At 45.3% G+C, this 56,040-nt stretch carries 37 protein-coding genes; 7 read left to right on the top strand and 30 right to left on the bottom strand.

From position 1 onward, the window contains the following. From OCV61_RS05455 to OCV61_RS05430, 6 genes are all read right to left on the bottom strand, one after another. Positions 1-12,563: SpaA isopeptide-forming pilin-related protein (locus OCV61_RS05455; protein ID WP_262582700.1), on the bottom strand; the 12,563-nt coding region annotated here is incomplete at its 3' end. A 259-nt stretch (positions 12,564-12,822) separates the two neighbouring features. Further along, entirely contained in the window at positions 12,823-19,038 is a 6,216-nt protein-coding gene (locus OCV61_RS05450) for an Ig-like domain-containing protein (protein WP_158420945.1), read from the bottom strand. A 124-nt stretch (positions 19,039-19,162) separates the two neighbouring features. Beyond that, positions 19,163-21,514 (bottom strand): LuxR C-terminal-related transcriptional regulator, encoded by a 2,352-nt coding sequence (locus OCV61_RS05445; RefSeq protein ID WP_158420944.1) that lies wholly within the window; start codon positions 21,512-21,514, stop codon positions 19,163-19,165. 138 nt (positions 21,515-21,652) lie between these two features. Then, complete coding sequence (locus tag OCV61_RS05440; protein WP_158420943.1) at positions 21,653-21,910, bottom strand: hypothetical protein; 258 nt, start codon at positions 21,908-21,910, stop codon at positions 21,653-21,655. Further along, positions 21,907-24,579 (bottom strand): heavy metal translocating P-type ATPase, encoded by a 2,673-nt coding sequence (locus OCV61_RS05435; protein ID WP_158420942.1) that lies wholly within the window; start codon positions 24,577-24,579, stop codon positions 21,907-21,909. Before OCV61_RS05435 ends, OCV61_RS05440 begins: the two co-directional genes overlap by 4 nt. A gap of 54 nt (positions 24,580-24,633) precedes the next feature. After that, positions 24,634-24,942 carry a metal-sensing transcriptional repressor gene (locus tag OCV61_RS05430; protein WP_158420941.1) on the bottom strand — a complete coding sequence of 103 codons (309 nt, stop codon included), beginning with the start codon at positions 24,940-24,942 and terminating at the stop codon, positions 24,634-24,636. 222 nt (positions 24,943-25,164) lie between these two features. On the opposite strand from OCV61_RS05430, the gene OCV61_RS05425 reads away from it, so the two are divergent. Continuing rightward, positions 25,165-25,305 carry a hypothetical protein gene (locus OCV61_RS05425; protein WP_262582699.1) on the top strand — a complete coding sequence of 47 codons (141 nt, stop codon included), beginning with the start codon at positions 25,165-25,167 and terminating at the stop codon, positions 25,303-25,305. A gap of 7 nt (positions 25,306-25,312) precedes the next feature. After that, positions 25,313-25,591: a hypothetical protein gene (locus OCV61_RS05420; RefSeq protein ID WP_158420940.1), complete on the top strand. Its 279-nt coding sequence runs from the start codon at positions 25,313-25,315 to the stop codon at positions 25,589-25,591. Here the strand turns inward: OCV61_RS05420 and OCV61_RS05415 are convergent. From OCV61_RS05415 to OCV61_RS05325, 19 genes are all read right to left on the bottom strand, one after another. Beyond that, on the bottom strand, positions 25,586-26,950 hold the full coding sequence (locus OCV61_RS05415; RefSeq protein WP_158420939.1) for an MATE family efflux transporter: 1,365 nt from the start codon (positions 26,948-26,950) through the stop codon (positions 25,586-25,588). The two genes, OCV61_RS05420 and OCV61_RS05415, sit on opposite strands and share 6 nt — an antisense overlap. Positions 26,951-26,969: 19 nt before the next feature. Beyond that, positions 26,970-28,814 (bottom strand): ABC transporter ATP-binding protein, encoded by a 1,845-nt coding sequence (locus OCV61_RS05410; RefSeq protein WP_158420938.1) that lies wholly within the window; start codon positions 28,812-28,814, stop codon positions 26,970-26,972. Further along, entirely contained in the window at positions 28,795-30,534 is a 1,740-nt protein-coding gene (locus tag OCV61_RS05405) for an ABC transporter ATP-binding protein (RefSeq protein ID WP_334292246.1), read from the bottom strand. The genes OCV61_RS05410 and OCV61_RS05405 overlap by 20 nt, the downstream gene beginning before the upstream one ends. Positions 30,535-30,550: 16 nt before the next feature. Continuing rightward, entirely contained in the window at positions 30,551-32,005 is a 1,455-nt protein-coding gene (miaB, locus tag OCV61_RS05400) for a tRNA (N6-isopentenyl adenosine(37)-C2)-methylthiotransferase MiaB (RefSeq protein WP_158420936.1), read from the bottom strand. A gap of 238 nt (positions 32,006-32,243) precedes the next feature. Further along, complete coding sequence (locus OCV61_RS05395; RefSeq protein WP_158420935.1) at positions 32,244-32,531, bottom strand: DUF2325 domain-containing protein; 288 nt, start codon at positions 32,529-32,531, stop codon at positions 32,244-32,246. A 247-nt stretch (positions 32,532-32,778) separates the two neighbouring features. After that, positions 32,779-33,738 carry a M14 family zinc carboxypeptidase gene (locus tag OCV61_RS05390; RefSeq protein WP_262582698.1) on the bottom strand — a complete coding sequence of 320 codons (960 nt, stop codon included), beginning with the start codon at positions 33,736-33,738 and terminating at the stop codon, positions 32,779-32,781. A 147-nt stretch (positions 33,739-33,885) separates the two neighbouring features. Further along, entirely contained in the window at positions 33,886-36,348 is a 2,463-nt protein-coding gene (locus OCV61_RS05385) for a hypothetical protein (RefSeq protein ID WP_158420933.1), read from the bottom strand. Positions 36,349-36,424: 76 nt separating this feature from the next. Next, positions 36,425-37,663 (bottom strand): glutamate-5-semialdehyde dehydrogenase, encoded by a 1,239-nt coding sequence (locus OCV61_RS05380; RefSeq protein WP_334292245.1) that lies wholly within the window; start codon positions 37,661-37,663, stop codon positions 36,425-36,427. Between the two features lie 11 nt (positions 37,664-37,674). Further along, positions 37,675-38,235: a 5-formyltetrahydrofolate cyclo-ligase gene (locus OCV61_RS05375; RefSeq protein ID WP_158420931.1), complete on the bottom strand. Its 561-nt coding sequence runs from the start codon at positions 38,233-38,235 to the stop codon at positions 37,675-37,677. After that, the gene (locus OCV61_RS05370; protein ID WP_158420930.1) at positions 38,213-38,434 is read right to left on the bottom strand and encodes a DUF896 domain-containing protein; all 222 of its coding nucleotides are present in this window, start codon (positions 38,432-38,434) and stop codon (positions 38,213-38,215) included. Before OCV61_RS05370 ends, OCV61_RS05375 begins: the two co-directional genes overlap by 23 nt. Before the next feature lie 10 nt (positions 38,435-38,444). Beyond that, positions 38,445-39,302 carry a glutamate 5-kinase gene (proB, locus tag OCV61_RS05365; RefSeq protein WP_158420929.1) on the bottom strand — a complete coding sequence of 286 codons (858 nt, stop codon included), beginning with the start codon at positions 39,300-39,302 and terminating at the stop codon, positions 38,445-38,447. A gap of 121 nt (positions 39,303-39,423) precedes the next feature. Continuing rightward, a complete protein-coding gene (locus OCV61_RS05360; protein WP_158420928.1) occupies positions 39,424-39,777 on the bottom strand; it encodes a hypothetical protein in 354 nt (117 codons plus the stop codon). 72 nt (positions 39,778-39,849) lie between these two features. After that, positions 39,850-40,866 carry a DUF3048 domain-containing protein gene (locus OCV61_RS05355; protein ID WP_262582697.1) on the bottom strand — a complete coding sequence of 339 codons (1,017 nt, stop codon included), beginning with the start codon at positions 40,864-40,866 and terminating at the stop codon, positions 39,850-39,852. A 66-nt stretch (positions 40,867-40,932) separates the two neighbouring features. Continuing rightward, positions 40,933-41,460, bottom strand: a complete 528-nt coding sequence (gene ybeY / locus OCV61_RS05350) for an rRNA maturation RNase YbeY (protein WP_262582696.1) — start codon at positions 41,458-41,460, stop codon at positions 40,933-40,935. Then, positions 41,432-42,451, bottom strand: coding sequence for a PhoH family protein (locus tag OCV61_RS05345; RefSeq protein ID WP_158420927.1), 1,020 nt, complete (start codon positions 42,449-42,451; stop codon positions 41,432-41,434). Before OCV61_RS05345 ends, ybeY begins: the two co-directional genes overlap by 29 nt. Before the next feature lie 64 nt (positions 42,452-42,515). Then, on the bottom strand, positions 42,516-43,712 hold the full coding sequence (locus OCV61_RS05340; RefSeq protein WP_158420926.1) for a sporulation protein YqfD: 1,197 nt from the start codon (positions 43,710-43,712) through the stop codon (positions 42,516-42,518). A gap of 62 nt (positions 43,713-43,774) precedes the next feature. Then, complete coding sequence (locus tag OCV61_RS05335; protein ID WP_158420925.1) at positions 43,775-44,047, bottom strand: YabP/YqfC family sporulation protein; 273 nt, start codon at positions 44,045-44,047, stop codon at positions 43,775-43,777. Between the two features lie 66 nt (positions 44,048-44,113). Further along, entirely contained in the window at positions 44,114-44,656 is a 543-nt protein-coding gene (locus tag OCV61_RS05330; protein ID WP_158420924.1) for a DUF2284 domain-containing protein, read from the bottom strand. Continuing rightward, positions 44,647-45,675: a tRNA dihydrouridine synthase gene (locus OCV61_RS05325; RefSeq protein ID WP_173728374.1), complete on the bottom strand. Its 1,029-nt coding sequence runs from the start codon at positions 45,673-45,675 to the stop codon at positions 44,647-44,649. The genes OCV61_RS05330 and OCV61_RS05325 overlap by 10 nt, the downstream gene beginning before the upstream one ends. Before the next feature lie 210 nt (positions 45,676-45,885). On the opposite strand from OCV61_RS05325, the gene OCV61_RS05320 reads away from it, so the two are divergent. Further along, positions 45,886-47,043: a pyridoxal phosphate-dependent aminotransferase gene (locus tag OCV61_RS05320; protein WP_158420923.1), complete on the top strand. Its 1,158-nt coding sequence runs from the start codon at positions 45,886-45,888 to the stop codon at positions 47,041-47,043. A 13-nt stretch (positions 47,044-47,056) separates the two neighbouring features. Here the strand turns inward: OCV61_RS05320 and rlmH are convergent, their stop codons facing one another. From rlmH to OCV61_RS05300, 4 genes are all read right to left on the bottom strand, one after another. Continuing rightward, positions 47,057-47,536 (bottom strand): 23S rRNA (pseudouridine(1915)-N(3))-methyltransferase RlmH, encoded by a 480-nt coding sequence (gene rlmH / locus OCV61_RS05315; protein ID WP_158420922.1) that lies wholly within the window; start codon positions 47,534-47,536, stop codon positions 47,057-47,059. Between the two features lie 16 nt (positions 47,537-47,552). Then, positions 47,553-47,858, bottom strand: a complete 306-nt coding sequence (locus tag OCV61_RS05310; RefSeq protein ID WP_158420921.1) for a Dabb family protein — start codon at positions 47,856-47,858, stop codon at positions 47,553-47,555. 16 nt (positions 47,859-47,874) lie between these two features. After that, positions 47,875-50,400: an FtsK/SpoIIIE family DNA translocase gene (locus OCV61_RS05305; protein WP_158420920.1), complete on the bottom strand. Its 2,526-nt coding sequence runs from the start codon at positions 50,398-50,400 to the stop codon at positions 47,875-47,877. Positions 50,401-50,466: 66 nt separating this feature from the next. Then, a complete protein-coding gene (locus tag OCV61_RS05300; RefSeq protein ID WP_158420919.1) occupies positions 50,467-51,342 on the bottom strand; it encodes an undecaprenyl-diphosphate phosphatase in 876 nt (291 codons plus the stop codon). A gap of 333 nt (positions 51,343-51,675) precedes the next feature. On the opposite strand from OCV61_RS05300, the gene OCV61_RS05295 reads away from it, so the two are divergent. From OCV61_RS05295 to OCV61_RS05285, 3 genes are all read left to right on the top strand, one after another. After that, positions 51,676-51,873, top strand: coding sequence for a hypothetical protein (locus tag OCV61_RS05295; protein WP_158420918.1), 198 nt, complete (start codon positions 51,676-51,678; stop codon positions 51,871-51,873). After that, positions 51,842-52,468, top strand: a complete 627-nt coding sequence (locus tag OCV61_RS05290) for a LytR/AlgR family response regulator transcription factor (RefSeq protein WP_158420917.1) — start codon at positions 51,842-51,844, stop codon at positions 52,466-52,468. The genes OCV61_RS05295 and OCV61_RS05290 overlap by 32 nt, the downstream gene beginning before the upstream one ends. Positions 52,469-52,598: 130 nt before the next feature. Then, a complete protein-coding gene (locus OCV61_RS05285) occupies positions 52,599-52,826 on the top strand; it encodes an alpha/beta-type small acid-soluble spore protein (protein WP_158420916.1) in 228 nt (75 codons plus the stop codon). Between the two features lie 93 nt (positions 52,827-52,919). Here OCV61_RS05285 and OCV61_RS05280 read toward each other — a convergent pair whose 3' ends face one another. Beyond that, on the bottom strand, positions 52,920-54,173 hold the full coding sequence (locus tag OCV61_RS05280; RefSeq protein WP_158420915.1) for a DNA polymerase Y family protein: 1,254 nt from the start codon (positions 54,171-54,173) through the stop codon (positions 52,920-52,922). Positions 54,174-54,459: 286 nt separating this feature from the next. Between OCV61_RS05280 and OCV61_RS05275 the strand changes: the two genes are divergently transcribed. Further along, on the top strand, positions 54,460-55,857 hold the full coding sequence (locus tag OCV61_RS05275; RefSeq protein WP_158420914.1) for a sodium-dependent transporter: 1,398 nt from the start codon (positions 54,460-54,462) through the stop codon (positions 55,855-55,857). Positions 55,858-56,040: the final 183 nt, after the last annotated feature.

Here is a 56,040-nt window from a genome sequence, read left to right as displayed (position 1 = left end):
CGATCAGCAGCCGGATCCAGTGTATCTCCTGTTGTTTCATCTGTGATCCTTTCCAGAGAAATGGTAGGATCATAATATTTTGTCTTGTCTTTATAAGCAATGGTCAGCTTCAGGATTCCTTTATTCAGGAAATATCCGCTGGGAGCTTTTGTTTCTTTTATATAATACACAGCCCCTGTGCCTGCCTCCAGACCTGTGATAGTGCCATTTCCCTGCTGGTCCGTCTTCATAGTGATCCCGGCAGGAACCTTGCAGTCCTGATCTTTATACAAGGTAAATACTGCATTGGAAAGAGGCTCCCCTTCACTGCCTTTCTTGTCCAGACAGATCTCATAATTGATCTGAGTGTTCCATACAGCAAACTTTCTGGTCTGATCCTCTGCTGTATTATCTGTGCTGCTGGTCATTACAAAGCCGGAAAGAGGATTACCTTCCCCGTCTTTGGCCTTCTCTTCTATGCGATAATGGATCACGCCTTTTGCACCCTCTGCCTGCAGCGGCTGTTTCTGGATCAGCCAGCGCATGGTCTTGTTTCCTTTATCCTGGGATGCTGACACCGCTGTCTGGATCTTCTGAGGCGCGCCCTGTGTCTTGCTGTAAGGCCTTGCCATTCCCTCTGCCTGTGCTGTTACCTTGCCGGAAGCAATTGTCGCAGTGTAGGTAGCAGCCGGGTAGCTTACTGCATCTTCCCCGGTTCCGGTGGAGCCTGTTATTTCAAACAGGACGGATGCCTGATCCGGGATGCTGGTGGTCTGTGCCCAGTTCTTTTCCATGGAAAGATCCAGATAATACAAACCGCAGTCCCAATGATTGGTCACATACTCCCAGGATACCATATCGGTAAGCCCAGGAAGGGTAATGCCGCTGCCATTGTTGACGATCGCAGTACGTTTCATGGCTGCTGCCCCCTGATCCGTGGTATCTGTACCCTGGTATTCCGGAAGGGCTTTATCTGTATCCCTTCCCGGCTGGGTCAATATCTTTTGGGTATCCTCTCTTTCTGGTGTGACGCTCAGTCTTTCAAAGGGAAGAACCCTGGTTCCTCCTGTAACAGCATAATCATCACCATCATCCTGAAGCACTATGTAATAGCTGCCCTTAGCCAGATTCTCAAAGGCATATGCCCCATCGCTTCCGGTAACTACCTTATCCAGAAGGTTGCCCATCACATCCACAGCCGGATATAAGGTCTTGCCATCCACAGTGGTAGTACTCATGGTCCGTGTTTTGCCGCCAATCTGCTGACTGAAGCTTCCATCCGGATTCCTGGTGATCTTGGAAGAAGATGGCTCGCTTCCCTGATAAAGATATACATCCACCTTGGAAAGCAGCCGGTCAGTGGTACTGTAGCCATTGATGGCCGGGCGGTAATTCCCGTTCTGGTCCTGATCCAGCCATACAAGGCCTGCGATCTTACGCTTTGCCGTGCGGATTCCTACCTGAGGACTGACAACAGTTAGTGACTGGCTGCTAGGACCGCCGCTTCTGTAGAAGAAACTGTTGTTATATACATCGCCGCCCTGCTGAGTCACATTTCCGCTCTTCAGCAGTGTTGCATTATCCTTCGTAAACGGTGTAAAGACCAGTCCCATCCGGAAATTCCCTTTTCCGCCTACTGCAGGAACAAATCCGTAAATAGCATCGATTGTGCCGGAACCATCTGCATAATGGATCAGCTCTTCTCCACTTGCCCACTGTCCGTCTGCACCTGCCCTGCAGGTCAGCCTGTAGATTTTCACACCATTTTCCATGTGTTCAGATGGTTCATAAGAAGAAGCCAGATCAAACCATTTACCACTGTCAATAGTATTCAATATCAGAGACCTTTCCTCCTGGGTAAGATCCTTTGCGCTGATCCCGCCTTTCCTGTATTTCAGCTGTCCTGCACTGCTACTTTGGAATGCATTCCTGTCTTCTTCGCTGGTAAAGTCCAAATAAATCTCCTTTACCCGGTAGCCTCCTTGGAAACTGCTGTCTCTTCCGTCTCCATTGGCTGGAAGGATATCACACAGCTGAATCTTCTCAGAGTTGTCTGTATGATTGCTGTAATTCAGGTAATAAACCAAATCCTCCCCGATATCTATCAGATCCCGTTCTGTTTCCTTGTAGATCACATCATCTTTTGTCCTTGTTGCAACGATGGTCTGCTCTGCACTATTGGCCTGTCCGGTAATACGGTGGATCTCTTCATAGGTGGTATGGATCTGTACCTTGGTAGTAAGCTGTTGATTGTTCTTTACATCCTCATCCTCAGCTGCTCCCTTCTTTCCGATGGTACAGTTATACCGGATGTAAGGAAGTCCTTTGTTGATATCACTTACAGTTGTACAGATAGTCAGTGTGGTAGTCCCATCTGGGTTATCCGTCTGTTTTACATCCCATGCCAGATCGCCGGCTTTGTATTTACATTGGTTTCCAGGAGCCGTGTAGTCAAACTGCAGGCTGCCCTTATTATAATGAAGATCTTTTGGAATGGTCATGGTGATCACAACATCCGTTGCCTGGCTTCCATTTGCTACCAGTTCATGATCCTTTGTAGCACTGGAGATCTGCAGCCTTGGCATTATCATAAAGTTTGCTGTACGCTCACCGTTAGTTACATTATAATAGGTTTTTTCCCGGTTAGAGCCTTTGATCAGGTCTGTATTCTTAATGCCGATTCCACTGACCAGGGTATATAGAAGCAGTGAATTTCCTGCCAACCATCCCATCATATGGGTTCCGTTTTTCTTAACACCATTTTGATATTCTGTTTTCTTATACCCATCAAAATAAAAGTCGCATCTTTGTTTGGTATATTTCATTACCAGGTCCTGGCTTTCCGTCAGGCTATTTACATACCCATCCGGAAGCAGACCGCCTGTGTCTCCATTTCCGTAGGCAACGATACCATCTGCCGTGCCATACTGTCTGCTTCGCCAGGTTGCGGAAAACAGGATGTCATCCCGTTTCCCATCATTATAGTATCGCTTATAGGTTGGACGATATGTGGTCCATCCTCTTACATCGTTGGTGGTACAGTAGGTGCCGCCTGTCTTAGCAAAGTCTTTTGTCATCTGCATCCTGCTTCTGATATACAGGCTTCTGCCTGTACGGATACAGCAGTCCCGTACCTCGTACAAAAGTGCCACACATCTTCCGTCCGGGTTCCCTTTGGTGGCAAAGTAAGCCTTTAATTCATCCAGGGAAGTAAAGTAGATCAGATCCTCTTCTTTGTGGGCATCCATATCTGCTTCCCCACCGGTAAGCCCATCTGCTGTTTCTGTCTTCGTCCAGTTAGTTCCATCAGGCTTCGCACCGTATAGTACGGTCAGCTTAAAGCTTTTTGTTTTCAGATTTCCTGAGGATGACCAGGTGGTTGCCGACTCCGAAGTGCCTACCAGAAAAGCATTGGTGCTGTTGGTCCCTGCACTTTTTCCTACCCAGGTCCAGCTATTTCCTGCTCCCTGGTTCACCTGTCTGTCAATGATCTTTTCTCCACAGGCAGGTGTATAGGCATCTGAGTCAAACTTCTGGAGAAGATTCACTCCGGTAAGGTAATTGTATTCCAGCAGATTGTCCACCTGCGGGTCGAAATCTTCTGTTGGGATATAATGAGGATCATTCACATCATCTGTATAATATTCCCTGCTTGTAAAAGACACATCTGCATCAATGTATACCTGACTTCCCAGCGGAGTGGAGCCTGTGCCTTCCTGGGTGCTGATCAGATCCGTGCCGGTCTCCTTGCTGAAGTAATTATTCTTCGACAGATGGTCTCCGTTTCCATCCCCACCGTATATATATAAGCCTGTGCTGTGGTTCAGGTAATTATCCAGATAAGTCATCTCATGGACTGCATGGCTCTTATAGTCTTCCCCAAAGAAGCTTTCCATTACGTCCAGACCTTTTTCTGTTGACTCGGGAGTAAGCCCTGTAACGCTGCTGATATTCAGGTCAGAAGCAGCACACTCCATATTGATTTCCAGATAGCCGCTCTGTCCATCAACGATGGTTTTATCTAATGGATACAGCACCTGTACATATCCGGCAGAGAAGGAGTTAATATATCCGTTCCCCCTTACCTGGTTATCCCAGGAACCATTGGCTGTAGCAGAAGGACAGGAGGACGCTACCGAATAATTGCTGACTGAAAAATGAAGAGTAAGGCGTTTGTCGCCTGTTTCATTTCGCTGCTTTAACGCTCCCTTCCAGAAGCCGCCACTGTAGCAGCCGGTAGCGCTGTTCCCTGTATTATAGGGAGCTGCATCCCAGCCATACGTGGTAGTCTTGGTATAATCATCCTCATCATTCCAGTCAACATTGACCGTATTTTCCTCGTCTTTAAAACTGATCCCCGTCTCTCCGTTTTCATTGGCCTTGTAAGCCCATGCATAAGGGGCAGAGTTCTCTCCAAGCGTGGATCCATTCATCACCAGTTCTCCGCCAAAGCTTACATCAAGCTGGATGTCCCCTGTGGGTACCTGAAGTCCCCGTACTCCCTTGGTGGTCTTATTATTGTACATCTGCAGGGTAATGCCATATCCAAGCATGGTGCCATAGACGATATGGGAGGTATCCTGGCCTGCATCCTGAAGTTTCTTAACTTCTTCCTCAGTGGTTTCCTCACCGCTTTCCATATCAAAGTAGCTGGTATAGGCAAGCTGGGAGTTTCTCTTAAGCAGCACATTATATCTTGGCGCCGCTGATACGGTCAGTGTTTTGGAGCTGCAGGATTTTGGATTCTGTTCGTTCTCCTCATTTCCACCTACCCAAGCGGTAAAGGAAGGCTTAATCAGATCTCCGTTGTTCATGCCCTTCACACTAATGGCCAGGCTGCGGTAAACCGTTCCCCCTTTATTTTCTTCCAGCTCCCAGTAACCTCTTAAATATTGGGCATAGCTTCCATCTGCCTGCTTCTTCTCATAAATATAATAATACTTCATGTTCATGTCGTAGAAAGAAGCAAGGCTGCTGTCCACCGGCAGCTTCATTTCCACCCACAGCTGTAAGGTTTCATCTGTTACAGGAGAATTTCCTTCCTGCCCTTCTTCATCCTCTCCGTCTTTCCCGGTATCTTGCAGGGTAAAACAAAGATCATATTTGACAGTATCAAAGCTTCTCACGATCCCATTGGTATAGGAGCTGTCATTTCCCGGACTCCACAGAACAGCCTGGTCTCTCTCATACCACTTGCCATTATGGCAGATCATCTTCAGGATCTGGCCATTATACAGATAGTGATGACGCTGAGCCATTTCTTCTGTTTCGTCCTCTGTAACATCGTCCGGCGCTTCTGTTGTCTGGCTGTCCCCTTCCTCTAAAAGCTGCAAGGCTGTCTTTTCATCTCCTGTACATTCCGTGTCAAAAGCACCGCCGCCGTCAGAAGTACCGTCTTCACTGTTGGTAGTCATTACTGTAATGGAATCTACCTTTACTGTGCTTGCCGGTCCTTTTACTTCCGCTTCCTTATACGTAACAGCCGTCAGCTTCAGGTTATTGCTCTGATCGATACCGCCGGTAATATAGTAACCATTGGTCACATCTGTGCCTTCCAGCTGATTTCCCCGATAAGCATCATTTCTCCATGCATTATACTTTGTGGCATTGCCATTGTCTTCCTTCATGGCTGCTGCCTGGATCAGAGTTACAGCCGGCTTCTGGCTTACACTTACATTTTCGTAATTTCCAGTTCCCTCATAAAGGGAATAAATATCATTTCCGGTTCCGTCAATCGTGGATTTATTTTCACACAGCAGTCCTCCTGACAGGACAAAGCTGCCTGCATTTGCCGCCTGGGGATTCTGTGCAAGGCCGCCGCCCTTCTCCGCCTGATTACCGGTGACAGTGCCGCCTGCCATCTTGATTTTTCCGGTGATCTGGTAAATAGCACCACCTGCTACTGCCTGGTTCCCGGTGATCTTGGTACCTTCAAAAATATTCAGCTGGCCTTCATTATAAATAGCACCACCATTTATCGTCGCCTGATTGTTGGAAATCTGAGTATTACTCATCCACACACTGGCTGCACTTCCTATATAAACACCGCCGCCATATTCTGCTTTATTTCCGGTGATCTCGCCGCCTTCCAAAACGCATTTGCCGTTGGACAGATAAATGGTTCCTTTGCCAGATACAACATTATCTGCGATCTGTCCTCCGCTGATCCGGATAGTACCGCCGGCATTGTAAATAACGCCGCCGGTATTGTAAAAAGCGCCGCTAGCATTGTTGCAGATGGTTCCTCCCCGCATTTCAAAAAAACTGCTTCCTGCTCCTACATAAACAGCCGCTCCATAAGCAGCACTGCATTCATTAATGGAAGCTGTGTTATCCAGGATAAAGGTACCGCCGCTGACAGCCACGCCTGCACCGCCGCAATTGCTTTGATTGGTAGGTGCTGAACACATGCTGATCTGTCCGCTCTCCATAGTCACATAGCCGCCGGACAATACCAGAATACCGCCCCCCAGCTTTCTTGTGCTTCCTGAGATGGTTCCTGTTTCTTCTCCCGGATCCAGTCCTTCGGTCTTCTCATCCACGATACTAAGGTCACCGGAACAGGTGATGGCAGTGTCCGTGCCCTGCAGCTTGTGCCCGTTCAGGTTCAGCACTGCACTTACGCCACCTGGGATCTGAATGCTTTCATTAATATCCTTGATAAGGTAAATCTCCGGCGCCCCGTCCTGGTACTTCCCTTCTTTTACAGCATTAACAGCCTGCTGAAGAGATGTGTATGCATCATAAGTACCAGTTTCATTTTTAATCTTTGCCACAAATTCCAGTGAATCATACTGAAGAGTAAGACAGCAGGCCCTGGTTACCGGATCATACTCAATCGGATCTGTTATGGCCAACTTTTTCGTTTCATTATACCAGCAGTTGCCCTTTTTATCCTCATCAGCCCCAAACATATCGGCTGCTGCAAACAGCTGGATTTTAGAATTCTTATAGGATTTATCATAATTTCCGTAAACATCCCTACCGTAACCGGCCTGGTTTCCATACAGCTTGCCTGTGCTTCCGGTTTCTGCTGACTTCTCTATTACAAATTGTCCCATCACTGCAGAAACCCATACGCCGCCACCATAGGTTGCCTTGTTATTACTGGTCAGGCCTCCGTCCATGGTAAGGGCTGTATTTTCACCAACTCCCACACCGCCACCATAGGTTGCCTTGTTATGGATGATCTGCACATTTCCTGTGATCTGTACTTTTCGTGTAGACCATTCTCTTCTGCCGTCCATGTAGATACCACCGCCGGTATTTGATGCTATATTATCTTCGATCACACCGGCTGACAAGGTCAGCTGTGACAGCCGGGTCCAAATACCACCGCCATGACTTGCTTGATTGCCTGCGATCCGTCCACCGGTCAGATACATTTCATATCCAGTAAATACAACAATCCCACCGCCATAAACTCCGGTATTCGTAATGATCCGGGCCGGATCTTCTATATACACCTTGGAGGCTGTACCTGAGTCAAAAAAAACACCGCCGCCAAAGCCACCAGTACTAGCAGCTTTATTGTTCTGTACCAACACATCTGCAAAATGAAGCTCAGAAGATGTGGTTGTTACTCTGATCCCACCGCCGTGAGTGGCGCTATTGTTTTCAATCCGACCATTTAATGTAAGCTTTCCTACTGTATCGATCCTAAGACCCCCACCAAAGCTTGCCTTATTATCATGGATATATACCTCTTTCCCGATGACCGTCTGTCCGGCTGTGCCTGCGCCAATACCCAGGCCGCCACCGTAATATGCTCCATTTAACCAGAATTCACCTTTTTGGACTTCCAGCTTTTGGGTGCCGTAAAGATAGGCGCCTCCGCTGTAACTGCTGCTTCCATATTGTCTTGTACTGTTATCATGGACCTTGCAGTCCTTTACCAGCACCTCTCCTGCGCTTAAAGACAGGCCGCCACCGCTTTTTGCCCGATTATGGTGGGCATTAATATTCTCTACGGTTACTTCCTCTACAGATGTGGTACGGATGCCGCCGCCGGCTCCTTTTCCCACATTATAGGAAACTTCCAGATCAGGTCCGATCACGACTGTCTTGCAATACTGGATATAAACACCGGCTCCGTCCGTTTCCGCTGTGTTATGATGGATCGTACCGCCGGTAATGCTGATCATTGAGGCTGTATCTGTTCCTTGGATAAAATTAAAATCAGCGCTTACACCGCCGCCATGGCTGCCGGCTGTATTCTCACAGATCTCACCGCCTGATATCAGGATCTGGTTGGCAAGGTTAAAGGCTCTTCCCATATACACTCCGCCACCATTCTTTTCAGCCTGATTATTACAGATCTTTCCACCTGTCATGGTAAAGGAAGAAGGGGCAGTGGTACTGATACTGTAAAATCCTATACCGCCGCCATAAACAGCCTGGTTTCCTGTGATCTCTCCCCCGCTGATGGTAACGGAAGCATTCTGGTCTGCATAAATACCGCCGCCATATTTTACGCCGGAGAAGCCTGTGATCACGCCTCCCTTTAAGGTAAAGGCTCCTCCCTCTCTTACAAAGACACCTCTGTTGCCGGTAACACCTTCTGTCGGCTGGATCCTGCCGCCCTGGCTCTGTTCCGGATTGGTGCCAGGATGACCTGTGGTACTGTCTACTTCCAGCTTTCCTCTTATATCAAGCACATTTTCCCGTGAAGAGCATAAGGTATATCCATTTAAGTCCAGGACCACATCCTTGTCCTTTCCGATCTGCACACTTTCTTCAATATCCCTGAGAAGATAAATCCTCTGTCCCTGTGTGGCTGCATTTACTGCATCCTGAACAGATGAATAATTCTGTCCGGCTCCGTTTTCATCCAGGATCTGAGCCGCTGCCTCTAAAGATGGATCCTCCATGTACAAAGCATAAAAGTGACAATTCTGTTCCAGGCTGGAGAATGTAATAGCTTCCGTGTATGCCCGATAATTTTCACAATCATACCAGCAATTATAATCTCCCGGCTCCATAGACGAAGCCGGCATCAGGGTAAGAGCTGCGCCTTCTGCTGCATATATATCACTTTTACCAAGCGAGCACTGATTGCCATACACAACTCCGCCTGTCACAGAAGCAATGCTGCCTGCGCCTACTCGGATACCGCCGCCTACACTGCCGGTGGTATTCCCTGTGATGGATCCACCTGTAACATTCAGGGTAGAACTTGACAGATAAATGCCGCCTCCGCCCCAGTTTGCATTGGCATTGGTAGTTGTATTGCCGGAGATCTCACCACCGGACATATTGCAGGTGCTTCTCCACAGATAGATGCCGCCTCCGTAATTACTTGTTTTATTATCACAGATCCTGCCCCCGGTAATGTCCAGCCTGCCTTGTACATAAAGTCCTGTACCCTGATTACCACTATTCCCGATGATCTCTCCGCCTTCTATACGAACCTTTGCACCACCCCAGCCATAAACGCCTGTGCCCTGGTTAGCGCTGTTCCCGGTGATCTTTCCTCCTGTCATTGTAAAGGATCCGGCATTAACGGCTACAGCAGACTGTGTGTTTTTCGTGATCAGGCCTCCATTCATCACAAAAGAGCTGTCTCTGTCCATTACTAAAACACTTCCGCTGCCATTTGCCTTTAAAGTCCCACTGTTCATGACCAGGCTTCCATCCTGGACAAAGATGCCTCCTCCAAAGCCATACCGAGCCGATACACCTCCGGTAATACATCCGGTCTGGTCTTCACTTGTGTCTTCCAGGGTCATTTCTCCCTTAACTGTAAACACAGGAGTATTCGTCTTCCAGCTTCCCCGGATGGTATTCCCATTCAGATCAAAGCAGATCCTGGTTCCCTTAGGGATCGTCACCGCCTCTTTATCCTCTTTTAGAAGAGTGATCCTGTGAAGCAGTCCATCCCCGGCTGCATCTACCGCCGCCTGAACAGTAGGAAATTCTGCAGAATCATCCAGTCTTGCCACCATCTCTGTCTCAGGCTCAGAATAAAGAAAGGTATAACGGTAAACCTTTGTCCGCTCTGTAGTATCCAGCTCCAGCCCCTGGGTATTCCTTTCATCCGTAGTTTCATCATACCAGGCAATTCCTGATGTTCCATCCTGTGCTCTCATCTGGTCTGCTGCTGCCAGACTGACAACAGGAGTAAAATAAGTAAGATTGCCGTTATTATTTACCTTCAAGGTGGCCGCCACATACAGATCCTGTCCGCCTGAAACAGTACCTGACCCCGGTGCCTGATTATCAGAAATCACTGCCCCTTTCTCTATGATGATCTTCGGATTTAAGGTATTGGTAGTCCATACATAAACACCACCGCCATAAATATACGCCTGATTATGACTGATCTCACCGCCGCTGATCTGGACAGTACCACCTGCCAGACTTATAGCACCACCATAATTGGCACGATTGTTATAGATCTTTACATCTCCTGTAATAGACAGAAGCCTGTTGTTTTCACTAAGAGATATAACCCCGCCATAATTGTTTGCCTGGTTGTTGGTGATCTCACCGCCGGAAATGGTACCGGCACCATATAAAACACCGCCGCTGCTGCTGGTAGTATTATCTTTGATCACTCCGCCCTTCATGTAAAGGGTGCCTCGTACTGCGCCGCCTACTCCGGAAGTATTGTTGCCGGAGATTTCCCCTTCATTCAAGGTTACAGTCCCATAAGCTCCGCCGCCTCCATTGCCGCCGGCCCTGTTGCCATGTAAGATACCGCCATTCATAACCAGAGAGCCGCTAACACCGCCGCCTATACTGTCAGCTTTATTTCCTTCGATCCTGGCCTGCTCAGACATGGTAACATTTCCATAGATACCGCCACCATTTCCCTTTACCTGATTATCAGAAATGATCACATCTCCGGAAAGGATCGCTGTTGAAATATATCCGCCTCCTCCATGATCTGCTGCATTCCTGCAGATCTTACCGCTGCTGGCGGTCAGTTTACCGTTTTCTAAATAAAGTCCGCCGCCCCAGCCGTAAGTGCTTCCCTGAGCCTGGTTATCAGAGATCTCACCGCCGGTCATTACAACATTAGCTCCCTTTCCAAATATGCCGCCACCATAAAAGCTGGCTTTATTGCCATTTATCAGGGTTCCCTCCTGGATCTGTACCTTACAGTAAGCTCCCATGGCAATGCCGCCGCCGGTACCAATGGTCTTATTATTCAGGATCTGTACTCCGAAAAGGACCACATCTGCATAATTGCTGATCCACACACCGCCGCCATAATGGGAGTCGACCCACTGATAATTAATATCCTCATCGGTCAGTGAGTTTTCCTGAATAGTGCCGCCCATAAAGCTGACAGATGACCGGATCTTGTCAGTACTGTAAAAATACATACCTCCGCCATAGGACACTGCCTGATTGTGGGATACCATTCCGGAAACCATTGTAAAATGAATCGGAGCCTGAACATGAACACCACCGCCTCTTATACCGGCAGTATTATTTGAAACAGTCGGGCCATTAAAGATCCATTCATTTTCCACATCAGACACACTATGGATATAAAGGCCTCCTCCATTCTGATCCGCATGATTCTCTGTAATGGAAATCCCGCTGCCAAAGGTACTTGTTTCACAGTCATAAGACTGTATGTACACACCACCCCCATTAAGTGCAGCACTGTTCCCGGTGATGGTGCCGCTCTGATAGGAAAGATCACTTGCATGATAGATCCATATACCGCCGCCGCTGATGCCGGAGCTATTCCCACAGATCCTGCCGCCCTCTATAGACAGACTGGCCTCTTCATTTACATACACACCGCCGCCCCGGCCTGCTGCAGCATAGCCGGTGATCTCTGCCCCCTCTCCAAGGACCAGACGGCCGCCATAGCATACAAATACACCTCTTGTATTCTCGTTGCCAAGAGAAGAAACACTGCCGGATAAGCTGCCATTCTGCAGGGTAAGCTGTCCGTATACAGTAATATTATTGGTATCCTTACCATCCTCTGCTGATGTTTTATCCACAGTCAGCGTATGCCCATTCAGATCCAGTACAACATCCATCCCGTGAGGGATCAGAAGATTCTCTTCTACTGTATCCGGAAAGTTTTCCCCAAGGCTTAAGGTAAGTGTTGTAGAGCCTGCCTTCCTTGCTTCTTCGATCAGATACTGAATGGTGCCTTCCTGTGCATCTGCAGGAGCATCCAGAAGAGTGGTATCTGCCGTTTCTTCATTACTGTCAGTAATCACACTTTCCCCGTCCGTGAAAACATCTTCTATCTGAGATGGATCAGTCTCACTGTCCTGTGCCACTGCATCCTCCATCTGGGATGGATCAGCCTCATTATCTGGTATCGCTGTATCCTCCATCTGGGATGGATCAGCCTCACGATCTGGTGCTGCTATATCCTCTATCTGAGATGTGTCAGCCTCACTGCCCTGTGCCGGTACATCCTCTATCTGTACATCCTCACTGCTGTAAGATTGATCTGCAGATAAGACTTCTTCCTGCTGATATCCATAGTCTTGTCCATAATCAAACGTGGCAGCAGACAAACCGGTGCCCTGGCTTCCCATTGCGATTGCAAATACCAAAAACCAGGACATCCCTTTTTTAAAAGATCTCCAATGGCTGTTTTTCATATTCATACGCTCCTTTTATATATCTTCCTCCACCTGTCTTCTCCTGGCCAAAACAGGTAAAAACCTTCTTTTTTCCTCGCTTCCGCTCCTTTTTTATTAAGCTAATTTTACTATTCGGTGTGAGGATTGTCAATTAAGAATCAGCCTCATGAAATGCAAAGACTTTCAAAAATATGATTATAGTCAATTTTTATAGCATCAAAATCAGACATATATGAAAAGGGAAGAAGCCAGAAGCCTCTTCCCTTTCTTTTGCAGGTTATTTTACATTGATCTTGATTCGATATGTTTTTGCACCGGATTTGACTGTGATCGTTACCTTTCCTATCTTTCTGGCTTTGATCTGGCCTTTCTTTGTAACCGATGCGATCTTCTTATCAGAAGATGTATAAGTTATCTTCTGCTGACTTGTAACAGGTGCTGCTGCAGCTGCCAGCTTTAAGGTTTTTCCTTTTTTCAGGGTAACCGTCTTTCCAACCTTTTTCTTTGTCACTGCATTTGTAACCGTCAGCTTTTTGGTCTGAACCGTGGTTTTTTGTACTTTTACGTTAAAGCTTGCTTTTTTACCACTCTTAAGAAGTACAGTGATGGTAGCCTTTTTCCCTGCTTTTCGGCCTTTAATCACTCCGTTTTTCACAGATACAGCTTTTGCATTGCTGGACTTCCAGGAAACAACTTTGTCTCCCTTGCCCATGGTAACCTTCACTTTGTAGGACTGTTTTACTTTCAGCGGGATAGTGCCTTTCACGCTCAGTGAAATCGTACCTGTCAGTTTCTCTATAGAAGCTGACTCTTTCTTTTTGCACTGGGAGCAGATACGCTCCTTTACTCCTGTCTCCAGAACAGTGGGATCTTTTGTAGTGATCCATTCTCCGAAACTGTGCTGTCCCTTGGCCGGAAGTGCTCTGGTCTCAACGATATGGCATCTTGTGCAGCTGCGCTGTTGCTGTCCTTCTGTTTCACAGCCTGCTTCCTTTACAGTGATCCATTCTCCGAAACTGTGCTGTCCCTTGGCCGGAAGTGCTCTGGTCTCAACAGTATGGCATCTTGTACAGCTGCGCTGCTGCTGTCCTTCTGTTTCACAACCTGCTTCCTTTACAGTGGTCCATTCTCCAAAGGTATGGCCATATGCTTCCTGTGTCTGATAGGTTTTTGTGTGATTGTGAACGTTACATCTGTAAGTAATGCTGCCATCTGTTGTACAGGTAGCACTGATCTCAGACTCTTCTGTCCACTGGCACACACCACGCAGTACAGTAATGGTGTCATCACCATACCTTGTGCGCGTATAAACCTGATAGGAATTTCCGGCTTCCAAATAGTAGCCATTAATCTCCCTCACTTCTTTGCCTGTTTCTTCTTCTACAACCTTGATCCAGTCATCCTGATCCATATCAAAGGAATAAAAACCGCTTTCCTCCGGTGTATATCGAAATGCAGTGAGCTGGTTGCCGGCTGCAGGCACCTGGATGGTTTCTCCGGTTTTAAGTACCGGGAGCTGTTCTGTAGAAGCTGCTTTCAGGTCAACAAAGCTTCTGCAGCTGCCAAATGCAAAGAAAACACGAAGGGTATCATTCCCGATCCATTTCCAGTACAGGACACGTACATACCGGCCTGCCGGATCCGTCTCACCCTGTAAAATATCTTTGCTGCTTCCATCTGCATAATGGGCAGTGATCACCATTCCATCAAGAGAAATACTATCATCCGCATTTGGATATACAAAAGGATTATCTGGAGCTTTTTTCAACTCTACAGATGTTAGTTCGTCTGCCTTTGCTATATAGAATGAGAATGCATTGGCAGGCTCTTCACCATGATTTCCAAGATAAACAAGGTAAGAAACTCCCTTTTTCAGCGGTACAAGTCCACTATTGTCTTTCCTGATGGGATTTAGACGAACATCCCACTGTCCCAGTTGAAAATATGTGTAATAGGAACCAAACTCCGTATTCAGGAAAAGCTCATCATTCCCGGAATCAAAATGAATAAAATAATTGCCATCCTCAGGAACTGTAAATCTGTATAAACATTCCTGGCCTGCCTTTAACGAAGCTGTTTTCGGGGTGCCGATCTGAAGAGCCTCTATATCTGATATGCTCCCACAAGGTATTTTCCCGTTTGTGCTGCTCTTCCAGGTCCTGCCATCCTCTTTCTTATACATCAGATCATATACAAAAAACACTTCATTCGTCTCAGGATCGCCGTCCATTTCGGATGAATCCACCACTTTGATCTCATTTCCAAAGTCATCTTTCAGGGTATGATCATAATAATCATCTTCTAGTATTTTTTCGCTTCCATCCTGATAAGTAACCTTAAGACTGTAAGCCCTCAGAGGGTTGGTAAATATTGTAATATTTGCGTCAAAAAATCCCTCTTTCAATACCAGCTCTAATTTGCGGATATCCTTATTCTGAACAAAACCGAAGCATACAGTAGTGGTTCCGCTTTCATCCTTGTGATATAAGTCAACTATATAGCGATAGGTCTTGCCGGCTTCAAGAGAAGCTTTCAATGAAAAATTAGATTCAGACCCGGAGTCATCGTCCTCACCAAGCTGATTCTCATCTGAATATAACACTACCTTAGTGTCCGATCCACCTTCTGATTTTATCCGGTAATCCCCACTGACCGTTGGAGTGAAAACAAAAATCTGTTCACCTCCAGCTTTTATGGTAACTTCCTGGCTAAAACCATCTGTTAAAGTGATTTCTCCGTCAGCACCTGGCTGTCCAGGATTCTCCCCAGACTTTTCCACTATGCGGATCCTGGAATCCTTGTAGGCACTGACTGCAACAATACAGCTTTCCCCTTCATCCATCTGATAGGTCTGTCCTTTTTTCTTGAACCGGCTGCTCATTTCCCGGTAAAAGCTTGCGTCAGCACCCTCTTCTGTCTGAATCTGATAAGTAGCATCTTTAGCAGCAGTGAATCGGTACAGGTGACGATAGGTTTCTTTTACATCTGTCCACTGTTCGAGAATCAATGTTTCTGTAACCTGCGGCTTTTCTGCTTTCACCTGCACACCTGCAGCAGCTATCTGCAGATTTTGGTTATCTTTCGTAAGAACCGGTGTGATTGTATAAGTACCCTTTTTCATGGTCTCATCAAAATCCATCTCTTTCCCTGATTCTGACAAAACACTGTAATACACATTGCAACCGGCGATCTGATCATACGCCTTTACCTTTTCTCTTCGGCCATCTTCATATATAGCCACTGTCTGCAGTCTTACATCTGAATAGCTGTCCATACCTGGAATATAAGTCACATCCTCCAGCAATGTTGTTTCAAGCTTTACAGGCAGCTCATTTTTTTTGATGCACAGCTGTACATCCGGGCCATATTCATTATTTGCGTACAGACTAAAGAAATAAGTTTTACCAGCTTCAAGGTTAAAGGCCATATCAGAAGCTTCATTATTTGAATTGATTAAATACTTACCATTTTCATCATACACAGTCAACGAAGCATCTGTATTCACTTCCAGTTCATACACACCTGAAGCACCTGGGGTGAACTGATATAACAGACGGTTTGAAGCTGCAGAACCTGTCTGCACCTGATCTGTTTCAAGAACAGGCGCACCAGAATCCTTCAGAGAAACAATTCTTACAGGGATGCCCTGCTCTGACATTTTCTTGCCATAGCCTAATTTAAGAATGTAATCTCCTGTAGAAACAGACCACCTATTATCATAAGGAATCGGACTGGTTTCCAATGTTCCATCTTCCTTCCGGAGATAAAGCCATCCATCAAGACGATTATCGTACTGATCTGTCTCTCCAAGAGAAAGGATCTCTTCTGTTCCATCGTCCATTTTCACTTTGGCCCGAAGGTTATCGAAATATACTGTCTCCAGATTCTGAATGAAAACATTGTTATCATTCTCCCAGCCAGGCAGAATTTCCACAGACGTAGCCACCGGCTGTTTGTAAATATACAGATTAAAATCCTGCGCCTGATTGGTATAGAATGAGATGAAATACTTGACTCCTCCTGTCAGTTCTCTGTCACCAGCCAAAAGCCCAATATATGTTAGCTTATTATTCGCTTCATCCCAAAGCCCTATAGATGCATTTACATGCCCGTCTGAATAATTAAAGGAATAATGTCCATCTGTTTCCGGGATAAAGATATAATAATTAGTGCCATCCTCATTCAATGGAAGCTTTTGACGGCCCATTTTTAACTGGGGCAGACGTGATGCATCTTTTTGTACGGAAAGGATGGAAAGCCTGATCTCTTCACGGACAGTTCCTACTGTAAAGATGGCTTTATATTCTCCGGCAACGGAACCTTCCTGTGCAGACCATGGAATATAATTTCCGTTTTCATCTTCACGCAGCCATTCTACAGCAATGGTGTTGCCCATATTATCTTCAACTGAAGTTTTACCAAAACGAACAGCTATTTCAGCATGGCTGCCATCTGCGTAGTCTATGCTTAAATCACCTGGTATCCAGATTTCCGGATAAATACCTTCAATCTGGGTGTACTCTTTTCTAGGGAAAGACATCGCTGTAATATTCTGTCTTCTAAGCAGGCTCAGGGACGCATTTTCTCCCTGGTCTCCTCCACCGTAAAATTTAAAAAGGATTGTATCGCCTGCATTCAAAACCTGGATGTTTTCATATTTTACTGACTGATAGCCGCTGTCGGTTTTCTTATAAATGTCATAGTATTGGGACGTAATATCAGAAATACTATATCTGTCTGTTTCCGGTGCTGTAAAGCTGTAAAAGGCATGCTGGACATATGGAGAAACAACAGAAATCCCTCTTCCACAGTCAATAGCGCCCTTGTAAAGAACAGAATTGGTGATTTCTTTTACTGCAAAGGGAACAGGATCACTGGAAACACTACCGCTCCTGAATATCAGCTGATAATCTCCGGCAGGCAGAACGTCTAATAATTCATACTCAGTATTGTCTTTAGCGATCAGATAAGGTTCAAAGACCATCTCATCAATCCGGATAACGGTAGAGCCAAATGTTAATGTGCCTTCTTTTGAATTTCCATTGTCAAATGAAACCAAAATCTTTGCTTCTGTGTAGCTTTCAAGACCGGCAATCGCTTCCCCCAGTGTGCTGGTGATCTGGATCTTTTCAACATTGGGGATTCTTTTAATGGTTACATCAGCAGTTTCGCCCTGATCCTCATCCATACTGTAGAAACGCACATAATAAACCTGGTCCTGATCAAGTATATATTGTCTCCGATACTGAAAAACGCCGGAATACTCACCCCATTTTTCGGATATGGAAGATATTTTAGCACAATTAGCATCCTTGTCTCTCACCTGCATCCATCCTGGGGAATCAAAGGCATAGGTTCCGCTTTTGGTTGGAATAAATTTGTACCACAGGGCATCATCCTGAGAGTGAACCCGTTTCACTGCTGTGGTGCCTTCATTGATATCCGTCCATGGATCCCCTGCAGTAAACTCATAAGATAAGGAATTCGGATCAGCAGGAGTGTAGCCTTCCACTTCAAATCTGACTTTGTAGGTTCCTGCTTTCATCATAGCAGAACCAGCGCTGCCAGATGGATTCCCTTCGCTGTCATAGTACAAATATCCGGCCTTATGTCCATAAGTGTCCATAGGGAATGCATTTCTCGCTGTAACGGTAACTGTCTGTGAAGGTGCTTTCTGATAATTAAATGTAAGCTGAGCCCCGGCTGCATATACATATTCAGAACACTGCACATATTGCTTCCGGGCGTTCTCTGCATTTAAAGTAACAGAGATAATATCATAATCTTCAGAGTACTTAACAACTCTTACTTTGTAGCTTCCTTTGCCATAATCAAGCCAGGTACGGAATAAATACTGTTTACCACCTACCAGATCACAGGTGATCCTGGAAAGATGTGACCAATTTCCGGATATTTCATCCTCTTTCAAAAGAGGCTTTTCCTGTTGTTCTACGTCCTCGCATAAATTGGCATGGGTTCTGGCAAAAGCAGTATTCTCATCGGTCATGAAAACGTATTTGCCATCTTCCTCGGGCGTGAAATGAAACCAGGCTTCCTCTCCTTCTGATTTGATCTCTGCTGTAAAATCCATACTGGTATTGATCTGCGTACAGAAACCCGGATAGGTTATGGTAGTACCTGAGCTACTGTCCGCATTAGAAGCATCCCCATCATATACATCCTGAAATACTTCTTCAGACTCTGCCATGCTCTCTCCTGACGAAAAAAGCTGCTCTCCCTCATCTTCTACGTATGTGCTGTCGCTTTCCACATCGTAAAAGGAAAGATCCGGATCTGCATTGTCTGCTTCCGTAACCTGCTCTGCTGCCTGAGAATCTTCATCCGGCACATCAAACACCTGGTCAGTATCCTGGGTCAGGCCTTCCTGCTCTGTGGTGGCAAGCTCTGTGGCACCCGCCATTAAAGCGGTGCTGTCAATGCTTGTAGCCGTCATAGCCATGGCCAGGATCCATGCAATTTTCCTTTTTTTCATATTGGTTGTCCTCCCTCTGGTAATAATATAGCTTTTATTGCTGCTTTTATTACTGCTTTTATTGTTGCCTGGTACAGTGAATATTAAGTAACCACCATATTGGCTTGCCTTAATTTTTACTGTACTAGATCAGCTTTCTTTTTTTTGCTTCTGCAATTGCTGCGGTTTTGTTTTTCACACCCAGCTTCCGGTATGTCTCCTTATTATGATATTTCACCGTGGCTTCGGAAAGCTTCAGCATAGTTGCAATCTCCGAAGCTGAAAGACCTTCTTCCTGTAATTTCAGAATACGGGTAGCATTGCTGCTTAATACAATATGTGTTTCTTCATCGCCTTGCAGGTAAGAAGGATAATTCTCAGCCATCTGTTTACACTCTGACAGCACCTGCTTCTTGTAAGCTGTATCTTTCCAGATGAACTTTTCCTTTCCGAAAAGCGGATAAACAAGAGAGCCCTCTCTGCTGAAGATCCGTACAAAATGATATTCCTCAGCCTGTGTAATGCACCATTGGAATGTATCCTTCCATCCGGTCTGTCCTGTCTGATATTGTACGATAGCTAACAGAAGCTGCGCCTCCATATGGATATATGTACGCTTCATCATAACAGCATAGTACAAAAGCTGCTGCAGAAGACAATATGCTGCCTCAAATCTGCCCATCCGGATATAAACCCGCACCTTCGTCAGGTACCGGAACCGATCCATTGTATAGAATTCCTTTTTTTCATCCGGTGCAGTCTTCATCCATGCAGATACATCTTCCCCTTGATACAAGCCAATCCTGCAAAGAAACGTATCCAGATTTTCAAGAAGATTCGGTGCTTCTTGTTCAGCCCGCTCCCGCAGGCTTAATAACGTGGTCCTGGCGCCAGCAGCATCGTTTTTTAAAACGGACAGCCAGGCCAATATACCGCTTCCTACAAATACAAGTTCCATCTTCCCGCTGCTATCAGCTTCCATCCTGCCTTTTTCAGCGCAGGAAAATATCTCAAAGGTATCGCCTCCTTTTTCCAGATAGCTTTCTGCCAAAGCCAGGGGCACCAGGCCCTTTCCATATTTGCCAAGAACAAAAGACACAGGCTTTCCTATGCTTGCTGCCAGTTCTCTGTCCCGTTTGCTCCATTCGCAAAAATCCTTGCCCCCATTCATAATGGAAGGAAGATTACTGGTAACGGCAAGCTCCGGCAATATAGCTTGCCGGTTACGCAGCAGAATATCTGCATTCTTGAGAAGATCGATCATCTTCACAGTTCCTGTGTGGGGCAGTCCGATCTTCAGGTAAAGAAGCCGGTCCCTTGCCTCTTTGCCGGAGCTGCCGGAATGCTTCTGGGCATATGCCTCCAGTTCATGATACCAGCGTTCACTCTCATCTATATTCAGCAGCATGGAATGCAAAAGACTAAGTCCTGCCATCAAAACAGGGCTGTCTGCCACGATCCGATGAGGAAGAGCCAGATAATATTTGCGAAGTTCAAAATAGTGTCCACTGGAAGGATTCTTTCTTGCGTTGGAAATAAGCAGTCTGGAAATACTATCCATATCCTGATATTTTTCGTACATCGCAAGGGCTTCAGGAATCCTGCCTGCAAGTTCGTAATACAGACCTGCCGTATAATACAGCCGTTCGATCTGGTCCGGGGTCCGTTTCCTGTGAAGCCTCTGCTGCATGGAAACACGCATTTCCCATCTGCATTTCCAAATACCATCTGTCCCGCTGATATCAAAAAAATTGCCGGTAAGCTCTGCTTCTGCAATCAACTGCTCTACATCATTTCTCCCTGTAAGCATGGCAGCCAGCTGCAAAGTAAAAGACTCTGTAATAGAAACATCCATGAAGAAATCCTGTAATTCCGTGTCCCACTGGTCATATACCTGGGTTTCCAGAAAATCCCAGACACGTTTCTTGGTACGCTCCAGATCTCCTTTTTCCATAACAAAAAACACTAAAGACATGGGAATGCCCCGTCCTACTTGCCAGATCTTCCGGTGCTCTTCCTCTGAGAAAACCAGTCCGGCGCGCTCTGTATATATTTTCTGCTGTTCTAATGTGAGAAGAAAATCCTTCTCCGGGATCTCTACAAACATGTATTTCGTCCGTAGTCCCAGCAGCCATCTGGGAAAGGGACATCTTCCGATCAAAATCAGCCAAACATTATCCTGATCCAGTAACTGACGGATCTTAGCAGAGAAAAGTTCTCTTTGCGCACTGTCTGTTACACAGTGAAGATCATCCAGGATCACCGTGCGCTCTCCTTCATATTCCTTTATCTCTACCATCTCTGCAGCAGTATCAGCAGCGCTGTAATAGGTGCAGCGTTTCATGTTAAGGTTATTCATAACCAGAGAAGTCTTCCCAATGCCGGTCACTCCGTAAAGATACAATGGTGTTCGGAATTTACGGGCAGATCTGAACTTACGGACTGCAGTCTCCGGACTTATGTAATTGTCATTGATCAATCGGACGCTTGTATTCATATCCCCCTCCTTTGGCCTTTTCCAATTATGATAGTATAATTTTACCAGAAAAAAGTCAGTTAAGGAACTATCCTTTTGGATAGTTCTATGTGAATTATACAAAAACTGCCGTACTGAAAATCAGTACGGCAGCTCACATCAGGCATCAAAATCTGTTTCAAATACACCTTCCGGTGTTCTCATTGTCAAAATCCCAAGGTTAAAGTCCTGGTCTCTTATAGTGATGTGATACTCAAAGATCACATCATCCTCAAATTTGGAAAGAAGGATGTAACTTCCGTTCTCTTTTCCCTCGATCTGGTCGCAGATGTCTTCATACACATCTTCTCCTCTGATAGCACGTGGATAACCGGAGTCTTTGATCTTCTTTTCAATCAGTTCAAATAACTCATTCATGCTTCCTGGATCCCTGTCACTTCATAACCGGCATCTTTGATCACCTGACGGATCTTGTCTTCATCCAAATGCTCCTTTGCAGTGATCACTGTGGTGTTCTTCTCGTGAGAAGATACCACGTCTTCTACCTGGAATGCATTTTTGATTGCCTGATTTACATGTGCCTCGCAGTGTCCGCACATCATTCCCTCTACGTTTACAGTGATTGTTACCATGTTTTTCTTCTCCTTTTCGTTATGATTGTTTATTTTATGATTACATGCTTCATGATTACATTCGTCATGATTGCATGTTTCATTATTGCTGATTTCATGATTATTGATTTCATAATTATTGATTTCATAATTATTGATTTCATGATCCCCTGTGACCATGTAATCAAGATCCACCGGATGGATCTTTTTATCCTTCCCTGCATCATGAATCCTAAACAGGTTCAGCCGCAGCGCATTGGTGACAACGCAGAAGCTGGACAGACTCATGGCCGCTGCACCGAACATAGGGTTTAAAGTCCAGCCAAACAGCGGGATCCATACACCGGCAGCAAGAGGAATACCGATCACATTGTAGAAAAATGCCCAGAACAGGTTCTCGTGGATGTTCCGAAGGGTGGCTCGGCTCAGCCTTACTGCAGCCGGCACATCACTTAGGCGACTCTTCATCAGGACCACATCAGCAGCATCAATAGCTATGTCGGTACCTGCTCCAATAGCAATCCCCAAATCTGCTCTTGTAAGTGCAGGCGCATCATTGATGCCATCACCTACCATGGCAACCTTGCCCTTTTCTTTCAGCTTACGGATCACACTTTCTTTACCATCAGGAAGTACTCCTGCGATCACCTGGTCCACACCGGCCTGTGCACCGATTGCTTTGGCTGTACGTTCATTATCACCGGTAAGCATAACTACCCGGATCCCCATAGCCTGCAGCTCCCGAACCGCCTGAGGGCTGTCCTTCTTGATCACATCTGCCACAGCAATGATACCAAGCAGCTTTCCATCCCTCATAAAGAGCAGCGGTGTTTTGCCTGCGTCTGCCAGTGTCTTTGCCTGTACGGTAAAAGAATCTGGCATCCGGGTCTTTGAAGAAACAAATGCAAGACTTCCGCCTGCCATTGCTCTGTGATTTACAGTACCTGTAAGTCCGTTGCCTGGAAGTGCCATGAAATCAGAAATCTTAAGAAGCTCCAGATCCATTTCTTTTCCTTTTGTTAAAATGGCTCTTGCCAGCGGATGCTCACTCCTGCTCTCTAATGTATAAGCATACTGAAGCAGCTCCTCTTTGTCAACTCCAGGAGCTGGCAGTACATCCGTTACCTCAGGCTGACCGCTGGTGATGGTGCCTGTTTTGTCAAGGACAACGATCTGTACCTTTCCGGCCTCTTCCAGGGAAACAGCTGTTTTAAACAAAATACCGTTTTTGGCACCCATGCCATTCCCAACCATAATAGCTACCGGAGTTGCCAGGCCAAGAGCGCAGGGGCAGCTGATCACAAGAACGGAAATCCCTCTTGCAAGGGCATAGCCAAAATCATGTCCGGTAAGCAGCCAGACCAAAGTGGTGATCACTGCAATCGTGATCACTGTCGGCACAAAAATACCAGACACCTTATCTGCGATCTTTGCAATGGGAGCTTTTGTTGCAGCTGCATCACTGACCATTTTGATGATCTGGGAAAGTGTGGTATCCTCTCCTACACGGGACGCTGTACATTTGATAAATCCGGACTGGTTCACTGTACCAGCTGACACCTGGTCGCCAGCAGCCTTGTCTACAGGAATGCTTTCTCCTGTAAGAGCAGATTCATTTACAGCACTGTTTCCTTCCAGTATCACGCCGTCAACCGGAATATTCTCCCCTGGACGTACAAGGAATACATCCCCTTTCTGCACCTGTTCCACAGGAACAGAAACCTCTTTACCATCTCTTTCAACGGAAGCAGTTTTGGGAGCCAGCTTCATCAGGCTTTTCAGCGCATCTGTGGTCTTCCCCTTGGAACGTGCTTCCAGCATTTTTCCTACCGTGATCAAGGTAAGGATCATGGCTGCAGATTCAAAATAGAATTCCATCATATAATTCATCACTGCTGCCATATCTCCATCCACCTGTGCACGGGTCATGGCAAACAGTGCATATACGCTCCATACAAAGGATGCCATGGAGCCTAATGCAACCAAAGTATCCATGTTGGGGGAACGGTGCCATAAGCTTTTAAAACCATTAATAAAAAACTTCTGATTGATCACCATAACAATGGCAGCCAGGATCATCTGTACCAGTCCCATAGCCACATGATTATCCTTAAACCATGCAGGCAGAGGCCATCCCCACATCATATGTCCCATGGAAAAATACATTAGCACAAGTAAAAATCCTGCCGATGCAATCAGGCGGCGTTTTAATGTCGGTGTTTCATGATCCTCCAGTGCTTCTTCCGCTTCTGACTGAGAAACCGTATTGCTTTTGTTTCCTTTTAAGGATGCTCCATAACCTGCAGCAGTTACTGCCGAAATGATCTCATCCGGAGATGCAGTCCCTTCCACACCCATGGAATTGGTCAGCAGACTGACAGTGCAGGCAGTAACACCCGGAACTTTGGATACTGCCTTTTCGACCCTGGCGCTGCAGGCTGCACAGCTCATCCCTGTTACATTATATTGGTCCATCTTCATTCCTCCTGGTAAACGGACATGTGGCCTGACCGCCACATAACTATACATCTATTTCATAAGCTTCTGAAGAGTTGCCACAAGCTCATCAATGGTCTCATCCTTCCCCTGACGGATATCCCTGGCCACACAGGTGCGGATGTGATTGGCAAGCAGTTCTTTGTTAAAAGAATTCACAGCTGCATTCACAGCAGCAGACTGGATCAGGATATCATTACAGTAGGCATCATTCTCAAGCATACCGATGATACCCCGGATCTGTCCTTCAATACGCTTCAGCCGGTTGATCAGCTTCTTACGCTCCTCTTGGGATCGGTCTGTATGCTTTTCGCTGCAGCAGCAGTTTTTCTTTTCAGTCATGGCATTCTCTCCTTTCTTCACATACCCCGTATGGGTATTCCTCATTTTGAAATCACTATATACCCCGTTAGGGTATTTTGTCAAGGAAATTTACACATCTTTTTCATTATTATCCTTTACATTTTTTCTCAATAATAGTATCGTATGATTACAATGCTTACAGGAGTGCAAATGCAAAGTAAAGCCTGTAAGCAAGTTTTTTTGTGATGAGGGGATTTGAAAATGGAAGCAACCAATGAAAAAATAAAAACCGGTGCCATTCATATGACGTCCGGTTCGTTATGGAAAAATATCTTTTTATTCAGCGTTCCTTTAATGCTGGCCCAGATCCTGGAGATTTGCCACAAAGCAGGCGGTTATTGACGCAGGAATGGAAAGGATACGAATCATGGCACTCTCCTACTGCATCAGTGCCTTTATGGACTGCTCCATTGCAGCTTCCAGAGGGATCGGGAAAAGTGTGGTACCAACGGTTGTTGTGATCCTTGGCTCCTGTGTGTTCCGTATTGTGTGGATCTACACAGTGTTCGCACATTTTCACACGATCCCATCCCTGTATCTTCTTTATTTCTTCTCCTGGTCTATTACTTCTGTTGCGGAAGTCCTTTATTTTGTCTTCAGCTTCCGAGAGCTGAAAGTACGTTTATAATGCAGGCTGTTTCATCCTGTGTACTTTTCTGCGGACGAAATAGAAGCACACCACCTGAAGTAAAATGGTAACGGTCCAGGATGCAGGATAAGAAATAAACAGGAACCGAAGAGATCTGTGGGAAGGGAAAAGCCCGAAAACCCAAAGGATCCTCATTCCAACCGTACCGATCACAGACAGGATCATGGGTACTGCAGAGTGGCCCATACCACGCAGGGCACCTGGAAACAGATCCATCATACCGCAAAGGAAATAAGGGATTGTGGTATAAGCCATGATCTCCATACCGCACTGGATCACCTGGGGATCATCTGTATAGATCTTCAGGATCTGAGGGCCAAAGAAATAAGCACCGCAGCCTAAAACAAGAGAAAAACCGGCAGAAAGAATCATGCAGTCTACAAGCACCTTATCCATTCGCTTATATTTCCCTACTCCATAATTCTGACTGGTAAAACTCATACAGGACTGGGTCACTGAATTAACCGATACATACAGGAAGCCAAAAATATTATTGGCTGCCGTATACCCTGCCATGGCAATGGAACCAAAGGAATTTACAGAAGATTGAAGCAGTGCATTGGACAGATTGATCACTGTGCTTTGGATTCCGGCAGGAATCCCTACCTGGAAAATCTGTTTCAGATAAAAGCCCTTCATGGTCAGCTTGGATAACTTAAGCTGATAACTGCCATCTGTATGACATAGGCACCGTAGCACCAGTATACAGGAAATCATCTGGGAAACTACCGTAGCAATGGCTACACCTGCTACATCCAGATGGAAGCAGATCACAAGGATCATGTTCAGCACTGCATTGGTAAGGCCGGAAATGATCAGGAAAATCAGGGGACGCTTGGTATCCCCTACTGCACGAAGAATGGCAGCCCCATAATTGTACAGCATAAAAAAAGGCATTCCAAGGAAATAGATCCTCATATACAACACGGACTGCCCGATTACATCATCCGGTGTACCCATTAATTCAAGTGCAGGTCTTGTCATGATGAAACCGATCACAGCCATTACAATACCGCTTACCAGAGCAAGTGTTATGGCTGTGTGCACAGTTTCTGACATTTCCTTATGCTTTCCAGCTGCATAGAATCTTGCAGCCAGTACGTTTGCCCCAAGGGAAACCCCTATAAAAAGATTTGTAAATACACTGATCAATGCTGTGGTAGAACCTACCGCAGCCAAAGCCTGGCTGCCGCTGAATCTTCCTACCACAATAATGTCTACCGCATTGAACATCAGCTGCAGGATACCTGACAGCATAAGCGGAACGGCAAAAGTGATCAATTTATCCATGATCGTGCCATTACACATATCGATCTCGTACTTCTTACTGTTACTCATCTTACTATTATCCCCCATTTCAGCTAAGCTCAAACATTCCATGATATAGCTGGTAATATTTTCCCTTTTGTTTCAGAAGATCCTCATGGTCTCCCCTTTCAGCAATCTCACCATGCTCCAGTACTATAATGGCATTGGCATTGCGTACTGTGCTTAAGCGATGAGCGATCACAAATACTGTCCGCCCTTCCATCAGCTGATCCATCCCCTTCTCAATCAGTGCTTCTGTACGGGTATCTACTGAGGAGGTTGCCTCATCCAGGATCAGCACCGGCGGGTCTGCCACAGCTGCCCTGGCAATTGCCAGAAGCTGCCGCTGTCCCTGGGAAAGCTTGGCTCCATCTGCAGTGATCATCGTATCATATCCATCCGGCAGACGGCGGATAAAAGAATCTGCATTTGCGATCCTGGCTGCTTTTTTAACTTCTTCCATGGTTGCATCCAGTTTTCCAAAACGGATATTGTCTGCTACTGTGCCTGTAAACAGATGGGTGTCCTGAAGAACGATGCCAAGAGAATGGCGCAGATCTGCTTTTTTGATCTGTCTTACATCTAATCCGTCATATACCACCCTGCCTTTTTGCACCTCATAAAAGCGGTTGATCAGATTGGTGATGGTAGTTTTTCCTGCTCCTGTAGAGCCTACAAAAGCAATTTTCTGCCCCGGCTTTGCATACAGGCTGATATCCTTCAGGATCGATCGACCGTTTATATATCCAAAATCCACATGTTCAAACCGCACATCCCCGCAAAGAGGGATCAGGCTGCCATCTGCTGTGCGCCAGGCCCATTTTCCGGTAGCTTCCTTACACTGGATGATCTGGTCCTTTTCCTGACGTACCCTTACCAGCCGGGCAGTTCCTTCATCAATCTCAGGCTTTAATTCCATCACCTGGAACACCCGCTCCAGACCAGCAAGTGCAGACAAGATAAAATTACTTTGCTGTGTAAACTGGTTAATAGGAAGGGCCGCCTGTCTCACAAATACAAGATAGCTGGCAAGACTGCCCATGTCCGTCTTTCCCTGAAGAGCCAGAAGTCCTCCAAGCACTGCCACAATAGCACAATTAATATAGGAAATAGTCACTACCACAGGAACCATGGTTGCCGCATACCCTTGTGCACCTGTACCAGCCTGGCGAAGCTCCTCGTTTTTCTTACAAAAATCCTTAAAGCTTGCTTCTTCATGATTGAATACTTTGATCACTTTCTGTCCGGTGATCATTTCTTCAATAAAACCGTCCAACTGCCCCAGACTTTGCTGCTGTGCGGCATAGTATGCTTTACTTTTCTTCCCACTGAACCTTATATACCAGAACATGATTCCATAGCAGGCAGTTACGATCAAAGACAGCCTCCAGTTCAGGATATAAAGTACAGTCAAAGTGCCCACCATCTGGATAAAGCTTTGGATGGCCATGGCAAAGCTGTTATTTAAAGCCTCGGAAATAGTATCGATGTCATTTGTAAAAAGACTCATAATATCTCCGTGGCCATGAGTATCAAAGAATCTTAGCGGAAGTGTCTGGATATGTTCAAAAAGATCTTTCCGGATATCATACAGCACCTTTTGAGAAGCCTTTACCATAGTCTGTGTGTATCCCCAGGCAGAAAAGGCTCCTGTGGCAAAAATCCCGGCAGCCAATAATACTCCCATCAATAGGGAATGTATATCTCCATCTGCCAGATGATTGACAATGGGCCGGATCATGTAAGTACCTGCCAGATTTGCAATGGCACTGATAGCAACCATAACTGCCACAGCAAGGAAGATCAGTCTGTGCCTGCCTATATAAGAAAGAAAAAATGCCAGCGTTTTCTTAAGGTTCTGGGGTTTCTTCCCACTATACTGTCTGGAAGCCATCTTCGTCCCCTCCCTTCATCTGCGAAGCATAAATCTCCTGGTAAATCGAATCATTAGCAAGAAGCTGCGTGTGGGTTCCGATGGCATGGATCCTGCCGTCATCCATGATAATGATCTGATCTGTATTCATAACCGATGTGATCCGCTGGGCAATAATGATCTTTGTAATGTGCGGATATCCGGCAAGCGCTTCACGGATCTTCCTTTCTGTGGCAGTATCCACTGCGCTGGTGGAGTCATCAAAAATCAATATCCGTGGCTTTCCAAGTAAGGCTCTGGCAATACAAAGTCTTTGCTTCTGCCCTCCTGACAGGTTTCCTCCGCCCTGCTCCAGCATGGTATCCAGACCATCCGGAAGCTTTTCCAGGAATTCATCTGCACAGGCTGCTTTGCAGGCATTCCAGACCTCCTCATCAGAAGCATCCGGATTCCCCCAAAGAAGATTTTCTCTCACAGTGCCGGAAAACAATATATTTTTTTGAAGAATAATACCTACCGCCCTGCGAAGTGCAGCCAGATCATATTCCCGCACATCATGACCGCCTACCTTTATACTTCCGCAGGTTGTATCATACAGTCTGGGGATCAGCTGTACCAAAGTTGTTTTGGATGCTCCGGTACCTCCAAGGATCCCTACCGTCTGTCCCGGCAGGATATGAAGAACCACCTTCGATAATGCATATTCCTTTGCATTTTCATGGTATTTAAAGGATACATCCTCAAAGTCAATTCTGCCGTCAGGCACTTCCTTCCGGCCGTTTTGGGGTGATGCCAGGATGATTCTTTCATCCAGAACTTCTACAATACGATGAGCGCTGGCCAGAGATCTGGTAAGCAAAAGAAACACATTGGCGATCATCATAAGAGAATTCATCACCTGCATCACATAGCTTAAAAATCCGGTAAGATCTCCTACTTTCAGCCCTGATGTAAGGATCATATTGCCTCCAAACCACATGATCAGTACAATCGCAAGGTACATCACAGCCTGAAAAGCGGGCAGGTTCAAAACTGCATAATGAAAAGTCTTTTCGCTGGAAGCTGTAAGGTCTGTATTAACCTTTGCAAACTTATCCTCTTCGTATTCATCCCGAACAAAAGCCTTTACTGCCCGAATGCCTGTAAGCCCCTCCTGGACTACATGGTTCAGTCGGTCCATGATCTGCTGAAGCCTGGTATACATAGGCGCTACCTTAGAGACGATCCAGTACAGGATCAAAGCCAGTACAGGAATACATACAAGAAAAACAATGGCAAGCCTGGCATTCATCCAAAAAGACAGAAGAACCCCCATCACCAGAAGAGAGGGGCCCCTTGTCACCGGCCTGAAGCCTGCGCATACCATATTTTGGATCACAGTAATGTCTGTTGTCATCCTTGTTACAAGAGATGAGGCTGCAAAGTGATCCAGATTGGAAAAAGCATATTGCTGCACCTTTGCATATTCGGCTTCACGCAGCTTTGCTCCCCATCCATAAGCAGCCCTGGCTGCATAACGGGCATACAAAAGCCCGGTAAAAAGGGCTGCTCCGGCACACAGGATCATCTGTATGCCTTTTATATAAATATAATGGATATCATGATTAGCCACACCTGTATCGATCAGGTCTGCGATCATAATAGGGATAAACAGTTCAAAACAGGTTTCGATCAATACAAGTACCCCGCCAAGCACCATATCCTTCTTATATGATCCCATATATTTCAGCAGCCGTCTCATATCATTCATGTGCATATCACTCCTGTTCTGTCACTGCAGTTCCCAGATAGTAAAATCCTTTGCAGGTATCCAGACGTACCTGGATATATTTGCCAAGCATATCCGAAGTTCCTGGAAAATGTACAAGAAGATTGTATTGGGTCCTTCCTGTAAAGATCCCTTTTTCTTTACTTTCTGTCTCAACCAGCACTTCCTGCACAGTGCCCTGGAATCTGGAAGATACCATCCTGCCCTTTTCCTGGACAAGGGAAAGAAGACGGTCAAAACGGTCTTTCACCACGTCCTCCGGTACCTGATCCTCCATTTTGGCAGCAGGTGTACCGCTTCGCTTGGAATAAATAAATGTAAAAGCTGTATCAAAATTAGATTTATCAACCACATCCAGTGTTTCCAGGAAGTCTTCTTCTGTCTCACCTGGGAATCCTACAATAATATCGGTAGTCAGGGAAATATCCGGCACCGCCCCCCGGATCTTCTGTACAAGCTCCAGATATTTTTCTTTATCATAACGGCGGTTCATCAGCTTCAGGATCCGGCTGCTGCCAGACTGCATAGGAAGATGAAGATGATGGCATACCTTCTTGCTTTTCCCCATATATTCGATCAGTTCGTCAGACAGATCCTTTGGATGGGAAGTCATGAACCGGATCCTATGAAGGCCAGGAACAGCTTCTACCATCTGAAGAAGCTGCGCAAAGGTTACAGGATGCTCCAGAGTTTTGCCATAGGAATTTACATTCTGTCCTAAAAGCATCACCTCTGTCACCCCATCTGCCACCAGAGACTTCACCTCATTTACGATTGCCTCAGGCTCTCTGCTGCGCTCCCGTCCGCGTACATAAGGAACAATGCAATAGCTGCAGAAATTGTTGCAGCCGAACATAATATTCACCCCGGATTTGAAAGAGTAATTACGCTCTGTAGGCAGCTCCTCCACGATCTGTTCTGTACCTTCCCAGATCTCCACCAGCTGGCTGTCCCTGTTTTTCATCTCATAGAACAGCTCTGCAAACCGGAAAATATTGTGGGTTCCAAATACAAGATCAACAAATGGATAATCGTTCCTGATCTTATCTACTACATGCGGTTCCTGCATCATGCAGCCAAATAAAATGATCTTCATATCAGGATTGTGTTTTTTCAGATTATGAAGCTTGCCAAGACGGCCATATACCTTCAGATTGGCATTCTCACGGACGGTACAGGTATTGTAGATCACGATATCTGCATCTTCGGATTCTTTCCGGTCAAAGCCCATCTCATCCATGATACCTGCTACAACCTCAGACTGCTTTTCATTCATCTGACAGCCGAAGGTCTGAAGACAATATGTTACCGGTCTGCCAAGAACAGCACTCTCCCTTGCAAGAAGTTCCCTGATCTTTCCCATAAAGTAATACTGTCTTTTGGTTTCGTCAGCCGGCGGCTGTCCTGTAAGATCTATTTTCGTAAAATCAATTTCGTTAAACATAATTCCTCCCGTTTCACATATGTATGATTACAACAGAAAAACAACCCCAAAAAACGACTCTTCTGGGGCTGCATGTATCTTTTTATTATTTTATTTTATCCTATTCGCAGCAGTTTGTCTACCATTTATTCGGGCGAATCAACAGTTGTATGAACCATTTATTCAGGCGAATCAACCGCCAGCCATTGCTGTCCGGGCTGTTTGGCAGCATGAAATCCAATCTGTACAATACCGCGATTTAAGCAAATACGCAATGCTGGTCAAGGGCTGTTTTCAGTGCACTTGCACTGCTAGTATGGATCCGGGCAACAGGAATATTGTTCTTTTTGGCTTCCTGTGAAGCGCTTAATACCATTTTGTGGGATACGGTATTGGTAAAAAGGACCATCAGATCCGGACTTCCGATCTTCTTACGGATGGATCCGTTCTCCTTTGGAAAAATCTTAGCTTTGTATCCGTATCCTTTGCAGATATCTGTATACTGACATACCATTCTTTCATTTCCACCGATAATTACAATACTCATGTGCGTCCTCCTTTAGCAGGCAAATATTTATTAGTCGTTTCTAACTCAAGATTAAAAACAAAGGACTGAACCGTCAAACGTGCTGGTGTAAATTATCTCCCATCTGATATTCTTTTGACAGGCCGTCCATATCATTCTTGCAATCGTTAGTCTGTGCTAACTTGTTATTAAGATACCTGATTTTGGACAGCCCGTCAAGACTGTATTTATAAAAAAACAGTTATTGAGGAATCTTATCAATAGAAGGTTAAGACACCAATCCACTTGTATAAGAAAAAATATATTCCAAAGGAAGAATACGGATATCCCTGGTACATTCTGAAAGTTCTTCCCTGGTCAGTCCTTGTCCCCAGGTTTTTCCAATCTCTATACGCAGGGCTGGCCGTCCTGTGATCTGCTGATAATAAGGTTCCGGGGCGCCAGCGGTAAAATATCTGCTTTCCTTATTTTCAGAGACTATGGCGCTTTGTTTTTCCAAATGGTAAACCATCTTCAAACCGGAGGCCCGTTCTTTTTTTACTCTTCTTCTGTCAGTACACTGTTGAAGATTTCTGGCAATTTTATGGCATTTATATATCTGTCTGCCATTAATATTTCCTGTATAGTACAGGATCCTTTGCCAGGCTTGTCCAAAAGAGAGAAGTCCTTCTCCCTGATATTCCTGAAAAATCCGGATCAAAGCCTTCACTTCATTTTCGCTGGCCGGCTCCTGCCCAGCCCTTGTCCTTTTGTACCCGGATGTAGGAAAATTCCTGGAAAGATCCATCCCTCTTGCATTGCATCCGTATTCTTCCCAGGGAATCTGCTGCATCTTCAGCATCTGCCTGTAGATAGGATTTCGGATCACAGAAAAACTATTTCGGCAGATTTCATAACCATCCGGATTGGCTAGCGGGATCACGCATAGCCTGATCTGATCCAGAAGTTTCCTGACATCATAAAAATCCTCAAGAAGCCATCCACACTCATAGGCTTTTGCATATTCCTCTGTCATGTATACCAGGATATCAGGGGTGATCTGATCTCTGCCATCCAAAGATCCAAGGCAAAACAGTACATTTCTTCCCTTTCCTATTTCCAGCATAGGGATCATCCTTTCATCATGACTGCTTCCAATCACCCGGAATTGTATAAAGTTACTGTATCTTCCTGCCAGCTCCCACAGAGAGTAATATAATTTTTCATATGTATCAGATGCCTTTTCCATAAAACCCATCCTCCTTGTCTAATGCCGTAAATCATTCATAAAAGTATATGAAAAGAGACAGGCCAATAGACCTGTCTCTTAAAAGAATCTGTAGATATCTTAGCCGGAGCATAAAGCTTCAGGCTGATATACACAAGTTATAATAGATCACGCTCTTTTACGTCTTCTTACGATCACATAGCCGCCTGCCAGAAGTGAAAGGGCTGCCAGGGATACCATAGCACCGATAGGTGAGTTATCTGCTGTGGAAGCATTGGATGCGGAAGATGTACTGCCTGTGTCGGAATCATCTCCATCACGGCTTGCTGCATCGCTTCCTCCATCGCCATCTGTATCCTCACCGGTCTCACCGCCTCCATAATAACCGCCGCTGCCTGCTGACGGTGTGCCGGATGGAGTGCCTGAAGGCTCAAAGGTGATCTCTGCGGATCTGAAGGTGTAGGCAGCTGACTGAACCGTATCACTTGCCTGCCATTCTTTGCCATTATATACATATTTCTGGAAGAATACATACAGCTTAAAGGTCTTGGCTTCTTTGATACCATTCTTGGCACCGATCTGCCATTCTTTGTTCTGGTTCTTGGCTGATGGATTCTTGGATGTACTCCAATAGATCGGACGCCACTGAACGTCTCCCTCTACAGGGCTCTTCACCTGCTCTGCAGTACTTGCTGTACCTGCACCGATCACAGTAAACTTGTAGAACTGGTTAGGATAGAACTCCAGTGCCTTATCCAGACCCTGGACAATGCTCTCTGTTACATTGGGAACAATTGGCTCACGGGTAACTACAGCTGCTGCCGGGCGGGCACTTGCCTTCAGTGTATAACGAAGAGGAGTAGCCTTTACATTATTATCGTCAACAGCAAACAGATATACATATACATCCTTACCATCCTCAGCAGTAATATTAGGTACATTTACAGTCACAGTCTGATCTGCTGCAAATGAAGAGACGGCATCGCTTACCTTAAAGGAAGGAATCTTGCTCTTGTCCTGGTTCCAGGCGATATAATACCGTCCATTCTTGTCTGCAGTAAACTTAAACATGGCCTTCTCACGGCCTGTCCATTTGATGTTCTGCTTATTGGAAAGCTTCATCTTCTTCACTGCCTGTGTAGGAGTAGGTGTAGCTGTGGCTGTGGGCACATCCGAAGGCTTCGGATCTACAGTAGGAATCGGTGTGGCTGTAGGAACCGGTATGGCTGTAGGAACTGGTGTGGCTGACGTCAGATATGCAGCACCTGTATTAGGATCTGACTGTAATTTATAATTGGCATCATCATAGGTCATCTGTGCTGCAGAAGCAATCATATCCGCCGGTGTGACAACCTGTGCACCGCTAACATCCGCCGCAGAAACTACCAATGGCTGATTCTGGGCAAGCCCTGCAGTGGATGTGATATGGATCTCAGAATTTTGTACAGTGCTCTGCATCTGTACATATGCACCTGCGCCATTTAATACAATATTGCCTGCAGAACCATCTGTCCTTGTATTGTCCTTGATCAGGATAGTGGCAGGAGAAGCTGTGCCTGCAGCATCCTTAGATGCAGCTACCGTGATCAGGCCTGTACTGTAAATAGCACCACCGGCTGCTTTGTCTGCCTCTGTATATGTGGAAACATTACCAATAATCGTACCGCCTGTCAGTACAATGGTACCGCCATTTTCATTTAAGATGGCACTGCCGGCTGCGTTTGTCTTATTGTTCTGAAGGGTTACACCTGACTGAAGGCCGAATGTACCAGCCGGCTTCATAATATGTACCAGCGCACCGGTCACATTCTCTGCCTGACCGCCGTCTACCGTCAGCTTACATACAGTGGAATCATCCTTCACACCGGCTGCAAACTGAAGGGAGCCCTCATCAACGGTAAAAAGATCGCCAGTATAATCCGCTGCACGCTTCACAGTCAGATCAGCTTCACCTGCTGCAATGATCACATGCTTATTCCCAACTGCTACAGCAGCGTTGATCTCAATATTCTGCTTTAATATGATCTTCACTGGCTGATCCTTTGTACTGGATCCGTCTGCGATCCCATCAATAGCTTCCTGCAAAGTGTTATAGGTAGCTGAGATCGTCTTACCATCTGCTGGATCGATCACATGAACCGGAAGGCTCTCATCTACTGTAGTTCCCCCATTCGTGCCATCATTGGCAGTATCTACAGCTGTATTATCTTCTTTGATATCCTGCACTGCATCCTGGATGCTGTCTGTATCCTGGGTATTGTCTGGATTCTGTGTAGTGTCAGGTACTGCCGGATCTTCTGTGGGCTGGACATCCGTGCCTGCCTGGGCGTTAGGATCTGTCTGGGCAGGTGTCTCCGTAACTGTATTATCTGTCTGAGTAGTATCTGTAGCGGCAGCCTGGTCTGCAGCCGGAGCTTCCGTTGCAGCCGGAGCTGCTGATAAAGCATCCCCTGTGGCCTGTCCCTCTGTATTAGCTGCAGCAGCCGGATCCGTCGCCGGGGCTTCCGCTGCTACTGCTGTTTCATCTATGGATACTGCTGCAGCGCCCTCTTCTGCAAAAGCAGAATACGGAACAGCGCTTACAGATAAGGCTCCCGCCATCATAAAAGCTAAAAGTTGTTTTTTCTTCATTGCTAGTCCTCCTCGTAAAGAGCAACATCTTAAAATATTAACATTGGGTCAAGTATAGCATACCTGTCCCCAAAAATCAACGAACTTGACCATTTCCATATATTATATACTTGGTAGTGGTCAGTGCATTAAGTCCCATGGGACCTCTTGCATGAAGCTTCTGGGTACTGATGCCGATCTCTGCTCCAAAGCCAAATTCAAAGCCATCTGTAAAACGGGTAGATGCATTCACGTAGACAGCTGCTGCATCTACCTCATCCAGAAATCTCTGGGCATTCTCGTAATTATTGGTGATGATCGCTTCTGAATGTTTGGTATTATACTTATTAATATGGGCGATCGCTTCGTCTACGCTGCCCACCACCTTAATGGACAGGATGTAGTCCAGGTATTCCCTGCCCCAATCCTCTTCCGTAGCTGCTACAGCATCCGGGATCAGTGCCCGTGCCGCCTCATCTGCACGCATCTGCACATGCTTCTGACGAAGTCTCTCTGCCAGTACAGGAAGGAACACGTCCTTTACCTGTTCGTGGACAAGCAGGGATTCGCAGGCATTACATACCCCTACTCTTTGGGTCTTTGCATTCATAACGATATCAGCAGCCATATAAAGATCTGCACTGTCATCCACATAAATATGACAGTTGCCTGTACCTGTCTCGATCACAGGAATGGTACTATTATTCACCACTGCCTGGATCAGACCCTTTCCTCCTCTTGGGATCAGCACATCCACATACTGATTCAGTTTCATAAATTCAGAAGCTGTCTCCCTGGAAGTATCCTGGATCAGGGCAATGGCATCTTCTGTCACTTCGTTCCTTGCAAGCACCTTACGGATCGATTCTACAATTGCCTGGTTGGAGTGGATCGCATCGCTGCCTCCCTTCAGGATCACCGCATTACCGGTCTTAAAGCACAGGGCAAAGGCATCTGCAGTCACATTGGGACGAGCTTCGTAAATGATCCCCACAACCCCTAAGGGCACTCTTTTCTGTCCGATCAGAAGGCCATTAGGCCGCTTCTTCATGCCAAGCACTTCCCCTATAGGATCATCCAGGTCAGCCACCTGGCGCAATCCCTCTCCGATCCCTTTGATCCGTTCAGCATCCAGCATAAGCCTGTCTACCAGGCCTTCCGACATCTGATTCTCCCTGCCCTTCTGAACATCAATGGCATTGGCGGCTAGGATCTTATCTGTATCCTTCACCAGCTGCTCTGCTGCCTGGCGAAGGATCTGATTCTTCTTATTGGTTGAAAGATTGCGAAGGATATTCTCTGCATCTACTGCATTTTTCCCAAGTATTTCCAGCATTTCATTCATGTCTAGTCCTCCCTTCTGAACAGAGTCTCTGTCTCAGTAACAATAATCTGTGGGCAGATGTCTGTGATCTCACAGGGCACCTGATCCTTTATCTGAAAATCAAAAGCCAGTGCAACGGTATCAAGCCCCGGATGCTTTTCAAGGTACCGGTCATAAAAGCCGCCGCCATAGCCGATTCTGTGGTTCTTTCTATCAAAGGCAACTCCCGGCATGATCATAAGTGCTTCATCCCAGCAGACGGCTTCTCCGGATACAGGCTCCGGAATCCCGAAATACCCTGGCTTTAGCTGCTTAAAATCTGTGAGAAGATGGAAAACCATCTCCTTTCCCACCACTTTGGGAACTGCCACCTGCTTTCCAGCTTCCCAGGCAGCCCTGATGATATAATCTGTCTTCACCTCATGATGATAGTCTGCGTAGATCATCACTTTCTTTGCATGCTGGAAAACCGGAAGATCGATCAAATGCTTGGAAAGTTCTATACTGATATCCTGTACCCACTGGTCAGATATATCCTGACGGATAGCAAATATCTTTTTTCTAATGACCTTTTTTTCTTCCATATTTTTCTCCAAGATTCGTTATACTTCCGTCAGCCTCTTTAATATCAATACCGTCCAGCCTTGAACGAAGGCTTGCCCTTATTGACTCCAGGTATTCCTCACGAAGAAGTGTCTGTTCTCTCTTCTCTTCATCTGTCAGACCAACGCTTTTAGCCTTATGAGCCAGAGTATTGATCCTGTCTATCTTACGTGCGTCCATAATCCTCTCCTTATAAAAGCTTTTCGATATAGTCGATCAGGAAGAATTCTTCCTGCTTCTTCCCAACAAACAAAGTTCCACAGTCATCTCCTTTGGTGACACGATGGATATTATGAAAATCACTTCCATTGGCGATCACCATATCCACTCCTGCAGCTGTAGCGATCCTTGCAGCTGTAAGCTTAGTAGCCATCCCGCCTGTACCCACATTACTGGTAGATGAACCCTTCCCCATATTCAAAATGCGTTCGTCAAAATTATCTACAGTATCTATAAACCTTGCATCCGGATTGGAATTAGGATCGTCGGTATATAAACCGTCGATATCAGACATAAGAATGAGAAGATCTGCCTCGATCAATGCAGCAACCACAGCCGAAAGAGTGTCATTGTCACCGAATTTCTCAAGAGACTGCATTTCATATGTAGAAATGGAGTCATTCTCATTAACAATGGGAATCACTCCTAACGAAAGTAATTCGTTAAATGTATTCTGTGCATTCCTTCGATTAGCATTATTAACCATAGTATTCTTTGTCATCAGGATCTGGCCTGCCATCTGGTTATACTCCGAAAACAGCTTCTGGTAGATCAGCATCAGTCTGGCTTGGCCTACGGAAGCGCATGCCTGCTTCACACGGAGATCGGAAGGCTTGCCCTTCATACCCAGAGCCGCTGCCCCTACTGCAATGGCTCCGGAAGAAACAAGGACTACGTCCTTACCCTGATTGCGCAGATCTCCAAGTTCCCTCACCAGCACCTCCATCTTAAGCAGGTCCAGCCTTCCTGTGGCTGCATGTGTAAGGGAAGAACTGCCGATCTTAATAACAATTCTTTTTTTATCTTTCAGTCGTTCTCTGTAATTCATCTTCCTGTTTGCTCCAATACGCTTTTACCCTTTATTTCATCAAATTATATTACACCTTTTTGCGTCATTCGTCTATGATTTTTCAGCAGCTGGAAGGAATTTCAGAAAAAATTCATATTTATTAACTGGAATAATTTTCAAGAAATGCGTATAATTCTCTCTTATTCTTAATATATTTTCCTTTTTTCAGCTGCTGCAGCAGCTCCTTTGGAAGGCTATCCCGGTGAATAGGGATCCTATCATATACGGTCTGTTTGTTATTTTCATAGATCACTACCGTATCTCCCTCAAGCTGCAGATAATAAATCCCATATTCGCCCTTTTTTTCTCCTGCATTGACAGACCTGCCTGTAGTGATCTGCCCCAGGGCCAGGCCCTGGGATACATCTTTCCCACCTGTATAAGTAAGATAATATCCCAGGCACAGGATCCCTAAAATAAAAAATACGCTGATACAACAGAAAAATTTACGCATGAGAATCGCTCCTTTTTCTGATAGTATCAGCGCTAAGGTTAAAGATTATGCAGTCTCACCTCTGGCAAGATCTTACTGGTAAGAAATGGAATCCACCTTGTCATTCTGGATGATAGCAACCCAGGTGCGACCAGGATTCAGACGGATCTCCTGATCATTGGCATCATAATAATGAGTAATACCCCATGGAGAATCCTTCTCCCAGCGGATATCAATCGCCTTGCCTCTGGTAATGAACTTGCCCTGTCCGGGTGTCATCACATCCACATTCAGATAACCATTAGAATCGTAAGGCTTATATGCAGAATATTGAAGGATAATATTGTCACAGGTAAGCTGCTGTCCGTTCAATTCATCAATATGTGCTTCTCCAAACTGAAAACGGCTGTACTCCTTGGTATCAGCGTTATACTCAAACCAGGGGTGATTGTCTCCGTAATTGTCAAGCTTCACCACATTGGCAGCAGTACCATTGTCCAAAGTAGTCTCTGTGCCGTCTTCTGCAAAAAGATAATGACCTGTGTAATCAGACTTGTATTCCTGACTGTATCCCATGGCATCAATGCCATTCTGAAGAAGCTGAGGTGTAGTATATGCATTATGAGGTGCCTGACGGTCTGTAGTACGGAAGAATGCAGTTGATCCCATGGTAAGTCCATTCAGATTGTCAATAGCATGCTGCTCAAGATAAGGAAGTGCATAAGCAGCCTGTCCATAATGCGTATAAATGGCATTAAATTCATTGGCATAGAAAATATAATAATCACGGCAGCTGCGGACAGAGCCGATCTTCTCCAGATTGTCATAGTCCTCAAAAATACCCATCAATCTTGTAATCTGTCCTTCTACAGGTGCTTCATAGATCACTCCTGCATTGGTAAGCCCGCTTTGTGGCGCGCCGTTGCGATCATTGCCAAGCATCACTGCCACAGGTCTTCTCCGTCCAATGGAAGCCGGTACATCCTCTCCTGTAAGGTAACTCTTCACAGTATCTGAACTGTCTGCTTCCTGAGCCATAACTGTGCTGCTTCCTGCAAGGGAACAGGATAAAATCAACCCGGTAAGCATTCTGAATAATTTTTTCTTCATTTTTTTCTCCTTTACTGTTGCTGAACAAGTGGCATAAGTCCTGTTAATTATACCTGATACGCAGACTTAACGTGTAATCCCAAGTTTCTCAAGTGCTGCTTCCTGCTTCTGCTCCATAATGGCAGCTTCCTCCGGAACCATGTGATCATATCCCAGAAGATGGAGCATGCTGTGAGCTACCAGAAAACAGAATTCTCTTTTGATACTATGTCCATAATCCTCAGCCTGACTGATCACTCTTTCTGCAGAGATCATAATATCTCCAAGAAGAAGCTCCTCTGTATCAAGATCAAAAAAGGATTCATCCTGATCCAGGATCTGATAATCTGCAGGCGTTTCAAAAGGAATCATAGGAAAAGAAAGCACATCTGTAGGTGCATCGATCCCACGGAACTGCCGGTTCACTTCATGGATCCCCGAATTATCTGTAAGAACAAGATTCACCTGACTATCATAAGGGCAGTTCTCCAATTCCAGTACAGACTGTGCCACTTTCTTTGCAAGAGCTTCACAGTCCAGTTCCAGAGAAATGTCTGTTTCACATTCATATTGTACAGATACCATTTTATTGTCCTCCATGTCTACGTCTTCCATCGTATTTGGATCCTTTATCCTGCTTTGGCTGTCTTTTTTCATAATTCTCATAAGCCTGAACGATCTGCTGAACCAGTGGATGACGAACCACATCCTTGCTGGTAAGTTCACAGAAACCGATATCGTCGATCTTCTTCAGCACCTTCATAGCCACATCCAGACCGGAAACCGCATCTCTTGGAAGATCCTTCTGGGATGCATCTCCTGTAACGATCACCTTGGAACCAAATCCAATACGTGTAAGGAACATTTTCATCTGGGCAGGCGTGGTATTCTGTGCTTCATCCAGGATAATAAAAGCATTATCCAGGGTACGTCCCCTCATATACGCAAGGGGTGCCACCTCGATCAGACCTCTCTCCATATTCTTTGCAAAGCTGTCAGCCCCCATGATCTGATACAATGCATCGTAAAGTGGTCTTAAGTAAGGATCTACCTTACTTTGCAGGTCGCCAGGCAAAAATCCCAGCTTTTCTCCTGCTTCGATGGCAGGACGGGTAAGAATGATCCTGCTTACCTCTTCATTGCGGAAGGCAGTAACTGCCATGGCCATAGCAAGATAGGTCTTACCTGTACCTGCCGGACCCACACCGAATACGATCATTTTCTTGCGGATCTGATCCACATATTCCTTCTGTCCCAGGGTTTTAGGCTTGATGGGACGCCCTTGTATGGTATTACAGATAAAGTCCTTATCAATCTCCGTAATCACTTCATTTCTTTTCTCAAGAGCCAGGGAAAGCGCATAATTTACATTCTGGTCTGTGATCACATTGCCTCTTTTGGCAAGGGTTACAAGCTCTTCAATCAGCTGCTTGGCCTGTGCGGCACAGCCTTCTGCTCCAATGATCTTCAGAAAACCGTCCCTTGAGATCAGAGTTACATTCAGTGTCCTCTCTATCTGCTTCAGATGCCCGTCAAACTGTCCAAATACATTGCCCTCCAGGTCTGCCGGTATCTGGGTGTGTAATTCAATAATATTGCTTGCCATCTGTGCTGTCCTTTCTCGTATATTCCATTGCGCCCAGCAAGCAGGCACTGCTTACATTTTAACACTATTTCAGGATATTGGAACCCCTTTTTTCTACAGGAACCCGGATTCCTGTTTTTTCTATCACTACAAGGTTACCGCTGGCTGTACAGTTTTCCTGGTCTGTTTTAATTTTCACCTTGTTTTCCATCACTTCAATATCCTTTTTAAGAAGTTTTTTTTCAAACTGCTGTATATGAAGAACTGCCTTTTTCCTGGCTTCCTTGTCTGTAAGGATCCTTGTCTGGATCCGATATTTCTCATCTGTTGCAAAGCCGTAAGAGATGGGCAACACAAAATTCTCGGTAAGACAGATCTTTTGTTCTTCTGTAAATCTGCTGCTGTCCTGCTTCTGACTGGTGCCCCACATCCAGAAAAAAGGACCTGCTTTTATGAAAAATCCTTTTTTCCTTTCTCCTGTGTAAACTGCCTGCTTATTTTTCATGGAAAACTGATCATAATAGGAGATCTCATGTCGGACAAAAATATCCGCATCCGCACAGACGTAGTCATATCCTGTAATTTCCTGGCTGTCATTTACAAGCTCCACCTGTCCTTGCACCAGGAGCTGCCCTTTTTCACACATATCCCCAGTCTTCACCAAGGGAGTCCCTGCTCTTGTGATCATTCTTACGATTTCACCGTCCAGGCCTGAGGCAAGGCTGTATGGTATCTGTTCCTTCTCCGGTTCTTCCTTGGAAATGCCCTCTTTTACAGAAATCAGCAGCTGCGTACCTTCCCTGCGGACAGCAACCCATATCATATTTGTAAATTCTTTTCGGATCTGCCCCGCAAGAAAACTGCAGTCTACCTGACGGATACTCATTCCGTGATAAACATTCTGTTTTGCAAGAAAATCCAGGATCTGCCCGGAACTGTTCTTAACATTCCCTTCTATATGGATATTCCATATATGGCCAGAGAAGAAAATCAGTATACTGATACATAAAAGGATTCCAAGAAAAAACGCCTTTCTTTTTTTCAGTCTGAGAAAAAAGAAGGGCATTCCCTGTTTTTTTAATATATGAATATGTACTTTTGCTTTTCTCCGTACATGGGAAAGTCTGAAAAAATCCTTGGTAGAAACAGTTGCCCAAAGCTCACCCTGGGTAAAGAAAAGCTTTTCCAGGATGATACCTTTTGCCCTGCAAAGATTGAGGAAGCGTTCCTGCTCACCGCCACAGATACGGATCCATACAAAGCCCTTCCACAGATTCATCATATCTGAACCCTTTCGCAGCTGTATACTCCCTTTACAGCTGCACCTTTCTCATTGCCAGCCGGTTATCCCAGGTGGATATCACCGATCCATCCTGTGATCTCCATTTCATCTCCACAATAGGATAAGATCTGAAGATCTTTGCCACAGACCGTTACTATACCATGGGATGTTCGTAACACCAGCTTTTCACTGGTATATAAAAGAATACCACGATAGTTCTGGATCACAGCCCGCCTATGCCCTGTCACTGTAACCACAGGCTGGCCATAAGCCAGATCCTCCGGGATCCCGGCAGCTTTTACCAGATTATCCTTCCAGTTCAGCCTTTTTTCCATGGCATTTCATTCCCGGCTTTTTCAACATTGTATGCATCTGTTTTTCAAAATATACAGGTAAAGCCATCAGCGGATCAGGATCAGTGAAAACCATAAGATAGTATTCCCGCCAAGATTGTATTCCATGCCCTGTTCTTCCACAATATCACTAACTACCACTCCATGGCTCTCAAGGCAGGGATGCATCCGATCCGGATACCTGCAGGGTTTGCCTTCTTTGTAGGCGCATTTAGGACAGATATCACAGGATTCTGTAGATAGAATATAGATCTGAAAGCCTTCCTTTTTCAGAAATTCTCCAACCTGTCCGGTAAGATCCTCATGGGCATGGCGGGTTGAAAGCATCTCCTCCATATTCATGAGATCCGATACCTCTGCCACACTGGAAAAGAAAATCCCCTTGGAAAAGCTGTGGATCTTATCTCCACATTCTTTCAGGCTTCCTACGCCAGGCGGGCACGCCCAGGTAGTTCCATATCTTTCACATTCCTGTCTGCAGATCACCCGAACCCGTTCTTCAATGGCAATGGCCCCGGCATCCAGGATACGATACTCATATATAGGATAATCTGCAATAAAATTCTCCAATCTGGCTGTATCTAGTTCCATGTATTCTCTCCTGGTATATTCTTTACTGAAGTATTCTCTCCTGCTGCATTTTCACCGGATGTGTCATCCTTACTGCCAAATATCAGCTCCTGTTCTGCAAAAAGGCTGGAAACAGCAGCCTGATATTCCTTAAAATGCTGGGCTTTACGGATCTTCTTCAGATATTTTTCATAATTTGTAAAAGACAGTCCCATATAAGACCATAGCTCTTTCATTCGGAAAAGCACATTTTTCTCTCCGGAAAGAAGCTTTTGATAACGGATATAAACCTCCTCATGAAAGGCAGAAAGCCGGTCCTTATCCGGATGGCTTCCCTCCCTGATCTGACTTACAAGCCCCGGATCTGTGATCAGCCCCCGTCCATACATATAACATTCTGTATCCGGAAATTGCCCAGATATCTGTACATAATCTTCCCTGGTAAAAAGATCTCCATTATAACAAAGCGGAAGCGTCCTTTTCTCATATGCTTTTTGGTAAGCCTGAAGTCTTGGCTGATTCTTATAAAAATCCTGACGGATCCTTGGATGGATGATCAGTTCCTTTACCGGATACTTCTCATATATGGAAAAAAGTGCATCCCACTCTTCTTCCTCATCAAAGCCAACCCTTGTTTTTATGGAAATATCCATGTCCGGCAGACCTTCATAGATCTTTTCCAGAAAACGATCCAGCTTCAGGGGAAAGGCCAGGAAGCCAGCCCCCTTTCCTTTTGCTGTTACAGTACCGGAAGGGCATCCCAGGTTCAGATTGATCTCTTTATGTCCGTATTTATCCCGCAGGATCCTGGCTGTATTTATGAAATCATCTGCATTATTTGCCAGAATCTGAGGAACTACATGAAGCCCTTCATTTGTTTCAGGAGAAACCTCACAGATTTCCTTAAAACTTAATTTCTTATCCGGCTTGGCTGACAGGAAAGGGGTAAAATATTTATCCATAGGATGGTAATACCGATGGTAAGCACTGCGGTAAACATGGTTGGTGATCCCCTCCATAGGTGCCATATAATCTTTCACTGCTCTTTTTGTTCTCCTTTCGCCACCCTCAAAATATTCTCTTAATTATACATACATTTATGTTTTGAAACAATCCCTATTTTTTCCTTGGTAAATGAGAACTGCAGATGCAAATAAGAGCCAGAATCTGAATCATTTTCTCTTGTCAGATAAAAAACAGGATGATAAAATAAAGCCCGACCCAATATTTTAGGAAAGAAGGAACTTAAGATGCAGTTTTCCAAACGATTGGAACTATTCGGGGATGAGATTTTTGCTGCCCTGAACAACAAAAGGATCCAGCTTGAACAGCAGGGTAAGAAAATTTATAATATGAGTGTTGGAACGCCTGATTTCCATACACCGGATTATATCAAAGAAGCACTGATAGAAGCAGCAAAGGAGGACTCCAGTTGGCGGTACAGCCTGCGGGATCTGCCGGAACTTCTTGATGCTGTCTGTGCTTATTATCAGAAGCGTTTTCAGGTAAGTATTACCCCGGATATGGTAATGTCTGTATATGGCAGCCAGGAAGGTATGGGACACCTGGGTATGGCTCTTTGTGACGAAGGAGACATTGTACTCCTGCCAGATCCCTGTTATCCGGTTTTTGCAGCTGGCAGCAAGCTTGGCGGTGCAACTCCTTACTACTATCCGCTGGTAGCAGAGCATGATTTCCTGCCTTATGTAAATGGAATCCCTGAAAATATTGCACAGAAAGCAAAATATATGGTGGTTTCTCTTCCTTCAAACCCGGTAGGCAGTATCGCAACCCCCGGCTTATATGAAGAGATCGTAGCCTTTGCAAAGAAATACAATATTTTGATCATACATGACAATGCCTATAGTGATATTATTTTTGATGGTGTATACGGCGGAAGCTTCCTAGCTACACCAGGTGCAAAAGAAGTAGGTGTTGAATTTTTCAGTCTTTCCAAATCCTTTAATGTAACAGGCGCAAGACTTAGTTTCCTGATTGGCAATCCACAAGTGATTGCTGCCCTTCGAAAACTTCGCAGCCAGATCGATTTCGGTATGTTCCTGCCATTGCAAAAGGCTGCTATCGCAGCGCTTACCGGCCCTCTGGACAATGTAACGGAGCAATGTCGCATGTATCAGGAACGGCGTGACGCCCTTTGCAATGGTCTTCACGAAATTGGCTGGGAAATGCCTAATGGCAAAGGTACCATGTTTGTGTGGGCAAGGATCCCCGGCGGCCGTATGGACAGTATGGCATTTTGTATGGAGCTTATGGAAAAAGCAGGGGTGATCGTAACACCAGGATCCAGCTTCGGACCTCACGGAGAAGGTTATGTACGTTTTGCATTAGTACTCCCGCCTGAGAAGATCCGTGAAGCTGTTGAGGCGATCCGCATCAGTGGGATCTGATAACGATTCCCATTTATTTATGATATGGCTCATGATTGATGATCCTGAAGGAGCGGTAGATCTGCTCCAACAGGATCATTTGCATTAACTGATGTGGAAAGGTCATTGGCGAAAAGCTAAGACTGTAATCTGCCCTCCTAAGGATCTGATCCGAAAGGCCTAAGGATCCGCCGATCACAAATGTGATGGAGCTGGTTCCCTGTACGCCTAAGGCTGCGATCTTCTCTGACAGCTGGACAGAATCAAGCATTTTCCCGTTAATAGCCAATGCAATCACATAATCCTGCTCCCGGATGTGCTTCTGGAGCCGCTCCCCTTCTATTTCCCTGATCTGGGTATTTAAAGCCTCTGAGGCCTTATCCGGGGTCTTTTCGTCCGGTACCTGGATAAATTTAAGCTTGCAGTATCTGCCAAGCCTTTTCGCATACTCCCCGATCCCATCATTCAAATATTTTTCTTTTATTTTCCCTACTGATAAAATACGAATTTCCATTTTTATATTACTTCTATTAGTCCATCATATAATCCATAGCTGCACGATTACAGGTATATGGACGGACGTATGTATTTGCTACATTCTGATGATTTGGATTCACTGCATAAGCAGCTAATGCTTCCGGTGTCTCCAATTCTGTAACAAGACAGAAATCATGACTGCTGGAAGAAAGCGGCTCTGTGATCACAAATGCGCTGATCAGACCAGGTACAACACCTACCAGTGCTTCCAGTTCTTTTTTGGCTTTCTCTTTGATAGCCTTTTTCTCACCTTCCGGAACATCTTCTTTGAAATTCCACATTACAATATGCTTTACCATTTGTAAAATCCTCCTTTTATTGTTGTGAGCTTCCGTCTATATAAGACTGAAATTCTTCTTTACTCATAAGTACCTTCCTGGGCTTAGTACCCTCTTCAGGACCTACTACTCCGGCGTCTGTAAGCTGATCCATGATCCTTGCCGCCCGGTTAAACCCGATCTTAAACATCCGCTGGAGCATACCAATGGACGCTCTTTCTTTTTCGATGATCAATTTACCAGCCTCTTCAAAGTATATATCTCTGTCATCCCGGTCAGCCGCTGCACCAGGCATCACCGGTGTATCAACCTGCTGCTGGATCTGGGAACTGTAGGTAACTGCAGGATTCTTGTCAGATAGGAAATTCACCACTGCACTCACCTCTTCATCTGAAACAAAAGCTCCCTGCAGTCTGGCAGGCTTCTGATAGCCCTGTGGATAAAAAAGCATATCTCCTTTTCCAAGCAGCTTCTCAGCTCCGTTCATGTCAAGGATCGTCCTGGAATCCACACCAGAGGAAACGGAAAAAGCGATCCTTGAAGGCATATTTGCCTTGATCAGGCCTGTAATAACATTTACAGATGGACGCTGTGTAGCTATGATCAGATGGATCCCTGCTGCACGGGCCAACTGTGCCAGCCTGCAAATGGCATCCTCCACTTCTCCAGGTGCCACCATCATAAGATCTGCAAGCTCGTCTACAATAATAATGATCTGAGGCATTTTCTCAGGTGCTGCCTCGTCCTGAGACGCAGGCATGGAATCCACTTTACGGTTATATTCTTCCAGATTACGTACTCCATACTCTGCAAAGGTGTTGTATCTGGTAGTCATTTCTGATACCGCCCAGTTCAGGGCGCCTGCTGCCTTCTTAGGATCTGTTACCACAGGAATAAACAAATGAGGGATCCCGTTATATACACTTAACTCCACCACCTTTGGATCGATCATGATCATCTTTACTTCTTCTGGCTTTGCCTTGTAAAGGATACTCATGATCAGTGTATTGATACAAACAGACTTACCTGATCCTGTAGCTCCTGCGATCAGCAGATGGGGCATCTTGGCAATATCTGTTACTACCGGCTTGCCTGCAATATCCTTACCTGCAGCAAAGGAAAGCTTTGATCTTGCATTCTGAAACTCCGGTGACTGAAGAAGATCCCTTAACATAACCGGACTGTTCTCTTTGTTAGGCACTTCGATTCCTACTGCTGCCTTACCTGGGATCGGTGCCTCGATCCTTACATCGGAAGCAGCAAGATTCAGCTTGATATCATCTGCAAGTCCTACGATCTTGCTCACCTTCACACCCTGATCCGGTGATAACTCGTATCTGGTAACAGTAGGACCGCAGCTTACATTTGTGATCGTTACATTCACTCCAAAATTGCGAAGGGTTTCCTGCAGCTTCTGGGCTGTTTTTCGCAGATGGGCATCCGAATCCCCCTGGGATTTGCCACTGCCCTTCTTTAACAGAGTCATTGGAGGAAACTGATATTCCTTCTTAACTTCCCCTTCTTTGCTGTTGATCTCATGCTGGATATTGCGAATCCCATTCTCAATCTCTTTCTTGGAGGATTTAGGGTTCTTAGAGGGCTGCCTTGCGGCCTTCTCTTCCGGCAAAGCCTGGGCTTCCTCCGCCAAAGCCTCAGGTCTTATATTATCACTGCTGTCTTCCTGTATCTGAACAGGCTCAGCCCGGTGTATGGAAAACTCCAGCTGTCCCTGGTCACGCTCCGGTGCCTCTACAACAAAGGTATTGGGGCCAGGTCTGTCATTTCGCTTTTCATGATGCCTGGAAGCAGCACCATTTCTTCTATCTTCCTGTTCCTCTGACTCTATAGCCTCTTCCAGCCTGCGGACTTTCTGTGCACGCTTTTCCTGCTTAGCCTGTGCTTTTGCCCTTGCACGAAGCTCCCTGGCCTTTTCACGGTCAGGACGGCCGTCCAAATAGCTGTCCTTGCCGCCTTTGATCAAAAGCATCAAGCGGTCAAACTCACGGAAAACAAATCCGAAAAAGGACTTCTGGGTGATCAGCACCAGGCATACCATCAGCACCATAACGATGATCACACAGCCTCCTACCGCACCAAATGCAGAAGTGGTGGAAATGCAGATCGCACCACCGATAAGGCCTCCTCCGGTATGGTATGCAGAACACTCCCTGTAATAATCCTCCAGTGTGGTCCCGCTGATATATCCCTCTGTGACCAGCTGCACAAGTCCGCATAATGCAAGAAAAAAGACAGCTGCTGCAGCTACCTTTTTCCGGGCAAGCAGGCTGGTTTTGTTGGAAAGCAGGAAGGCTGCTCCAATGAAAAATACTACAGGAAATGCATAAGCCAGAACTCCCATAATGCCAAAAAAGAAGCTGCTGATCCCATTGCCTACAATGCCTCCAAGACCAAAATCGCTTACAAGAAGGATAATGGACGCAGCCAGGATCACCAGAAGGATAATATCATTCTGAAATCCATTGGCTGCTGCCTGCTTCTTTTTCTTTTTTGAACTGGCTGTACGCCCGGATGTACGTCTTTTGGATGTCTTAGAACCTGCCATCAGTGAACAAACTCCCCTTTACTAAATTAATTATTCAAAATACATGCTGCGTTCTTGCTGAATTCTCTACCTGTAATTAATTACCAGTGCAATAATCCCTGCCAGGAAGCAGTAAAATGCAAAATAACGCAGCTTTGTCTTCTGAAGGATAACAAGCAAAAACCGGATGGTAAAAAATCCAGTCACAGCTGCAGTCAGCATCCCAAGAATATAGGTAAAACCAAGTCCTACTGTCATTCCAGGTGATGCAAACTGACCAAGCTCCAGGACCAGAGCACCTGCCACTGCCGGAACGCTCATAATAAAGGAATATTTCACAGCGAACTTACGGCTCAGCCCGCAAAGAAGTCCTGCACAGATGGTCATACCTTCTCTGGAAATCCCTGGAAATACACTCAGTCCCTGGCAGATCCCCATCCACATGGCACTGTCGTACCCGGCTTCCTTGGGGGTCTTGTTCATGCCTGCCTGACCCAGATCTGTTACCAGCAGGAAAATCCCTGTGATCAAAAAACAGATCCCCGGAAGCAGTGGTGAAACAGCCGCCTTTGCAGCCAGTCTGCGGCAGGTATAACCAAGAACCGCTGTAGGAACAGATGATACAAGGATCAGTGCTGCAAACTTACGGTATGTGCCATATACGATCTTTGCATAATGCAGATGCTCTCCTGTCCTTCTGTTATGTATATACAGGTTAAGATTACCTGCAAGATCCATGGCCATGCCAAGGAGCTCTTCTCCTATCCTTTTAAGATCTGACCAGAAAACAACAAATATGGCTGCAAGCGTACCTGTGTGCAGCATCACTTCAAAAAGAACACCTGCCTGTCTCTCTGCGCCGAAAAGCTTCTCTACTGTAGCCAGATGGCCAAAGCTGCTTACCGGGAGAAATTCGGTGATCCCCTGTATAATTCCTAACAGAATTGCTAATAATGGTGACATGCTATACTTTCCTTTTCTCAATAGTTTTGTTCATTATAGCACAAGAATCTAAAAGTTACAACTTTTCTCGAACAACTGTTTCTGTTTTGATTCTTCACATTTTTTTCGCATACTTGTACAGATTTTAGGTGATTTTTTCCAATTTTTGCACGGATATTTCTTGCCTGTATATTCAAATTTATGGTACTATCATAAGTGTGTTAAACACCCAAATCCAGATATGGATTCAAAGCTACCAATTATGATACCTACGGATTGCTTCGTGCTATGCGCTCCCACAATCCTGCCCTGGTATCTTATGTATGGCAGATTATAAAATACAGGAGGATGGGTATGAATATACAGGAAACCGCAAAATTTGCAGCAACTATACTAACCAATTATTATAATAACGATATCCGGCTCTTTCTGGAATCCTGCCACAAAGATGTATTGTGGATCGGTCCTGCCGAAAAACAGATCATCCGCACTAAAGCAGCGCTGATTGAAGCCTTCAGAAATGAACATCACAACCTTAAAATTCATTATTAACAATCTTACAGTTACACCTATTTCCGCCGGAAGTGCCAAGACCTGTGAGATACTTCTGTTTTTCCTGGTGGATACCATCTGGCCGGACAAAAGCGTAAGCCGGGCAAACCAAAGAATACAGCTTACCTTTGTAGAAGAAAACGGGCGGCCACAGATCAAACTTTGCCACATTTCCAATGCCATCGCCTATGATGAGCGTGACAATATCTACCCTGTCCATTATGATGAAAATTATGAGCACTATAAACATTATACCCTGGCCGGTGAAGCCCGTTCTGAAAGACTGATCATTAAAAGCGTAAACAAATCCCTTTTATATCTGCAATGGCCCAGGATCCTTTATGTGGAAAGCCTTGGCTCCCATACCATGATCCATACCCTGGACGGTGATTTTGAATCTATTGACAATCTGCTTTCCATTAAAAACCATTTCAGTGAGCTGTTCTATCAGATTCACAAATGTTATTTGATCAATCCGAAGCATGTACGTGAGATTATAAGATTTCAGGTCACTATGACAGACGGCACCACTCTTCCGATCCCTGAAAAAAAATATACAGCAGTCAAAGCCGATCTTACAAAAGCTGCTGACTGATTTTTTATCCTATATCTGTCATCTGGGATTTTTCAACCTGAAAAAAAGCAGGAATTTCCAGTGTATTTTCCTTGGGTCAGCACATACTAGCAATGTAACATCAAACAAAACAACCAAGGAGGAAAATCAAATGACAAATTCTACTTCTTCTAACAAAGCAGTTGTACCAGAGGCCAAAAGTGCTTTAGACCGTTTTAAATTTGAAGTTGCAAATGAACTGGGTGTCCCCCTTACAGATGGATATAACGGAAACCTGACTTCCAAACAGAACGGTTCAGTGGGTGGATATATGGTCAAAAAAATGATCGAGTCCCAGGAAAGACAGATGTCCGGAAGCCAGGGCGGCCAGTCTTACTAAAGAACAGGCAACGGCAGCGTGTATCTGGCATAGAACACAAATTCAAAAATGCGAAGAATTTCCAAACTGTTGGGGCCTATCCGGCCCCAACTTTCATGTGCGATGCTTATCTAATCCGTTCTCTGCTTTTGCTTTTCTTCCGATCCTGCCGCTGCTGTTCATAATACTGGCTCTGGTCACTTTGTCATTGCCATATTTCAAACGTATGGAATCCAGGGCAGCATCCAGCTTCCGTCTTTTCTCTTTGTCCCTGGTATCTTCAAACATGCTCATCTGCTCATACATCCCATCGTTAAGTCCTGTCAGGGAAACCCCCACCAAACGTAAAGGCTGCCCCTTCCAGAAATCCAGAAAAAGCTTCTGTGCATATTTGAAAATCTCATCCGTAATATCTGTTGCACTTTCAATGGTCATCTGATGAGAACGGTTTTTAAAATCCAATGTACGGAAAGAAACCGCAATACAGCTGCATTTCTTTTCTTTTTTCCGAAGTCTGGCTGCAAGTATGTCACACTGGGCCAAAAGCACCTGAAAGACCTGCTCCTTCGAAACAAGATCCTCATTAAATGTGGTCTCCACGCTAAGCCCTTTGCTTTCTTCTGCTTCTGCCCGAACAGGAGAGTCATCCCTCCCACAGGAATACTGATACAGCTGATGTCCGTTCTTTGTTCCCAAAAGCATCTGTATATGGGATTCATCTTCATGTGCCAGATCACCGATGGTGTGGATCCCAGCCTCCTCCAGTTTCCGCCGGGATGCTTTTCCAAGGAAAAGAAGCTCCCCCACAGGAAGCGGCCACATCTTTGTGGGGATTTCCTCCGGAAATAAGGTGTGGACTTTATCCGGTTTTTCAAAATCAGAAGCCATCTTAGCCAGAAGCTTGTTTACGGAAATCCCTATATTTACAGTAAACCCCAGTTCTCTGTGGATCTTGTCCTTGATCTCACAGGCCAGGGCTACAGGATCCGGATAAAGCAGGGATGTACCTGTCATATCCAGGAAAACCTCATCAATGGAAAAGGATTCCATTACCGGTGCATAAGATGCACAGATTTCCTTAAAGGCCCTGGAGCACCTTAAAAACAGGCTAAAATCTCCCGGCACAACTACCAGCTCAGGACATTTTTTGAGAGCCATCCCTACAGGCTCCCCTGTACATACCCCATATTTTTTTGCAGGAATTGATTTGGCTACCACAATCCCTGTCCGGGTCCTGGGATCTCCGCCAATCGCAGAAGGGATCTCCCTCAGATCCGGAAGCCCTTCTTTTACCCGGCGTACTGCTTCCCAGGAAAGAAAAGCACTATTTACATCCACATGAAAAATCAATCGCTCCTGTTCCATCATCTATTCTCCAAAAATATGCCAGGATCTAATTAAAGGATCCTGCAGCTTCACTATCATTTTTTTATAAAAATATCCAGAAAACACTTTCTGCTTTCCGGACACCACCATTATATCATATATCTGACCAAAATATAATATTTCAAATTTTTTTTACAAATAAATCTCCTTACATGAAATCCTCTTTGTTTACATTTTATTCCTTGTATATTAAAATAAAAGTTAAATATTATAAATGTCTGTCAAAAATCAGTCGTTTAACAAAAGAATATGAATTGAGGTAATATCAATGAAAGAGAAAAAAAGTAACTTCAGTAATTCTATCGGCTTTGTCCTGGCAGCTGCGGGAAGTGCAGTAGGCGTAGGAAATATCTGGCGCTTTCCCTATCTTTGTGCTAAAGATGGCGGCGGACTTTTCCTGATCATCTATCTTATCCTGGTGCTTACCTTTGGCTTTGTGCTGCTTACCACAGACATTGCCATCGGAAGAAAGACTAAACAAAATGCCCTGAAGGCATTTGGCACTTTGCATCCTAAGTGGAGATTCCTTGGATATCTTACATTCCTTGTACCTGCCCTGATCATGACTTATTACTCTGTAATCGGCGGATGGATCACCAAGTATTTCTGTGAATATATTATTTCCGATGGATCTGCCCTTTCCAAGGACAGCTATTTTACATCATTTATTACATCCAAGGTTTCACCTATTGTTTTTATGCTTATATTTCTGGCACTGACAGCCTGGATCGTATACCGTGGCGTAGAAAAGGGAATCGAAAAATTCTCCCGCTTCATCATGCCTGGACTGATCATTTTGATCCTTGTCATTGCCATTTTTTCCCTGACTCTTTCCAAAAAAGATACAGACGGCACAGTACGTACAGGCCTTCAGGGATTATGGGTATACCTGTATCCTGATTTTTCCGGTCTGACTGTAAAGCGCTTCCTTGAAATCCTTCTGGATGCTATGAGCCAGTTATTCTTTTCTTTAAGTGTCTCCATGGGTATCATGGTCACTTACGGCTCCTATGTAAAAGATGATGTAAATCTGAATAAATCCATTAACCAGATTGAAATATTTGACACAGGTGTGGCTTTCCTGGCTGGTATGATGATCATCCCTGCAGTATTTGTCTTCCTGGGCACCGATGGAATGGCTTCCGGCCCAAGCCTGATCTTTATTTCTTTGCCTAAGGTTTTTGAAGCTATGGGGCCTGTAGGAAAAATAACAGCCATTGCTTTCTTCTTAATGATGGGCTTTGCTGCACTTACTTCCTGCGTGTCCGTTATGGAAACCCTGGTTGCTAACTGCATGGAAATCTTCCATAAAACCCGTAAACAGATGTGCAGCATGATCGGGATCTATTCTCTTATTACAGCTGTGCTGATCTGTCTTGGATATAATGCACTGTACTTTGAACTGCCACTTCCAAATGGTGCCACTGCACAGCTGCTGGATGTAATGGATTATATCAGCAACAGCTTCCTGATGCCGTTTATCTCCTTCCTTACCAGTATTCTGGTGGGCTGGGTGATCGGTCCTAAATATATTATCAGTGAGGTAGAACGAAACGGGGAACATTTTGGTCGTGCCCGCCTGTACAGCTTTATGATCCGTTTTGTAGTACCTGTGGTAATGCTGATCCTTTTCCTGGTGTCTACCGGCATCGGAAATCTTTTTTAAATAGATTAATATAAATCTTCTTCTAAGCAAAAACGCCACTTCCTTCCCGGGAAGTGACGTCAGACTGTAGACAAAGCCCTGCTTTTGCAGGGTTTTGCTATTGTTGGAACCGCTTTTCTGATATAATAAATATCAGAAGGGCGGTGTTTTTTATGATGACGAAAAATACAGATAAAAAAAGAG

It is taken from the genome of Blautia ammoniilytica (genome assembly GCF_025566965.1).
Taxonomy (GTDB): Bacteria; Bacillota; Clostridia; order Lachnospirales; family Lachnospiraceae; genus Blautia_A; species Blautia_A ammoniilytica.
The sequence above is the reverse complement of the archived record's forward strand: the minus strand, read 5'-3'. Positions and strand labels throughout refer to the sequence as shown.

Excerpts from the sequence above, each read along its gene's own strand:
- OCV61_RS05395 (WP_158420935.1), bottom strand. The coding sequence starts at position 32,531 with ATGAGTATTGTAATTATCGGTGGAAATGAAAGAATGGTATGTCAGTAT.
- OCV61_RS05280 (WP_158420915.1), bottom strand. The coding sequence starts at position 54,173 with ATGATGGAACAGGAGCGATTGATTTTTCATGTGGATGTAAATAGTGCT.
- OCV61_RS05370 (WP_158420930.1), bottom strand. The coding sequence starts at position 38,434 with ATGGACGCACGTAAGATAGACAGGATCAATACTCTGGCTCATAAGGCT.
- OCV61_RS05340 (WP_158420926.1), bottom strand. The coding sequence starts at position 43,712 with ATGATGAATCTGTGGAAGGGCTTTGTATGGATCCGTATCTGTGGCGGT.
- OCV61_RS05430 (WP_158420941.1), bottom strand. The coding sequence starts at position 24,942 with ATGACTGAAAAGAAAAACTGCTGCTGCAGCGAAAAGCATACAGACCGA.
- OCV61_RS05285 (WP_158420916.1), top strand. The coding sequence starts at position 52,599 with ATGACAAATTCTACTTCTTCTAACAAAGCAGTTGTACCAGAGGCCAAA.
- OCV61_RS05275 (WP_158420914.1), top strand. The coding sequence starts at position 54,460 with ATGAAAGAGAAAAAAAGTAACTTCAGTAATTCTATCGGCTTTGTCCTG.
- OCV61_RS05410 (WP_158420938.1), bottom strand. The coding sequence starts at position 28,814 with ATGGCTTCCAGACAGTATAGTGGGAAGAAACCCCAGAACCTTAAGAAA.
- OCV61_RS05405 (WP_334292246.1), bottom strand. The coding sequence starts at position 30,534 with ATGAGACGGCTGCTGAAATATATGGGATCATATAAGAAGGATATGGTG.
- OCV61_RS05380 (WP_334292245.1), bottom strand. The coding sequence starts at position 37,663 with ATGCTGGAAATACTTGGGAAAAATGCAGTAGATGCAGAGAATATCCTT.
- OCV61_RS05420 (WP_158420940.1), top strand. The coding sequence starts at position 25,313 with ATGGAAAGGATACGAATCATGGCACTCTCCTACTGCATCAGTGCCTTT.
- OCV61_RS05355 (WP_262582697.1), bottom strand. The coding sequence starts at position 40,866 with ATGAAGAAAAAATTATTCAGAATGCTTACCGGGTTGATTTTATCCTGT.
- miaB (WP_158420936.1), bottom strand. The coding sequence starts at position 32,005 with ATGTTTAACGAAATTGATTTTACGAAAATAGATCTTACAGGACAGCCG.
- OCV61_RS05415 (WP_158420939.1), bottom strand. The coding sequence starts at position 26,950 with ATGAGTAACAGTAAGAAGTACGAGATCGATATGTGTAATGGCACGATC.
- OCV61_RS05290 (WP_158420917.1), top strand. The coding sequence starts at position 51,842 with ATGAACATCACAACCTTAAAATTCATTATTAACAATCTTACAGTTACA.
- OCV61_RS05310 (WP_158420921.1), bottom strand. The coding sequence starts at position 47,858 with ATGGTAAAGCATATTGTAATGTGGAATTTCAAAGAAGATGTTCCGGAA.
- OCV61_RS05425 (WP_262582699.1), top strand. The coding sequence starts at position 25,165 with ATGGAAGCAACCAATGAAAAAATAAAAACCGGTGCCATTCATATGACG.
- OCV61_RS05390 (WP_262582698.1), bottom strand. The coding sequence starts at position 33,738 with ATGGAAAAGGCATCTGATACATATGAAAAATTATATTACTCTCTGTGG.
- OCV61_RS05435 (WP_158420942.1), bottom strand. The coding sequence starts at position 24,579 with ATGGACCAATATAATGTAACAGGGATGAGCTGTGCAGCCTGCAGCGCC.
- OCV61_RS05450 (WP_158420945.1), bottom strand. The coding sequence starts at position 19,038 with ATGAAAAAAAGGAAAATTGCATGGATCCTGGCCATGGCTATGACGGCT.
- OCV61_RS05445 (WP_158420944.1), bottom strand. The coding sequence starts at position 21,514 with ATGAATACAAGCGTCCGATTGATCAATGACAATTACATAAGTCCGGAG.
- OCV61_RS05320 (WP_158420923.1), top strand. The coding sequence starts at position 45,886 with ATGCAGTTTTCCAAACGATTGGAACTATTCGGGGATGAGATTTTTGCT.
- OCV61_RS05335 (WP_158420925.1), bottom strand. The coding sequence starts at position 44,047 with ATGGAAAAAAGGCTGAACTGGAAGGATAATCTGGTAAAAGCTGCCGGG.
- OCV61_RS05375 (WP_158420931.1), bottom strand. The coding sequence starts at position 38,235 with ATGGAAGAAAAAAAGGTCATTAGAAAAAAGATATTTGCTATCCGTCAG.
- OCV61_RS05295 (WP_158420918.1), top strand. The coding sequence starts at position 51,676 with ATGAATATACAGGAAACCGCAAAATTTGCAGCAACTATACTAACCAAT.
- OCV61_RS05360 (WP_158420928.1), bottom strand. The coding sequence starts at position 39,777 with ATGCGTAAATTTTTCTGTTGTATCAGCGTATTTTTTATTTTAGGGATC.
- OCV61_RS05440 (WP_158420943.1), bottom strand. The coding sequence starts at position 21,910 with ATGAATGAGTTATTTGAACTGATTGAAAAGAAGATCAAAGACTCCGGT.
- OCV61_RS05305 (WP_158420920.1), bottom strand. The coding sequence starts at position 50,400 with ATGGCAGGTTCTAAGACATCCAAAAGACGTACATCCGGGCGTACAGCC.
- OCV61_RS05300 (WP_158420919.1), bottom strand. The coding sequence starts at position 51,342 with ATGTCACCATTATTAGCAATTCTGTTAGGAATTATACAGGGGATCACC.
- proB (WP_158420929.1), bottom strand. The coding sequence starts at position 39,302 with ATGAATTACAGAGAACGACTGAAAGATAAAAAAAGAATTGTTATTAAG.
- OCV61_RS05330 (WP_158420924.1), bottom strand. The coding sequence starts at position 44,656 with ATGGAACTAGATACAGCCAGATTGGAGAATTTTATTGCAGATTATCCT.
- OCV61_RS05345 (WP_158420927.1), bottom strand. The coding sequence starts at position 42,451 with ATGGCAAGCAATATTATTGAATTACACACCCAGATACCGGCAGACCTG.
- rlmH (WP_158420922.1), bottom strand. The coding sequence starts at position 47,536 with ATGGAAATTCGTATTTTATCAGTAGGGAAAATAAAAGAAAAATATTTG.
- OCV61_RS05385 (WP_158420933.1), bottom strand. The coding sequence starts at position 36,348 with ATGAAGAAAAAACAACTTTTAGCTTTTATGATGGCGGGAGCCTTATCT.
- ybeY (WP_262582696.1), bottom strand. The coding sequence starts at position 41,460 with ATGGAAGACGTAGACATGGAGGACAATAAAATGGTATCTGTACAATAT.